The sequence below is a fragment of the Burkholderia sp. Ax-1724 genome, assembly GCF_011752995.1.
In the GTDB taxonomy this organism is placed as follows: Bacteria; Pseudomonadota; Gammaproteobacteria; order Burkholderiales; family Burkholderiaceae; genus Paraburkholderia.
Window position 1 is genome coordinate 56812 of record NZ_VWWL01000004.1, and the last position, 55705, is coordinate 112516.

Sequence of the window (55705 nt, forward strand, 5' to 3'; positions counted from 1 at the left end):
CCCCTGAAGCTACAAGCTTCGGGGACATTTCCTCGTGCTTCCTATCGTCGCAACAAGCAATATTGCAAACGACCGCGCGGAGTATGTCGTAGATGATTATCAGGCTAATCGATCTGGTGCTTGTACTACTGCCAACCAGCGCTCTCGCATGCAATACCTCTCAGAACCTCCCAGGCCAAAACATCGACGTATATTTCGAAAGAAATTCGGCTCAGATATCGGCAGATCAAGTTTTAAAGGTGGCGAATTGGGCTATCGACATGCGCCTTAGGTATCCCATTCAAGAGGTACTGTCCATCGGCTGATTGGCTGAATCAAATGAAAAAGAACCAGAAAAATTGGCACTGCAACGGGCCAATTCGGCAAAAGCCATGTTGATGCAATTCGGTCTGACTCAGGTTCCATACGATGTTCGCGCCAGAATCTACAAGCCTCTTGTCCACTTGACCGAACCACCTGAAAAGATCAGGCGCGTTGAGATCGAATTATCCCCGGGTTGTCGTGGCAATTGCTGCGGCGAAAAGTAATGCGTCACAAGCCATGCATGAGGCAAAAGCGCTCAACCCGGAATTGGGCGGACACACGCTGAAGCACGTCGACAAGGACGAAGCATGGCTCAAGGAGCAACTGAGGCGAGGCCCGCATATTCCCGCTGCATCATCATTCACAGATATCAGGCAGGCAGAGTGGGCCATCGCGGAAGCGATGCGCGCCAATGTCACGAAAATAGAGACGTGGGCAACAGTACCGCGCCACGACTTGGTACTATTCGATCATGAACGACGGAACTTATAGCCATCTCGAACAGCTGGTCATGGCTCGATTCCATGAGGACTATTCGCTCTATGGGAATTCGATACCTGAACTGGTTCTCTCCTATAAAACGGAAATGACCGAGGACGAAAGAGTCGCGACGCTGGAAGAGATAACCCGATTCCAGAAGGCCAATGTGAATTGTCTGGACAGGGCGTTTGACGATCTTTTTGGCTGCCATTGCGACCCGGCTCTTTGGGACCACACTACGGCCTCGTTCCTTGACGAATTGAAACATCTTCTGAGCGAGTAATCCGCGGGTTGTCGCAGCCGTGGGCGCGCCGCGTCCAGCCATCACCCACCCAAGCCGAACCTGAACCGAAACAGGTAACGATGCCGAGACCCCACCCCGCGCTTCAACGCAGTCAAAAAGCCCCCATGACGCGGGCACGCAAGCGCCTGCTGATCGTCGGCGCGATCGTGCTGATCGTCGTCCTCGGCTGGATACTCGCGCTCGTGCTGCAGCCCGCGTTCCAGCGCACGATCGTCATCACGACCGGTGCCGACGGCGGCATCTATCGCGGCTTTGCCGATCGCTACGCACCGCTGCTGAAGCACGAAGGCATCAAGCTCGACATTCGCAGCTCGTCGGGCTCGATCGAAAATTATCAGCGGCTCACCGACCCCGACAGCACCTACGAAGTCGGCTTCATCCAGTCGGGCACGACCAACCCTAAAGACACCGACAACCTGCAAACGATCGCCGCCGTCTCGTACGAACCGATCTGGGTGTTCTATCGCGGCGACGCGACGATCGACCTTCTCTCGCAACTGCGCGGCAAGCGCATTTCGCTCGGCGTGCCCGGCAGCGGTCTGCTCAACGTATCGCAGGTCCTGCTCGGCTATAGCGGCATCACGAGCCAGAACTCGACGCTGCTGCAAATGGATGCGAACGCTGCTTATCAAGGGCTCCAAAGCGGTCGGATCGACGCGGCGTTCTTTATCGGCAGACCCGACGCCGACATGCAGCGCACGCTCCTCACGAGCAACCTGAAGCTGATGAGCTTCGCGCAGGCCGACGCGCTCGTGCAGAAATTCCCGTCGCTCTCGAAGATCGTCCTGCCGCGTGCCTCGGCCAGCGTCGCCGACGATCTGCCGCGCGCCGACGTCACGCTGCTCGCGGCCACGGCGCTGCTCGTCTCGAAGGACACGCTGCATCCGGCGCTCCTCTATCTGCTGCTCGATGCGGCGCGCACGGTCCACGGCGGCGAGGACTACTTCACGCCGATCGGCACGTTTCCGAACCTGCACACCCAGGAATTCCCGATCTCCGACGAAAGCATCCGCTACTTCAAATCGGGCCGGCCGTTCCTGTACCGCTATCTGCCGTTCTGGCTCGCGAGTCTCATCGAACGGCGGCTGCTGATCCTGCTGCCGTTCATGGCGCTTCTGATCGGTCTCATACAGGCGCTGCCACGCACGCTCGAAGCGCGCATGAAAAAGCGGCTCGAGGTCTGGTATCGCGAGATCAAGGCGCTCGAAGACGAGGTATGGAAAAACTTCGCGCCGACTCGCGCGCAAATCGCGCAATGGCGCGACGAGATCGAGAGCATCGACGCAAGCGCGAGCCAGATACGGATTCCGTATCGCTACTTTCAGGACGTTTACGCGCTCAAGCAGGCGATCGGCATCGTGCGCGACCGGATCGCCCACGCGGCGGAGAGGGCGCAGAAGTAGACGCTCACGCGCGCGGGCCTTGCAGCTTACGGCGCGGTAACCGCTCGCGCCCGATCCTCGCGCCGCTTCGCCAATCGCGGTATCGTGTCCGCCTTCCCCCTGCTCGAACGCCGATCCGCCGATGCCGTCCCGCCATAGCGCCGCCTTTACCGCCCTACTCGCCGCCGCGCTGTTCGGCGCGACCACGCCGCTCGCGAAAGCGCTGCTCGATTCGCTATCGCCGTTTCTGCTGGCGGGCCTGTTCTATCTCGGCAGCGGGGTCGGCCTTGGCATCGTGATGCTGGCGCGCCGCGTGGTGCGTCGAACGACGCGTCGTTCGGCCCAGCGCTCGACATCGGCCGCCGCCGTCCCGCCAACAGAACCGCACCGCTTTCCGCTGCGCGACGTACCGTGGCTGGCCGGCGCAATCGCCGCGGGCGGCGTCGCCGGGCCTGCGCTGCTGATGCTCGGCTTGAACACCACGCCGGCCGCCACCGGCTCCCTGCTGCTGAATCTCGAAGGCGTGTTCACCGCATTGATCGCATGGATCGTATTCCGCGAAAACGTCGACCTGCCGGTGTTCGTCGGCATGCTCGCCATCGTCGCGGGCGGCGTCGTGCTGGCCTGGCAGCCCGGCGCGGCGGACCTGCCGCCGGGCGCGCTGCTGCTCGCCGGCGCATGCGCGTGCTGGGCCGTCGACAACAATCTCACCCGCAAGGTGTCGACGCACGACGCGACCTTCATCGCCTGCGTGAAGGGGCTCGTTGCGGGCCCGGTGAACGTGGCGTTGGCGTTCGCCGTTGGCGCGAGCTGGCCGCACGGCACGACCGCGTGGAGCGTCGCGCTCGCGATGCTGACCGGCTTCGCGGGATATGGCGCGAGCCTCGTGCTGTTCGTCGTCGCGCTGCGCAATCTCGGCTCCGCGCGAACCGGTGCGTACTTCTCCGTTGCACCGCTCTTCGGCGTCACGCTGTCGTGGCTGCTCTGGCCCGAACTGCCGACTTCGCAATTCTGGGTAGCGGCCGCGCTAATGACGCTCGGCGTGTGGCTGCATGTGCGGGAACGCCACGAGCATGCGCACACGCACGAGGCGCTCGACCACACGCATCGCCATCGGCACGACGCGCATCATCAGCACGAGCACGATTTCGCATGGGACGGCGAGGAACCGCATACCCATCCGCATCACCATGCGCCGATCACGCATGCTCATAGGCATTTCCCGGATATCCACCACCGCCACACCCATTGATTTTCCGCGCGCTCCCATCGGGCAACCGTTTGCTGCGACGCAAGATAAAAATCTCTGTGGAACGGGTCGTGCGATAGGCCAATTCAATTGGCATAGTGGCGGGTCGCGTCCTGTAATGGACTCCTGCCGTTCACGTTGTGTTTACGTTCCGTCCACCCAGCCCGCCGCCCCATCCGGAGAGATCCATGTCGCAGCCTCAGCCCAATGTAGACGAACTGGTGAGAAGCATCGCCGAAGAAACCGACACGCCAGCCGAAACGGTATCCCGCCTGTATGCGGATACGCTCGCCAATTACCGGCAGGACGCGCGCGTATTCGATTACGTGCCGCTATTCGCCGCGAAGAAGGTACGCGCCCAGCTTCGTCACAACCCGGATCGCGGTCACTGAAGGCACCTTGACCGCCTGGTTGCACCCGCAGTGACACCACCGGCGCGCGGTCACGCGCGCACCCACCCTAAAAAAACACACGCCGCGCGGAACCATTCGACCCGTGGTTCCAGATTTTGCGCGCCTCGTGGAGCTAACAATGGCGCCACGAATTTTCTATGCTGACGGTTCGATCGTTCCCGGCAGGCATGCTGTTGCCCGCCTCATTCGATAAGGAACCGCACCTATGTCCGCCCAGATCCTGATTCGCGCCATCATCCGCGAAGATTTCGACGCATGGCTGCCGCTATGGGATGCGTACAACGCGTTCTACGGCCGCTCGGGCGAGACCGCGCTGCCGCGCGACATCACGCGCATCACCTGGCAGCGCTTCTTCGACGGCTACGAGCCGATGCACGCGTTCGTCGCCGAGCGCGACGGGCAACTGGTCGGCCTCGTGCACTTTCTCTATCACCGTCACACGACGCTGGCCGGACCGATCTGCTATCTGCAGGACCTCTACACGCTCGACACCGAGCGCGGCAAGGGCGTCGGCCGCGCGCTGATCGAAGCCGTGTATGCGCGCGCCCAGGCCGATGGCGCGGAACGCGTCTACTGGCAAACGCACGAGACGAATCAGACCGCGATGAAGCTTTACGACAAGGTCGCGGACAGGTCGGGCTTCGTCGTGTATCGCAAGGCGTTGTGACGCACCACGCGTCGCAATTCCGCAGCGAACGCAAAAAAAGCAGCCGGAAAGACGAAAGGCGCACCACGTGGTGCGCCTTTTCGTTTTCTCGAAACCGCGTCAGCAATGCGATATCAGGCTTCGAGTTGCTCCAGCACCTTGCCCTTGGTTTCGATGCCGAGGAAGTGCACCGCGATCGCCGCGACGAACGGCACGGCAGCGAGGATATAGAACGCCACTTCGAGATTGCCGCCGATCATCGTCTTCGACACGATGGCCGGCGCGAAGATCGCCGCGATCTTGAGCCAGGCGCCGCCCACGCCGCAACCCATCGCGCGGATGCTCGTCGGGTACAGCTCCGGCGTGTACACGTAAGCGGTGATGAAGCCACTCGCGAGGAAGCCAAGCGCGAATGCACAGAAGGTTGCGACCACGTACACCGACGAGTCGTGCAACACGCCCGCCATCGCCAGCGACACCGCGCACAGGATGAACGAGATGTTGATGATCGGCTTGCGTCCCACCGCATCGACCAGCAGCGCGCAGACGAGCGAGCCGACCACGCCGAGCACCGAAGCCGCCACGGCCAGGTTCAGCGCAAGCTGCAACGGCGCGTGATAGATCGTGCGGTAGATCGTCGGCAGCCAGGTGGACAGACCGTACTGGATAAAGCCGCAGGTCACCCACAGCATCGCCACGGCAATCGTGCGCTTCAGGTAGGCCGGGCCGAACAGGTCCGAGACGCTGCGCTTCGGATGGCGATTGACCATCTCGTCGAATTCGGCCGAGCTTGCCACCGGCGGCAGCGGCACCTTGGCTGCCCGTTCGAATGCGAGCACGGCGGAATCGGCTTCGGCCATCCGGTCGCGCACGGCGAGCCAGCGCGGCGATTCCGGCACGAGCTTGCGCAGCGCGAAGAACAGGATCAGCGGCATGCCGCCGATGAAGTACATCGCCGGCCAGCCGAAACGCGGCACGATCCACGCCCCCATCGCGCTCGACGCGAGCAGCCCGATCGGGAAGACGATTTCGTACAGCAGCACGAAACGCCCGCGGCCATGCGCGCGGCTGATCTCGTTGATATAGGTCGCGGCCACCGGCAATTCGCCGCCGAGTCCCAGCCCCTGGATAATGCGCAGCACGACGAATACGGCGAACGTCGGCGCAAAACCGCACGCAATACTCGTGATGCCGATGATGCCCGAGCTCAGCGCAATTGCCTTCACGCGTCCGCCGCGCTCCGCATACCACGGAAACAGGAACGCGCCGATCAGTTGTCCTATGGAGCCGGAGCCAAGCAAAAAGCCGACGTCCCACGGCGTCAGGTGCCACTTCGCAATCAGCAGCGGCAGCGTCGTCGCGATCGCGATCACGTCGAAGCCGTCGAAGAACGTCGCGAGACCGATCAGGATACGGGCGCGTACTTGCAGCGCGTTCCCCGGCAGGCGCTCGAGCCTCGCGATGATCGAGCCCTGCGTCACGGCGCCTGAAACACCGGCGCTGCTGCGGTCTCCTGTTGAGTTATCGATGGTTCTCATGCCAAGGTGCCGTCCGTAAAAATGGTTAGGCAAGCGCCGTAGAGGCGTCAGTCAGGGTGGCAAGGTCGATGATCCGGCCTTGATTCATCCACTTGCGCGAGAGCTTCAGTTCGCGCGGAGTGTTGATCGCGATCACGCCGCGAATCGTGTTGTCTTCCAGATAGAACAGCGTCGCGCGCCGCGTCGACAGATCGCCGCGCACCGCGAGTGGCGCATCGGCCGGAATGTCGCCGAGAATCTGCAGGTTCACGTCGTACTGATCGGACCAGAACCACGGAATGTCCGCATACGCTTCGAAGTTGCCGAGCAAGGCCTTGGCCACGGCAATCGCCTGGTTCTGCGCGTTGGCCCACGACTCCAGCCGCACGCGGCGCTTGAGCCATGCGCTCGGATGATTCGCCACGTCGCCGCAGGCGAAGATGCGCGGGTCGTCGGTCGCGCCGAAATGATCGACGACGATGCCGTTCTCGACCTTCACGCCCGCCGCTTCGGCAATCGCCGTGTGCGGCGTGAGACCGATGCCGGCCACCGCAAAATCGGCGTCGAGCGTCGAGCCGTCCGCGAACGTCGCGCGAATCCGCTTTGCGTCGTCCGGGTGATCTTCGAGCGCGACGAGCGAGGCGTTCAGGCGCACGTCCACGCCGTTCGCGCGATGCAGATCGAGCAGGAAGTCCGACACCAGCGGCGGCAGCGAGCGCGCGCACAGACGCGGCGCGCCTTCCACCACACAGGCTTCGACGCCGAGCTTGCGCGCGGTCGCCGCGACTTCGAGACCGATCCAGCCGCCGCCGACCACGAGCACGCGCTGGCTCGCGCGCAGCCGTTCGCCGAGCGCGACCGCTTCGTCGAGCGTACGCAGATAGGCGAGATGCGAGGTCTTCACGAGCGCGTCGGGCAAACGGCGCGCCGCGCCGCCGGTCGCGATCACGAGGCGGTCGTATTGCACTTCGCGGCCCGACTGCGTGCGCACGATGCGCTGTTCGCGATCGATCGAGGTCGCGCAATCGGGCTGCCATGCTTCGACGTTCAGCGCGTCGAAGTCGTCGGGCTTCACGAGGCGCACGGTTTCGATATCGGCTTCGCCGGCCAGCACGGCCTTCGAGAGCGGCGGGCGCTCGTAGGGTAGATGCACTTCGTCGGCGATCATCACGAGGCGGCCGTCGAAGCCTTCCTTGCGCAACGTCTTCACGACCCAGCCGGCCGCCTGGCCGCCGCCGATCACGACGATCGTGCGCGGCGCTTCGAGCCCCGCATGCGCGGCCTGGGCCTTTGCGGTGGCGGCGTCAGTCATTTTTGCGCTCCGTCATGAACTTGCCTTCCGGCGCCTTCGCGTCTTTCTGCCGGCGCGTATTGCCGTCGATGCCGCCTTCGATCGCCCATTCGGCGAACACGGTCGGACCCGGTTCGAATTCGCGCGGCTGCCATTCGGGCGTGAGCTGATCTTCGTCGGCGTAGTACTCGATCAGGCCGCCGGCCGGATTCTTGAAGTACCAGAAGTACGCCGACGACACCGGATGACGCCCCGGCCCGAGCTGCGTTTCCCAGCCGCAACGGTTGATGTGCATGCCGCCGCCGAACACTTCGTGGATGTCGCGCACGGTGAACGCGACATGGTTCAGGCCGCGTTTGCCGTTCGGCAAGGCCAGCAGGAAGAGGTCGTGGTGGCCGCCGTGCGGCGCGCAGCGCATGAACGCGCCGCGGCCCGGATAGCGGTCCGAGGTCTCGAAGCCGAGCAGTTCGTGATAGAACTTTTCCTGTTCGGCGAGCTGGTTCGTGAAGAACACGACGTGGCCGACCTCGACCGGCTCCGCGCGTTCATAGACCGGCGACGGCTGATCGACGCGCAGCGTCTTGCCCCACACGTTCGACGGCGAACCCTGCACGTCGACCGCGCGCTTGCGCGTCACTTCGACGCGAATCGCCATGCCGTTCGGGTCGATGCAGCCGAGCGCGTCGTCGGTTTCGTAGTGGCCAGGCTGACCGGCGAAGCGGCCGCGCAGTGCATCGAGTTCCGCCTTCGTCGCGACGCCCCACGTCACTTCGCGCAGCGTCGGGCCGTCCTCGAACGCGGGCGGCAGCGCCGCGTCGTTCGCGTCGACGACGAGCACCGTGCAGCCGTTCATCGTTTCGAAACGCGCGTGTTGGTCGTCGAACGCGGTCTCCTTGAGACCCCAGTCCGCGAAAAACCGGCGGCAGGTGGCGAGATCCGTCACGCCGTAGGTAATCTGTTCAATGCCGAGAATCGTCATAACGTGCCTCTTCCTTGCTGCCTTAGTTCGCCCACGCCAACGGCGCTTCGTTCAAGCCCCAGTAGAGGCTCTTCTGTTGCATGTATTCGCGAATGCCGAGACGGCCCTTTTCGCGTCCCATACCGCTCTCCTTCCAGCCGCTGAACGGCGTCGAGATCGAGAACAGCTTGTAGGTGTTGATCCAGATCGTGCCGGCTTCGAGCGCGCGCGCGGTGCGGTAGGCGCGCTTGTAGTCGCGCGTCCAGATGCCGGCGGCGAGGCCGAACACACTGTGGTTCGCTGCCTTGAGCAGCGCGGCTTCGTCGTCGAACGGCATCGCGACGAGCACCGGCCCAAAGATTTCCTCCTGGCAGATGCGCGCCTCGTTAGTGAGGCCGTCGAGAATCGTCGGTTGCAGATAGGTGCCCGCTTCGCGGCCGTCGCCGACCGGACGCTCGCCGCCGCACAGCAGACGGCCGCCTTCTTCGAGGCCGAGCGCGATATAACGCTCGACCGATTCGCGATGCGCCTGCGTAATCAGCGGACCCATCTGCGTGTTGTCGCGCGACGGATCGCCGACGCGCAGCTTGCGCGCGCCTTCGACGAGACGCTGCATGAATGTGTCGTAGATCGAGCGCTGCACGAACAGACGCGAGCCCGCGATGCACGCCTCGCCCGACGAGCTGAAGATGCCGTACAGCACGCCATTGACCGCATGATCGAGATCGGCGTCGTCGAACACGATGGTCGGCGACTTGCCGCCGAGTTCGAGCGACACCGGCATCAGCTTGTCCGCTGCGATGCGCGCGATGCCGCGGCCCACTTCGGTGCCGCCCGTAAACGACACTTTCCTCACGAGCGGATGGCGCACGAGCACGTCGCCGATCACCGAGCCCTTGCCCGGCAGCACGCTCACGATGCCCTTCGGCACGCCCGCTTCCTCGCAGATGCGCGCGAGCGCGAGCGAGACGAGCGGCGTGACTTCGGCGGGCTTCAGCACCACCGCGTTGCCGGCCGCGAGCGCCGGCGCGAGTTTCTGCGCGTCGGAAGCGATCGGCGAATTCCACGGCGTGATCGCCGCGATCACGCCGATCGGCTCGTAGAGGCTCATCGTCAGATAGTCGCCGCGCGACGGCGTAACTTCTTCGTCGAGCGTTTCGAGGCAGGCCGCGAAATAGCGGAACGTATTCGCCGCGCTCGCGACCAGCACGCGCGTCTCGCCGATCGGCTTGCCGTTGTCGCGGCGCTGCAGATTCGCGAGCGCTTCGTGGCGCGCCATGATGAGGTCGGCGATGCGGTACAGGATCAGCGCGCGCTGATGCGGCTTCAGACCCGACCAGTCCGGCTTGCGCCACGCGGCGTCGGCGGCTTCGACCGCCTCGCGCGCGTCGTCGGCGCTGGCCGTCGAGATTTCCATGTTGACCGACTGATCCGCCGGATACAGGCTTTTATACGGGTTGCCGCGCCCTTGCCGCCATTCGCCGCCGATAAAAATATCGCCGTTGGGCACGAGGCTGGTATCGAAGTGAGTCATGTCGGTCATTCCGGTTGCTTGCAGGCCGGGGGCCTGGTGGGTCTTAGATCACGCAACGCGCGGCGCGATTGCGCAGCGCGCGGATCGCGCTGTAAGCGGTCAGCGCGGACGTCTTCGGGTTGTCCGGCAGCGGCTTGCCGCTCATTTCGAGCGACATCTCGCCGAACGCGCCGCGCGCGAGAATGCGGTGCACATTGCGCGTCACGTTCGGATCGGCGATCAGCTTGACCGTCGTGTTGTCGAGGCCGAGCCCGGCGAGCGCGATGGTCGCGGCAACGTTGGCGTTCTTCGGATAGAGCCGCGCCGCATCGCGCGCGGTGCCTTCGAAGATCACCTTCTCTTCGGCGAGCGTGCGCAGGTCGCAGACCTCTTCGGCCGGCGTGCCGAGCCAGCCGATCGGCGGCTTGCGGCCCGTGTACAGCACTTCGTCGAGACCGCCGAAACGCGCCGAGGCAATCGCATCGATACCGCCGATCGCGCCCGACAGCAGCGTGACCGTCGCGTCGCCCGCATCGGCCGCGGCGGCGAGCGCGTCGAGCAGCGCGACGTCGGAGAGCGCACCGATCGACGCAACCGCGCAATCGGTGCCCGACTTCAGCAGCGGCACGATGTGATCGACGAGCGCGCTGTGGCCCGCGCATTCGAGCGCGAACTGCGGCTTCGTGCTGAGCGCCGCCACCGACGACACCACGTCGACGCCCGCGCCCACCATGTCGCGCACCGACGTCAGCTGCTTCTCGGGAACGATCACATGCGAGACGCGCACGGCCGGATCGCCGGCGACCGAGCGGTACACCGCCTGGCCAATCGCGCCGAAGCCGATCATCGCGACATCAAGGGGCGCGTGATGCCCCGCGTAGCCGACCTCATGCATGTTGCGGCTCCTTTTCCTTGACCGGCGGGCCCGCGAACTGGGTCGCGAAGGTGCCGACCGACAGCATGTCCACCTCGACCAGCACCGGGCCGGTCTGCGCCATGCCTTCGCGGATGATCGCGGCGGCGTCGTCGAGCGACTTGATGCGGTAGTGCGGCAGCTTCAAGCTCGCGCAGAACTGTGCGAAATCCGGCTGATGCAGTTGCACGTAGCAGCGGCGGCCGCCGTATTGCGCGTCCTGGATGTTGCGGATCACGCCGTAGCACTGGTCGTTCATCAGCACGATCATCACGTTGGCGTTTTCCTGCACGGCCGTCGCGAGTTCGCCGACGTTGACCATCAAGCCGCCGTCGCCGCACAGCGCGACGGTCTTCGCCGCATTGCCCGCGAGCGCCGCGCCGATGCCCATCTGCATGCCCTGGCCGATGCCGCCGCCGAGCGCATGCACGCCCGCGCGCGGCGAGAAGATCTTCAAGAGGCGGTTGCCCCACGTGCTGTTCGAGATCGTGACGTCGCGCACCCAGTTGTAGTCGCGGCCCACGGCGTCCTGCAGCGCGTCGACGAGACGCTTGTACGGACCCAGACCCTTGGCGACGTCGGCAACCGCGCTTTCGCGCGCGGCAGCGAGGTCCTGCGCGAACTGCGGATCGACCTTCAGCCTGCCTTCGAGCAGCGTCGCGAGTTCCTCGAGCACCGCGGAGGCGTCGCCGTGAATGAACATCTCGTTGCGATAACCGCGGTTGTCGGCCAGCGCGTCGGCGTCGATGCGATACAGCGGCTGCGGCAGCGCGAGCTTGTACTTCAGCGTTTCATTGCCGCGCAGACGCGAGCCGACCACGACGAGCGCGTCACAGGTCTTGTAGAAGCTCTCGACCGCCGAGTGCACGTTGAACGCGCCGAGCGTGGCCGGATGATCTTCCGGCAGCACGCCACGGCCCTGCACGCTCGTCACGACGCCGAAGCCGAGTGCGACCAGACGCTCGACCGCCGCGCGCGCGTGGCGCGTGCCGCCGCCGAGCCACAGCAGCGGGCGCTTCGCCTTCGTCAGTTGTTCGGCGAGTTGCGCGACGCGGTCCTTGCAATGCGTGAGCGTCGTCACGTGGGGCGCGGCGAGATCGTTCGGCCACTCGATTTCGGCCGCCTGGATGTCGATCGGAATCTCGACGCTGACCGGGCCGCTCGGCGCCGTTTGCGCAACGCGCACGGCTTCGCGGATCGTCGGCAGCGCGGTTTCGACCGAACGCACGCGGAACGCGGCCTTCGAGATCGATTGCAGCATCGAGAGCTGGTCCGGCGCTTCGTGGATATACGCGAGGTCCTGGTCGAGGTATTCGGTTTCGATCTGGCCGGTCACGTGCAGCAGTGCGGTGCCCGCCGTCAGCGCTTCGACCATCGCGCCCGCTGCGTTGCCCGCCGCGGTGCCCGTGCTCGTGAACGCGACGCCGAGGCCGCCCGAGACGCGCGCAAGGCCGTCGGCCATGTTCACCGCGCCGGCTTCGCCGCGCGCGCCGACATAGCGGATCTTGCCGCGCGTGTTGATTGCGTCGAGGATCGGCATGTTGTGGATCGAGATCACGCCGAATGCGGTTTGGACGCCGCATTGCTCGAGAAAGGCGGCGATCAGTTCGCCAACGGTGGTTTTATTAGACATGTCGTGCAACGCCTCCAGAAACATCGATGTGACTGCCCGTCGTGTACGACGACAGCGTGGTAGCCAGATAAAAAAGCGCTTGAGCGGCCTCTTCGGGACGACCGAAACGGCCCAGTGGAATGTTTTTCTTGCGCGCCAGCTCGCCGGTCCAGTCTTCCCAGCTCTGGCCCGGCTGCGCCTGGGTCTCGTAGCGGCGGCGCCACTGCCCCGACTCGACGATGCCGATCAGGATCGAGTTGACGCGGATGCGCTGCGGCGCGAGTTCGACCGCGAGCGACTTCGTGAGACTCAGCAGACCCGCGCGCGCCGACGAGGTCGCCACCATGTGCGGCTCGGGCTGCAGCGCGAGCAGCGAATTCACGTTGACGATGGCCGCGTTGCGGCCGGCGCCGGCGGTGTCGTCGAGCATCGGCAGAAACGCGCGCGTCGGGCGGATCACGCCGAAATACTTCAGGTCGAGCTCTTCGCGCCATGCGTCGTCGCTCGTGTCGGCGAAGGTCGAGACGCGCCCCTGGCCCGCGTTGTTCACGAGCATGTCGGTGCGGCCGAAGCGCTGCTGCACGGCCTGCGCGAATGCGCTCACTTCGTCGGCATCGAGCACGTTGCAGCGCTGCGCGAGCAGTTGCGCGCCGGGAAACTTCGCGACGAGCGCGGCTTGCGCTTTCGCGAGACGCTCGCTGTCGCGGCCGCAGATCGCGACCGACGCACCCGCTTGCAGAAACAGTTCGGCGGTCGCGAGACCGATGCCGGACGAACCGCCCGTCACCACCGCCACCTGTCCGGTCAAATCGATTTGGATCATCAGAGCCCCAGTGCCTTCATGTATTTGTTGCCTGCGTTCGGTCCGAGCTTCGGCCGGTAATTGAGCCGCTGCGACAGTTCTTCGGCCGCGCGGCGCACCTTGTCGACGAGCCCGCCGTCGAGCAGCGACACGTCGATCTCGCGGCGCGGGATCGTCGTCGTGATGACCGCGACGATGCGGTTCGTGTCGTTGCGCACCGGCGCACTGACCACCGAAATGCCGCGCTCGAACGACGACTCGCTGATCGCGAAGCCGCGCCGCGCGTCGTCGCGAATCCGTTCGTAGAGTTCGTTGACCGTGGCCGGCGTCTGCGCGGTGAAGCGCTCCAGTTCCGGCTCGGGATAGAGCTTCTTCAGGTCGTCGAGCGTCAGGTCGCCCATCAGCACCTGGCCGTGCGTCGTCGCATAGGCGGGCAGGCGCGTGCCGACGTTGACCTTCACCGAGCTGAAAATCGGCGCATGGCTTTGCGCCTTGGCGACGAACACCACGTCGCGTCCGTCGCGAATCACGATATGGCTCGTGAGGCCGGTGTCGTCGCGCAGCCGCTCGATGATCGGCAGGCCGAGGTCGGTCAGCTCCAGCGAGCTCAGGTATTCGAAGCCGAGCCGCAGCACCGCGATGCCGAGGCGATAGTTGCGGTCCTTGTCGGCGCGTTCGAGAAAGCCGAGCGATTCGAGCGTCTGCAGCAAACGGAACACCGTCGTGCGCGGAATGTTCAGGCGGCGCGACAGTTCCGGCGCGCCGAGCACCGGCTCGCGCGGCGAGAACTCCATCAGGATGTTCAGGCCTCGTTCGAGACCGGGCACCCGGTAGCCGGAATCGCTGCTGGTTTCGTTGCGCTCGGCGTCGGGCGCATCAGGCGTATCGGGCGTCATTGCATGGCTCCGCGTTGGCTCGGTTAGATGCCGCTTGCGCGGCTGAACGTATCGATGATCGCGGTGTACGCGGCGGGTTCTTCGATATAGCCCGCATGTCCCGCGCGCGGCACGATCTGCAGGCGGGTGCGCGCGGCGAGCGCGATCTTTTCGCAGGCTTCGGGCGCGGTAATCGTGTCTTCGGCGCCGACCGCGACGTCGACGCGGCCTTCGTAGCGCGCGAGGTCGCCGGCAAGATCGGCGTTGGCGAGCAGATGCGTGGCCTGCGCGTAACCGTGCGGGATCACGCGCGCCATGTTCCAGCGCACCCATGCGCGCGCCGCGTCGTTCGCGTGAGCGGACAGCATGTTGGCGCTGCGTTTTTCGGCGAGCCCTTGCGGGCCGAGTTCGTTGAGCATCGCGAGACGCTGATCGCGTTTCGCGTCGCGCACTTCAGCGGACGCCGCGCCGTAGCCGCCCGCGGGCGACAGCAGCAGCAGACCGGCAAGACGCTGCGGATGCGCAAGCGCGCATGCGCCGGCGATGATCGCGCCGAGCGAATGCCCGACCAGCACGCAGCGTTCGATGCCGAGCGTGTCGAGCCATTCCTTCAATACGGCCGCGTAGTCCTGAGCGAGCGGCGAAGCCGCCGCGACCGGCGTGGATGCGCCATACCCCGGCGCATCCCAGGCCAGCACGCGGCGTGTCGCGCCGAGCGCGTCGAACTGCTGCACCCACGATGCCGCGCCCGAACCGATGCCATGCAGCAGCACGAGCGGCAGCGCATCGTTGCCGGCCTGGCCGGCTTCGCGATAGCTCACGACGCGTTGCGCGGCCAGGCTGCTGTGCTGCGCCGGATAGCGCGCGAGACGCGCTTCGAGCGCGGCAGGCTGATCGGCATTGGCGGACGGGACTACGGACATGATTGCCTTCGCGGGTGAAGTGAAACGACGTGAACGGCTCGACGATTGCGCGGTACTTCAATTGCGCCTCAGTGGTGCTGCGGTTACGCCTTGTTTGCAGCCAGATCGCGCTTGATCTTCGCGAGTGGCGAATCCGGCGGATACGTCGGCGTGATCGGCTTCGGCGAACCGAGCATCACGCACATCAGCGCGTCTTCCTCGCCCACGTTGATCTCCGAGCGGTACACGCCGGGCGGCACCGAGATCAGGTCGCGCTCGCCGAGCACGGCTTCCCACGTTTCGCCGTCACGCTCGCAGACCACCTTCATCTTGCCGCGCAGCACGAAGAAAATTTCTTCGACATCCATATGAATATGGCTCGGGCCGATGTTGCCGGCCGGGATCACCATCGTCGAGAACGTGAAGCCGCCTGCCGGCACGGTGTTCATGTCCTTCGCGACGCCGGTGCCGCCCGTGCCGACGTAGCGCATCTGCGCACGGCGATACTTCGGGTCGTAGTCGGCCTGGAATTTCAGCGCGTCCCAGTCGTAGCGACGCGTTTCGAAGCGCGCGACGCGGCCGTCCAGCCACTGCTGGAAGTTCGCGTCCGCGGGTTGGTCCCAGGACTTGCGTTCGTTGTCAACGTCCGCCATCTGTTTCTCCTTTCGATTCGACAAGATCAATTCATCACGAAGCCGCCGTTGACCGGCAGCAATTGGCCGGTCACAAAGCGGGCGGCATCGGACAACAGGAACAACACCGGCCCGGTTACGTCGTCGGGCACTTGTGCGCGCGTGAGCGCGCGGCCTTGCAGGTAATACTGATGGCGCTCCGCCGGCACGTAGGCGGTCGCCTCGACTTCGGTCAGGCCCGGCGCGATCGCGTTGACGGTCACGCCGTGCGCGCCGAATTCGCGCGCAAGCGAGCGCGTCATCGAGATCACGGCGCCCTTGCTCGCGACGTACGCGAGCAGCTTCGGCGCGCCCCACATCGCCGTGTCCGAGGCGATGTTGACGACGGCGCCACGGCCCGAGTCGCGCAGATACGGCAGCGCGGCGGTGCTCATGAGCCAGGTGCCGCGCACGTTGACGTTCATCACGGCGTCCCACGTATCGACCGTCAATTCGTCCGCGAACTTGCCGCCGGAATTGGTGATTGCCGCGTTGTTGATCAGCGCGTCGAGGCCGCCGAACTGCGCCGCGCCCTGCTCGGCGAACTGCTTGACGCTGGCCGGATCGGCAAGGTCGAGCGGCAGGTAGGTCGCCGCGTGGCCCTGTTCCTTCAGCGATGCCGCGAGCGCACGGCCCGCGTCGTGCAGCACGTCGCCGAACACGACCTGGGCACCGGCTTCCACGAGCGCGCGGACGAACGCCGCGCCGAGACCGCGCGCGCCGCCCGTGACGAGAACGCGCCGGCCCTTGAGCGCTGCGAGTGCGTCGTTATGCATGGCTGTGACCGGCTTCGGTGGTGGCCGGCGCGGCAGCGGCCGCTGCCGCGCGATAGGCGTCGAGGTCGGTGACGTGCTGTTGCGCGCGTTGGCGCAGCATGCGGCGCACGCGCGTCATGCCGACGTCGTGCTGATACAGGAACTCGTGATCGCGCGCGTTCGGCGCGAGGCTTTCGAGAACGTAGCGGTCCTGTTCGAGCACGTCCCAGTGCAGACCTTCGAGACGGTTGCGATACAGGAAGCGCCATGCGTCGCGCTGCCAGCCCTGCACCTTGCGGGTACGCCAGAAGTAGACCTGGCAATTGTCGCCCTCGACCGGCACCGCGAAGCCGATGATGCCGAAGCTGCCGCCCGGGCCGAACTTCTTCTTGTAGGGAATCGCGAGGCGCATCCACAGGGCGCCGGTTTCGCCGAGTTCGACCCAGTCGAAGTTGACGTCGCGCTGGCCGATCTTTTCGAACATCAGACCGGTTTCGGTCTTGCGCACGCGCATGTCGGCCTGCTTGTCGCCTTCGGCCATCGAGTGCGAGGTCGCGTGCAGATAGGCGCCGTGCATCGGGTCCATCACGTTGTCGATCGCGTACTGGTAATTGCACTTCCAGTTCGACATGCACAGGAAGCTGGCGTATTCCTCGCCGACCAGTTCTTCCGGCAGCACGAGCGGCACGGGTTCCTTGTGCGCTTCGTCGCCGAACCACAGGAAGATCGCGCCGGCGTGTTCTTCGACCGGATACGACTTCACGCACTTCTGGCCTTCGAGCGGGCAGCTCGCGACCGCCGGCACGTTGACGACCGTGCCGCTGCCGTCCACCTGGATGCCGTGATACCAGCATGCGACGCTGCCGCCGAGGTTCCAGCCGAGCGACAGACGCGCGCCACGGTGCGGGCAGCGGTCTTCGAGCGCGTGGACTTTGCCTTCCTGATCGCGCCACAGCACGATCTGGTCGCCGAGACGGGTCACGCCGATCGGCGCGTTGCCGACCTGCCAGCTCGGGGCGACCGGATACCAGTAATTGCGGAGACCTTGGTCGAGGTACGACTTGATCGGATCAGCCGTGCCTTCGGTTGTAGTGGGGGACGTCATGAAGAGACTCCAGTACGGATGCGATGAAACGTGTTCGGGAGAGCGCGCCTAGTCGGCGAGCAGGCGGAATTCGGCGGCGAGGCGCTCGGCGTTCCACTGAGTGCCTTCGGCGGTGCGGAAACCGTCGCGGTTCAGGCCATCGGCGACTTCCTGCAATTCCGTCGCACCGGCTTCGAAAACACGTTCGAGCGCATCGCCGAAGTCGTTTTCGTACTGGGTCGGCTCGGCCTTGCGGTTCTGCCAGATCATGTTGCTGCTCTCGCCCGGCTTTTCGATCAGGCCTTTACCCGCGACGTTGTTCGGTTGCGGCGCCAGCCACGGCTTCAGGAAGGGATTGAAATTCACGGCTACCTCTCGCATGTCATTCCACCTTGATCTGGATTTCTTCACCTGCGAGACGTACGGCGTACATCTTCAGGTCACGGCCGCCCGGCTCTTTCAGACACTTGCCGGTCGGGATATGGAACACGGCTTCGTGCAGCGGACATTCGACGGTGTCGCCGTCGACAAAGCCTTGCGTCAGCAACGCGTACGCGTGCGGGCAGACGTTTTCCATCGCGTAGATTTCGTCGCCCACCTTGTAGATGCCGATTTCCGTGTCGTCGAGCTTGAACTCGAGCGGGGAGTCTTCGGACAGTTCGCCGGCATGTCCGGCGCAGCGCCATTGTTCAGTCATTTCTCGCCTTCTCCTGAGCCTCTTCGTTCCACATAAGGAACATCAGTTCGTGTATGGTCAATTATAGGAGTCGTCCCGCGCGGAGAAAATAAAAAAATCGCTCCTTAGGGGAAAACACTGACTGTCGCATCGGCGATACATCGAGGCGCCGCATGCCGCGCGCAACCGCATACCACGCGGGCCTTTGATGGATATGGCCGGAGCGCAATCCGCAGAGGGACGCGCCGCCCCGCGTGCGGGTTTATACCGATCTCAAAATTTAATTTACTCGTTCGAGGCTTCACTATACTTTCCATAGGCGATACGTCTGTCCATATATGGAACGTAAGACCCACGAGGTTCTGGCAAAGAAATCAGAACGGCATCGACAACCCCAAGTACAGGTCAGCGACGGCGCATCCGGCGAGAGTCCGCGCCGCGGGATCAGGGACCAGGAGAACCAACGGTGAAGCAAATCATTGCGGCCGGCTTGACGGCAGCTTGCATGACCCCTTGCGCATGGGCGCAGAGCAGCGTGACGCTATACGGCAGCCTCGACGCCGGCGTCGCCTACATCAGCAACGTGGGCGGCAGCTCGAAGTGGATGATGGAACAGGGCAACACGCAGCCCGATCGTTGGGGCCTGAAGGGTGTCGAAGACCTCGGTAACGGCCTGAAGGCGGTGTTCCAGCTCGAAAACGGCTTCTATACGAACACCGGCGCGATGGCGAAAGCGGGCACGCTGTTCAATCGCCAGGCTTTCGTGGGCCTCTCGTCGGACTCGATCGGCACGCTGACCTTCGGCCATCAGACGCCGTTCAGCTTCGACGTGCTCGGCACGTTCAGCACAGCCTATCTGGGCGCGAGCTGGTATGCGTTCCACCCGGGCAACATCGACGCGCTCGCCAACACCGCCATCGTGCCTTACGACAACTCGGTGAAATTCCGCTCGGCGACGTTCGGCGGCTTCACGGTCGGCGCGATGATGGGCCTCGGCAACCAGACCAACTTCGCGACCGGCCGCGAATACGGCTTCGCGGCAACGTATGCGAACGGCGGCTTCAAGGCAGGCGCGAGCTACTCCGACGAAAACAACCGCACGCCGTCGATCGTCACGACCGGCATCACGAGCTTCCAGGGTCAGCCGGCCGCGACCTATATGGCCGACAAGCTGCAGAACATGGGCGCGGGTCTGTCGTACCAGTTCGGCAAGGTACTCGTGCACGGCCTGTACACGCGCGTGAAGCTCGAAAGCGCCGGCCATTCGGACACCTACCAGAGCTACGACGGCGGCGCGAACTGGATGATCACGCCGTACAACACGATCGCCGGCGGCGCCGCGACCACGACGCTCGCCGGCCATCGCTGGACGCAGTTCATGATCGGCGACATCTATGCGCTGTCGAAGTCGACGCAGGTCTACGTCAACGCGCTGTATCAGCGCGCGGGTTCGAATACCGATGCGGCGTTCTTCACCGCGGGCGTGTCGAGCAGCCGCAATCAGGCGATTGTCCTGAGCGGCATCCACCACTCGTTCTGATTACCTGCCCGACGAGGTGAAACGGCGAGTCCGGCTGCGCAGGGCAGCGGGACTCGCCGGAGGATCTGAAGCAAGCGCCGAACGGCGTGCGGTCAATGAGCCGCGACGCGCCGGCGCCGTGCCTGCATCGCGGTCGGATCGTCCGGGCGCGGACGGTAGCTGAGACGCTCGGACAGATCGAGCGCCGCCTGGCACACGGCAATGACGAGCGGTTCGCGCTCGGCGACTTCACCGATGTCGGAGCGCGGAATCGTGATCGTCAACGCGGCGGCAATCTTGCCGCTCTGATCGCGCACCGGCGCGCTCACCACGGAAATGCCCCGCTCGAACGACGCCTCGCTCACCGCATAGCCGAGCGCCGCGCTCTCGCGCACCCGCCCGTACAGTTCTTCGACCGTCGCGGGCGTGCGCTCGGTGAAGCGCTGAAGCTGCGGTTCCGGATAAAGCTGGCGCAATTCCTCGAAACTCAGATCGCCCATCAGCACCTGGCCATGCACGGTCGCATGCGCGGGCAGGCGCGTGCCGACGTGTACCTTCACCGAACTGAACATCGGCTCGTGCGTCTGCGCCTTCGCCACGAACACGACGTCGCGCTGATCGCGGATCAGCAGATGCGTGCTGAGGCCAGTCGTGTCGCGCAGGCGTTCGAGGATCGGCGTGCCGATGTCGGTCAGTTCGAGCGAACTGAGGTACTCGAAGCCGAGCCGCAGCACCGCGACGCTCAGGCGGAAATAGCGGTCGCCGTTGGCGCGTTCGAGAAAGCCAAGCGCTTCGAGCGTCTGCAGCAGGCGAAACGTGGTGGTGCGCGGAATGCCGATCCGCTTCGACAACTCGGGCGCGCCAAGCACCGGCTCGCGCGCGCTGAATTCGGCCAGGATGCGCAGGCCGCGTTCGAGGCCCGGCACCAGATAGGTCGAGCCGCCGGTGTTTTCGTCGTCGGCGGCGCCGGTTGCGTCGGCGCTCTCCGTGAGCGGCTGCGCCGCTTCGCTGTGTGCAGTCGAAACCGCCGCCGCGCGCGACTTCAGCGGTTTGCGTCCCACGCCTGTCTGGTCTTCTTTTGCCATCTTGGCTGCCATTTCTCTGCGATTCACTGTGTATAGATCGTCATCATAGCGCGAAGCATGCGGCGCCCGGCCATGCGGCCGGTTCGGCGTGCGCGGCGCGCGACGCGCACGCGTCGGGCGCATCGTGGCGCACCGATGCGGTGCTATTCTTTGTGCCGGTCCATTGCGCGGCATGCTGCACTGCCGCGCTCTCGCGCCGCCCATGCGTAGGGAGAGCATGCCATGTCCGATGCCGTGCAGATTCAGGTTGCCGACTCGCATCTTTATCCGGGCTGCGCGGTGCGCATCGCGCATCTGCCCGAACCCGCGGCCGCGACTGAGGCGGCCAGCCGCGCCGAGGCGATCGTCGAATTCGCGGACGGCTCGGGCGCGCATGCCACCTGCCACCGGCGCGCGCATGACGAACTCGAATTGACCGTCGACGGCTATGCGACACAAAAACGTCATCCCGTGGCCGCGCGCCACTGGCTACTATTTGCCGTCGACGCGACGCACAGCAGCTGGCGTGTGAAGCGTCGGCTGCCATAAGCGGTAAACCGCGAGGCCAGCCGGCCTCCGCGCACTCGCAACCGGTGTCGCGCGCGCCGCCTCGTGCGTCGCGGATGCAAGCGTCACGTCCAACCGGAACTTACCGATGACCGACCACGATCCACACCAGCCGCCGCATCTCGACAACGCCAACGGCATCGACAACGCCGCCGACACCCCCGACGATCCCGAACGCCGGCGCGTCCTCACCGGTCTCGCGGCGGTCGGCATCGGCCTCGCGCTGGCCGGCTGCAAGACCGGCGAGGGTCTTGCCGGCAACGGGCCGCCGCGCAGCGCCGCCGATCTGCGGCTCGATGCCGCGCTGCACGATCAGGTGAAGAACATCGTGGTGATCTACGCCGAGAATCGCAGCTTCGCGAACCTGTACGGCCATTACCCGGGCGTGCAGCATCCGCTCGATGCGGTCGGCGCCGAACGCTACGTGCAGCTCGACCGCGACGGCAAGACGCCGCTGCCGCGCCTGCCGGCGATCTGGGGCGGGCTCGTGCCGCAGGCGCAGGAAGTGGGCGGCAAGCGCTACATGATCGGCGAAAAGGACCTCGAGCCTCTGCACAACCGGCCGTTCCAGATTGTCGACGCGCACGGCAAGCCGCTGCCGAACGGCGTCATCACGCGCGACCTGATCCATCGCTTCTATCAGAACCAGATGCAGATCAACGCGGGACGCAACAACCAGTTCGCCGCGTGGGGCGACTCGGGCGGCCTCGTGATGGGGCACTACCGCAGCTCTGCCGACACGCTGCGTCTGTGGAATCTCGCGCAGCAATACACGCTGTGCGACAACTTCTTCATGGCCGCTTTCGGCGGCTCGTGGCTGAACCACATCTTCCTGATCTCGGCGCAGGCGCCGTACTACCCCGACATCCACAACAGCCCGGCGAAGAAAATGGTGTCGGTCCTGGACGGCGACGGCCCGGCCGGCACGCGCCTGAAACTCGCGGCGAACTCGCCCGCCTCGGCGCTCGACGGTCCGCCGAAATTCGTCAACGACGGCGCGTTCACGCCCGACGGCTACGGCGTCAACACGATGGCCCCGCCGTATCAGCCGAGCAGCGTGCGTCCGGCCGAAGGCGGCGACTCGGCTTTCGCGGACCCGTCGGACCCGCGCGTGATGCCGCCGCAGCACTACGCGACGATCGGCGATCGCCTGACGGCCAGGGGTGTCGACTGGGCGTGGTATAGCGGCGCGTGGCAATACGCGCTCGATCATCGCGACACGGGTGCGGTGCCCGACTTCCAGTACCACCATCAGCCGTTCAACTACTTCGCCAATTACGCGCCGGGCACCGAGGCGCGGCGCCGCTATCTGCGCGACGGCGGCCTCGGCAACGATGCGTCGACCAATCGCCTGATCGCCGATATCGATGCGGGCCGCTTGCCCACCGTCACGTTCTACAAGCCGCAAGGCGACCTGAACATGCACGCGGGTTACGCGGACGTCGAATCGGGCGACCGCCATATCGCGACGCTGATCGAGCACATCCAGCGCGGCCCGCAATGGCAGAACACGGTCGTGATCGTCACCGTCGACGAAAACGGCGGCTGGTGGGACCACGTCGCGCCGCCGGTCGGCGACCGCTGGGGTCCGGGTTCGCGCGTTCCCGCGCTGGTGATCTCGCCGCTCGCGAAGAAAGGCTACGTCGATCACACCGTGTACGACACGAACTCGATCCTGCGCTTCATCACCCGCGTGCACGGACTCGCGCCGCTCGACGGCGTGGTTGCGCGCGACAAAGCGTTTGCGAGCAACGTTCTCGCGCCGCTCGGCGATCTGACGGCTTCGCTCGATCTCGCCTGAGCGAGTGTCGGAACGTTTTCGAGGCGCGATCGAGCACGTTTTATCGAGTGTATTTCTGCTCGTTTCTTGCGCTGTTGATGTGCGCGCACGACGCCACACACGTCGTGCGCGCACTTTACTTTCGTCTTTGATTCAGGTCATGTCTTTTGCCTTGCATAACGCGCGGCGCCACCTAGACTGATAAAGCACTTCGCAAACTGCACTTTGCACGGAACTGACATGCGACTGACCATCCTGATCAACGGTTCCGATCCCACCGTAAGCCACGACTATGCTGTGCTCTGGCTCGACACCGACGAACACCGGTGGTCGAGAGAAGCGCATCAAGGGATCGACCTGCCCCCATGGGGCGAATTACACGACGACGAAGACGGCGTAACCACGCTCTGCGCGCCGAGTGCCGATGCGCCGCTATGTACATTGCGCGGCCTGCACGTCGATCGCAAGGAACGCGTGAGCGCGGCACAAGGCGCCGCCGCATGGACCACGTTACGCACGCATCAAGCAACCAGCGGGTTCTGGCGCCTGCAGGCGGTGGACCGTCAAAAGGTCCGCGCGGAACACAGCGTATTCGGTAATTAAGTTCTAGCGCGATTTATCTGTCGCGCGCTTTCCGGTCGAAACTTCCGGCTCATACGCGAACGCCTGTTCGCAGGCATCAATCTGCGCGTACGCAAACGCACACGGCTGCACGTGGCGTTGCAGCACTTAAGATGGTCTTAAGCTTGTGTACGTAGAGTCGGAAGTCCACGCATTCGGGTCGCTGCAAAGCGGCCCATTTTTTTTGCACTGCGGTTTTCTGCTGCGTTCTGCCCCATGTTTTTGCGCTGCGTTCTGCGCGCCGCGATGCAGCAGCGAATCCGGTACCGAAGCCAAAGTACCGTTCATTCGCAGCCCGATGTTCTTCCGCTTCCGCCTGCTCCATTTCCGTGGGTTCGATGAGTCCTTCGAGGTCGCTCGATGCGAGCCGCGACGCTATACTTGCGCCCCCCGTCCATCGATCCGATCCCCCGACACATGAAGAAGTGGCTTGCCAGTCTGTTATTCGCCGTCGCCGCTCACGCGAGCGCGGCGCCTTCCTGCACCCAGTTCACGCCGAATGCGCAATGGCCCGTTCTCGCCAATCAGAAGATGGCGCCGAAAACGCGCCTGCTCTGCTATAGCGATTTCGCGGTGCTGCATTCGGGTATCACGCACGGTCCCCTGTGGTCCGCCGAGCATCTGACGCGCGATCATATCGAAGCGGCCAAAGAGATGGTCCGCACGAACAAGTTCTTCGAAGACGCGCGTTTGCCCGACGGCGAAGGCGCGACGCTCGCCGACTATAAGCGCAGCGGTTTCGATCGCGGCCACATGAGCCCGGCCGGCAATCGCTGGAACGAGCAGGCGATGGCGCAATCGTTCTCGCTTGCCAACGTCGTGCCGCAAGACCGTCAGAACAACCAACGATTGTGGTCGCGCATCGAAACCTCGGTACGCAAGATCGCGCTGTCCTACGGCGACACCTACGTCGTCACCGGTCCGATCTTCTCCGGTCAGCAGTTGCGGACGATCGGACCCACGCGCGTCTTCGTACCGACACAGTTATACAAGGTCGTCTATGTGCCGTCGCGACGGATGGCGTTCGCGGTCGTGGTCGATAATGTCTCGACCAACCGTTACGACATCCGGACGATTCACGAACTCGAAGCGGTATCGGGCATCCGTTTTCCGGGCATTCCGGAGAACCTCAAGGACCAGCGGCCAGGAGGACTGAAAGGTGTTTAAACCCTATTCGAACGATGACGACGTGCTCAACATTCAGGGCGACGCGCTCACGCTGAGCAACGGCACCACGCGCGTCGTGCTGAACGGCACGCTGGAATTGACGCGCGATCAGCGCGGGCTGAAGGCGGCGCTCGCGCTGAAGGAAGCGGTCGATGCGATCGTCGCAAATCTGCAGGCGGAGGCAAGCTTGCCGGCGAAAGTGAAGGACGAGCCGGATGCGAAACCGGGTGTGGTGCAAAATCCGTTTCAATGATGCCGGCGGTGTTCACCACGCTTTAGAATACGCTGCGAACGGGACGGAATTAAAGAAGGAATTGACATGGGACGCGCAACCAGAATTCTTTTTGTAATCGCACTGATCGTATTCCTGGCGTGCCTCGTGATTGGATTCCGCACTTTCGTATGGCACGGGGTTAACTACGAATTTGCTCCGAAATCGGTAAGCGTGTCGCTGATGCATATACCGCGCTGAATGCAAAGCATCGTCAAAAGGCGGGAGAACTTTTCTTCCGCCTTTTCTTTTGCGCTCTTTTCCGTTGCGCTTCTCTCTTCTCGCTCTTCCTGGCACCACCCGCTAAAACCGGCATTCCGACTTGTATCAGCGACGATGCACCCGTTACGTTTTGTCACCACGGCAGCGTCAACTACGGTATTCGGCCCTACGTTAAACCGGCAGCGCTGAAATGATTCAGCCGCGACACAAGAATCCACCGGTTCAACCAAGGAGTCACATCATGAAGACGCTTTTCGCCGCTCTCGCTTCCGCCCTGCTCGTGTCGACCGCCTTTGCTCAAACGGCCGCACCGTCGACGACGCCATCGGCACAACCCGCGCAAGCCACGCAAACGCAGCCCGCCGCTCAGGCGAATCTGAAGGCGAGCACCGCCGTGCAAACCGGCGCCACCGGCGAAAGCGCAACCGCGACGAAAGCGCCCGCGCAGGCCACCTCGAAGTCGCATGTGAAAAAGACCGCCACCCATACGAAGAAGGCCCACAAGTCGAGCAAGAAGAACGCCGTGGAAACGAGCGCCGCCAAGACTAAAACGGAGAGCGCGAAAGAGACCAGCAATGCCGCGGCCAAAGCCGACGGCGCACAAACCGGCACGACGAAAACGCAATAACACGTGATCGGTTCCGGCGCTTACCGGCCACGCCAATGTCGTTGCAATAGAAGCTGATCGAAGCCGGGCTGTGCCGTTCAGGGAGGGCGAGTCGCATGACTCGCCTTTTTTCATGTGAGCCGCGCCGGCTACGAAGCCGCACCCGCTTCGTTCGCCAATGCGCGCAGCTTGTCCGCATCGACGATCTCGATCTCCGCATAGCCGAGCTTCAACGCGCCTTGCGTCTCGAAGTGCTTGAGCACCTGATTGATCGTCTGACGCGACAACGCGAGCATCATCGCGAGGTCTTCCTGCGGGACCCGGAGCACGCGGCGCAACGCGTGGGCTTCGCCGTAACCGCCTGCCATCAGCAACAGACGGCGCGCCACGCGCGGCGCGGCAGGCAGCAGCGCCGCCTCTTCGATCGCCTCGAACGCGAGACGCAGCTTATGCGTGAGCAGCAGTCCGAACACATGCCAGTAAGCCGGCGTGCGTTCGAGCAACGCGGCAAGCGCCGCGCGCGGCACATGCAACAGTTCGGAGTCGCGCTCGGCGTAGGCGTCGTGCGTGCGCGGCCGGGCGTCGAACAGCGCGATCTCGCCGAACCAGTTCACCGGCTCGATCACCGCGAGCAACGCTTCCTTGCCCGTCGAACTCGCCGCGCCGATTCTCACGAGGCCGTCGAGCACGCAGTAGAGCCCGTCGTCGGCATCGCCGCGCGTAAAGAGCCGTTGACCGGCGGCGAGACATTCGATACGCCCCGCCTCGATCAACTGCCGCCGCATATCAGCGGGCGCCGCGCGAAACCATGCGCTGCGTTCAAGCAGCTCGGCAAGCTCGTTCGATGAAAAACGCTCAGTCATGGGACAGCATCCGTGCGCGATTGTCGCCGATTGTCGGCTACCCGATGGTTTCAAATTCCGCTGCCCGCGATTATGCTGACTTTGACACAGGAGCGGCACTCATGAGAACGCTGACGCAGCAGCTCACGCAATACGCGGCCTATCATCGCGACCGGCGCAATATCGCCACGCACTTCGTCGGCATTCCGCTGATCGTGCTCGCGCTCGCCGTGCTGCTGAGCCGCCCCGCTTTCGGCGCCGGCATGTTCCCGGTCACGTTGTCGCCGGCCTGGCTGTTGTTCGTCGCGGCCACTGTCTACTACCTCGCGCTCGACGTGCCGCTCGGCGTGATGATGGCCTGCGTGTCGGCGCTGTGCGTCGCGTTCGGCGCGTGGCTCGCCGCGCAATCGACACTGGTGTGGCTCGCCGCCGGCATCGGTCTGTTCGTGATCGGCTGGGTGTTCCAGTTCGTCGGCCACGTCGCGTACGAACACCGCAAACCCGCCTTCGTCGACGACGTAATCGGCCTGCTGATCGGACCGCTCTTCGTGCTCGCCGAAGCGCTGTTCGGCTTCGGCTGGCGTCCCGAGTTGCGCGCGGCGATCGACGCGCAGGCCGGTCCGACGCGCGGCGCGGCCGGGCGCGCCGAAGCGCATCGCTGAGCGCTCATCGCACCGGCCGTATAGGGCGCGACTCGCCGATCAGTCCGGCGCGAAGCGGATCAGTCTCACGCTATGCAGTGCGGCCAACGCGACCGAAAACCAGATCGGCACATACGTCGCCAGTTGCGTCGAAGTGAGCGTTTCGCGCAGCAGCGTAATCGACACGAACACGAGCAGCACGGGCTCGACGTAGCCAAAAATGCCGAACAGCGCAAGCGGCAAAAGACGGCTCGCCTTCAGATACGAGGCAAGCGCCAGCGTGCTCAGCGCGCCGAGGCCCGGCAGCAGCAGCCCCCACATCGCCGCGCGGCCGGCAACCGCCTGCAGCGAGCCGCCGCTGATGACGAACGCGATAGCGACCGGCACCAGCAACGCCACCTCGACGGTAAACATCGCGAGCGAATCCTGGTTGATCCTGCGACGCAGCACGAAGTACGGCGGATAACCGAGCGCGACGATCAGCGTCGGCCATGAAAACGCGCCTGTCGCCCATAGTTCGTGGCCGACGCCCACGGCCGCGCACGCGACGGCGAGCCACTGCAATGCATCGAGCCGTTCGTGATAATAAAAACGGCCGACCAGCACCATCACGAGCGGCAGCAGAAAATAGCCGAGCGAGACTTCGAGCATCCGTCCATGCAGCGGCGCCCATAGAAATAGCCACTGCTGCACGCCGAGCAAGGCCGCGCTCACGATCATCACGGCGCCGAGCTTCGGCTCGGTCATCATGCGGCAAAGAAGCTGGCGCAGAATCGGCAGACGCTTGCGCACCGCGACGAGCAGCAACGCGCCCGGCGCGGTCCATATGATGCGCCACGCGAAAATGTCGAGCCCGGTGAGCGGCGCAAGCAGCGTCGCGTAAGCAGACAGTAAGGCGAACAACGCGGACGCGCCGACCGAGAGCGCAATCCCGCGCCTGACGTCCTGGTGGTTGGGGTTCATCGCGCGGTCCGGCGGACGTCGCGCGCCAGCACTACGGCTGAGGGCGTGTGGGCTGGCGGCGCGGTGTGGGGACGCGCGGCATTCGTTGTTGTCATTGGAACTGAAGTCTCGCAAGCAGGCAGCCCCGCGTTTCATGCGGCAGACGCTGCGTTTTTGTTCTGGATCGACGGCACAAGCCGGCATTCTAGACGGGTTATCGGCCAGCGGGGTCGGCGCTTTTTCGCCAACGAGCTGCAATTTGTCCGTGCGCATCGCGTGTCGATGCACTAGAACATAACTTCATGCGCCGCCACGGACGCACCCGGTTGCGCGGCAAGCGCCGCTCAACTCGCGTACGATTCCGGTTCAATCCCGGCTCGAGCGCGAATCTTGCTACGAAGCTTTGCACGTCGTTCGCGACCGCACGAGCAGCACTCACGAGCCGGGCCGGCCCATGCAGCCCCGCATGCTGTCGCGGGCACCGTCCGCAGACCGCCGCGCGGACCGCGCCCGCGCTTCTCGCCCGCGGCATGCGTCAACCGCGTTTCAGCGCGCATGCCACCCCGGCCAGCCATCCCGCTCAACGAATGTGACTACTGGAGCCAGCATGACCCAGCCAGCCCTATCGCTCAGCCACTCGCCCTCCGACCTGCGCGCCGCCTTCGCCGCCGACGTGCGCGCCGGACTCACCCACGCGCCGCAAAAAGAACTGCCGTCGAAGTATCTGTACGACGAAGTGGGCTCCGCGCTTTTTGAAGTGATTACCGTATTGCCCGAATACGGCGTGACACGCGCCGAGGAACGGCTGCTCACGAAGCACGCGGCCGAGATCGTCGAGCATTTGCCGCACGACGTGACCGTCGCCGAACTCGGCAGCGGCAGCGGCCGTAAAACGCGGCGCATCCTCGAAGCGCTGTGTAAAAAACGCCCTACTTCTTACTGCCCGATTGAAATTTCGCGCAGCGCGTTGCAGTTATGCCGGCGCGAACTCGGCGACATCGAGCGGATTTCGATCGTCGGCTACGAGCGCGACTATCTGGCCGGTCTTGCCGAAGTGAGCAAGCAGCGCAAGGACGGCGAGCGCTTACTCGTGCTGTTTCTCGGCAGCACGATCGGTAATTTCGGCAGACTCGCGGCCACGCGTTTTCTGCGCGATATCCGCAATATGCTCGCGCCCGGCGACGCCTTGCTGCTCGGCACCGACCTCATCAAGCCGACGCCGAAGCTGATCGCCGCCTACGACGATGCGGTCGGCGTAACGGCCTCGTTCAATCTGAATCTGCTCGCGCGCATCAATCGCGAGCTCGACGGCGACTTCCCGCTCGATGCGTTCGAGCACGTCGCGCGCTTCAACCCGGACGCGCGCAGCATCGAGATGCATCTGCGTGCGAAGCGCGATCTCACCGCGCACGTGCGCGCCGCGCAATTGACGGTGTCGCTGAAGGCTGGCGAAACGATCTGGACCGAGAGCAGCCACAAATATCGCGCGGAAGAACTGCCCGCGATCGCCGACGGCGCCGGCTTCGTGTGCAGTCATCAGTGGGTCGAGCAGGAGTGGGGATTCGCGGAGAGTCTGCTGGTGGCACGCCCTGCCTCACTCACGCATACATAAAGGCAGGATGACGAAAACGGCGCGCCGGCCGCTGGATGGCGCGCCGTTTTTTTACGTGGCGCTCAATGCTGCTCGAAGCGCTCGTAGCGTTTGTCCGTCGTGCGTTCCTCGCCGCTCACTTCGCTCACGCGCGCCGCCGGCGGTCCGTGACGCAGCCACGACAGCATGCGGTCGATCTGATTGGCCGGTCCCTGCAACATCGCTTCGACGGAGCCGTCGTCGAGATTCGCGACCCATCCCTTGATGCCAAACGCGTGCGCCTGGCGCACCGTCGCGTGGCGAAAACCGACGCCCTGCACGGTGCCGCGCACCCGCACGTAATACGTTTCGATCCGCTCATCCAGATCCGGGGCCATGCCGCTCTCTCCTTTTAATGCATCGCAGTCTTTCAAGCCGGCATTCTAGTCGCCTCGCGGCGCGCGTGCCCGAGAACGCCCATCCCGCTCACGCGCCACGTACAATCCGTCGACCTTCATGCAGGAAACGGAAACAGAATGACCGAACAGAATCGCGATCTCGTGCTTGTGACCGGTGCGTCCGGCTTCGTCGGCTCGTCGGTGGCGCGTATCGCGCAAAGCAAGGGCTTTCGCGTGCGCGTGCTGGTGCGCGCGACGAGTCCGCGCAAAAACGTCGAATCGCTCGATGCGGAAATCGTGGTCGGCGACATGCGCGACGAAACGTCGATGCGCAACGCGCTGCGCGGCGTGCGCTATCTGCTGCACGTGGCCGCCGATTACCGGCTGTGGGCGCCCGACCCTGGCGAGATCGAGCGCGCGAATCTCGAAGGCACCGAAGCGACGATGCGCGCGGCGCTCAAGGAAGGCGTCGAGCGCATCGTCTACACGAGCAGCGTCGCAACGCTGAAGGTGACGAGTTCGGGCCAGTCCGCCGACGAAACCTCGCCGCTCACGGCCGCGCAGGCAATCGGCGTGTACAAGCGCAGCAAGGTGCTCGCCGAGCGCGCGGTCGAGCGCATGATCGCCGAGGACGGCCTGCCCGCCGTGATCGTCAATCCGTCCACGCCGATCGGCCCGCGCGACGTGAAGCCGACGCCGACCGGCCGCATCATCCTGGAAGCGGCGCTCGGCAAGATTCCGGCGTTCGTCGATACGGGCCTGAACCTCGTGCACGTCGACGACGTCGCGGCCGGCCACTTCCTCGCGCTCGAACGCGGCAAGATCGGCGAGCGCTACATTCTCGGCGGCGAGAACCTGCCGCTGCAGCAGATGCTCGCCGACATCGCCGCGCTGACCGGCCGCAAGGCGCCGACGCTGAGCCTGCCGCGCTGGCCGCTGTATCCGCTCGCGATGGGCGCGGAAGCGGTCGCCAAATTCACGAAGCGCGAACCGTTCGTGACCGTCGACGGGCTGAAAATGTCGAAGAACAAGATGTATTTCAGCTCGGCGAAGGCGGAGCGCGAGCTCGGCTATCGCGCGCGGCCGTATCGCGAGGGTCTTGCCGATGCGCTCGAATGGTTCCGGCAGGCGGGGTATCTGAAGGGCTGATGAAGGGCTGAGTCCCGCTTGCGCGCGGGCGTAAGCATTTTGTTACAAGTCCCGCACCCGCGACGGGTCCAAGCCCGCGCGCAGCAGGTAAAATCGCGGGTCTTATCAGAGAAACCTCGCATGAATCTTCACGAACAGCTCGGCGTGCTGGAAGTGGGCGTCGATCAGCTCATTCAGGCTGTCGTGGCCAGGCAGGCCGACAACACTCCCGAGACACCCGCGCAGACCACGGCATCGCAAGCGGCAGCAAATGCAGAGGCGACCGAGACGGCGCCGGACGCTGTGGCCGGCGCGCCCGCCAACGAAGCCGCTGAACCCGCCGCCCCGCCCGCGGGCACTCCGGCGGATGCGGCCGCCCCACAATTCCAGCCGACGCTCGCAATCAACCGCCCCGCGCGCGACGAAATCACGATGACGATCGGCAATCAGACGGTCGCGCTGCGTCCGGACCAGATCGGCCGGCTGATCGAGGAACTGTCGAATGCGCGCGCCTCGATGACACCCGAACAGCCGCAGGGCATTCCGCCGGGCTGGCAGTTCGTGTCGACGAAAAATCCGGTCATGGCGGTGCAGAAGCAGTCGAACGGCGACCGCCTGCTCGTGATGCGCCATACCGGCCACGGCTGGGTGCCGTTCACGTTCTCGCCGGACGTGGTGATCCAGATGTACATGATGCTCACGAACGCATGACGCGCAGTACCTGACGAAAAGCGCGTGAGGCAAGCGAAACGCCGAGCGCAAAAAAAGCGGCTTGATGAAGCCGCTTTTTTTATGCCTGCGCGCATCGCCCGAAGCAAACCACCGTCAGGCAGGCACCGTCAATCGCCGGCCTTCAACGCTCCTGCACGGGCGCCTGCACGCGCGCCTTCCACTGCCCGCCCTTGCCGCGCCAGTAGCGCACCGCCGACGCGAACGTCGCGCCGACATAGAACAGCGCCACCAGCGGCAGAAACGGCGCCCACAACGGCGAGCGGCGATAGTAGGCGAGCATCGGCGCATACGCGCAGCACATCGCTGCCCACGCGAGCCATGCGGGCCAGCCGAGCGGCCCGAGCACGAGCGCGGCGACCGGCGGCAGCAGATAGATGATCGCCATGCCGGCGAGCGTGCCCGCGAGCAGCAGCGGCGAATAGCGCAATTGCGTGAAGGCCGTGCGCGCGATCATGTTCCAGATCTCGCGCCAGCTATCGTACGGACGCAGCGACACGCTCTTCGCGGCCACGTCGAGCCGGATCGGATGACGCCCCGTGCCGCGATGCTTGATGCGCGCGGCGAGGCTGCAATCGTCGATCAATTCGGCGCGGATCGACTCGATGCCGCCCGCTTCCTCGAGCGCCGCGCGGCGCACCAGCATGCAGCCGCCGGCGGCCGCCGCGGTACGGTTGCGCGGATTGTTGACCCACGCGAACGGATAGAGCTTCGCGAAGAAAAACACGAAAGCCGGAATCAGCGCTTTTTCCCAGAACGAATCGCAGCGCAGCCGCACCATCAGCGAGACGAGGTCGCGCTTTTCCGCGTCGGCACGCGCAACGAGCTGCACGAGCGCATCGGCGGGATGGCCGATGTCGGCGTCGGTCAGCAGCAGGTAGTCAGCCGGCAGGCCGAGCGCGCGCACCGCCTCGATGCCTTGCGATTGCGCCCACACCTTGCCGGACCAGCCCGGCGGCAGCGGCTTCGCGCCCAGCACCGTGAGGCGCTCCGGGCATTGCAGGGCGAGCGCGGCGGCCCGCGCGGCGTCGGCGGTGCCGTCGGTGCTGTGATCGTCGACGACGATCACGTGAAACGCGCCGCGATAGTCCTGCTTGAGCAGCGACGTCACCGCCTCGGCGATCACGTCGACCTCATTGCGCGCCGGCACCACGGCCGCGACCGCCGGCCATGCGACGCGCGGCGCGACGGTCAGCGGCGCGGCCGGACGCGCGCGCCAGAAGCCGCCGCGCGCGAACAGCAGCACGCACCAGATCAGCAGGGAAACACACGAAAGAACAAACAGGACCGCCGCCATTGAGCCCGCCATTAAGCATTACCCTCGATTGAACGCGCCGTCACGCCGACGCGTCTGGACAGTTGCATCGCCACGGTGCGCGCCGCGACCACGCACCAGTCGAACGGAGTGAGCACCGGCTGCTCGCGAAACACATCGTAGCCCGCGCGCTCGATGCGTTCGAGAAAGCGCAAACCCGCATGCACGGCGGCGCTCAACTCGATGCCGAGCCGCCCCGGCATGCGCAGCGCGAGCGGCGCGCCGCGCACGAGCGTATCGCGCACGAAGTCCACCTCGTACGCCATCAGTGCGCGCCATGCATCATCGACGACACCGCCGGCAATCTGCGCCTCGCTCACGCCGAAGCGCCGCAAATCCGCTTGCGGCAGGTACACGCGCTGCCGTTTCCAGTCGGCGGCGACGTCGAGCCAGAAGCTGATGAGCTGCGACGCGGTGCAGATCGCGTCGGCGTCGGCGAGATTGCGCGGCGTCGCCGCGCCGATCAGGTGCAGCATCAGATGCCCGACCGGATGCGCCGAGCGGCGGCAATAGTCGACGAGCGCGGCGCGATCCGCGTAACGCTTTGTATCGATGTCCTGCGCGCAGCCGTCGAGCAGGTCGTAAAACGGCCCGAGCGGCAGTGTATATTGCGCGATCACGCCCGCGAGCTTGCCGAACAGCAGCGCATGCACGGGCGCCGCGCGCCGCTGCGCGACCGCGTCGAGTCCGGCGCGGAAATCGGCGAGGCGCGCATGGCGCTCGGCAGCGCTCCAGTCGCCTTCGCCGGCGATATCGGCCGCGGTGCGCACAACCTGGTAGATAATGCCGACAGGCGCGCGCAGCGTCTTCGGCAGCAATACGCTCGCGATCGGAAAATTTTCGTGCTGATCGACGTCCATCCAGCGAGCCTCGAAACCATTCTGTAATACACGGCATGTCATGCGCGCCGCAAGGACCGGTAGTTTAAGGGTTCCGCCAAACCGGTGCAGCCAGCGTCCCGGCTTGGCACAGGGCCGTGACACCCGCGCGGCAGCCCGGCATGGCACCATGCGCGGCGCCCTTGCGGCGGCGGGCATCCAACACGGGGGCTGCGCCAGAAAGCAAAGCGGCCCCGATAGCGTTAGAATGCGCGTTTGGTTTTGCTGTACCGGCCCGTCGCCGGGGCTCAAGACGTCAACTAATCAAGATGAGCGCGGCGATAAAGTCAGTTTCACCGACTTCTTCGAAACCCGCGTCAGTCGGAGTTCGCCAATATATGCGAGTCATCCTTGCTCAGCCCCGCGGCTTTTGTGCGGGCGTTGTCCGCGCAATCGAAATCGTCGATCGTGCGTTACAACAACACGGCGCGCCCGTGTATGTCCGCCACGAGATTGTCCACAATCGTCACGTGGTCGACAATCTGCGCCAGAAAGGCGCGCGTTTCGTCGAGGAACTCGATGAAGTGCCGCAGGGCGCCGTGGCAATATTCAGCGCGCATGGCGTCGCGCAAACGGTGGAACGCGATGCCGAAGCACGCGGCCTCGACGTGCTCGACGCGACCTGCCCGCTTGTCACGAAAGTTCACGTGCAAGGCCGCCAGTATGTGGCCGCCGGCCGCACGCTGATCCTGATCGGCCACGCCGGTCATCCGGAAGTGGAAGGCACGATCGGCCAGATTCCGGGCAAGGTGCTGCTCGTGCAAAGCGAAGCCGAAGTCGCGAAGCTCGATCTGCCGGTGGATGCGCCGCTCGCCTACGTCACCCAGACCACGCTGTCGGTGGACGACACGCGCGGCATCATCGACGCGCTGCTGCGCCGCTTCACCGACATCGTCGGTCCGGACACGCGCGACATCTGCTACGCGACGCAAAACCGCCAGGCGGCGGTACGCGAGCTGAGCAAGGAAATCGACGTGCTGCTCGTGGTGGGCGCAACCAACAGTTCCAATTCGAACCGGCTGCGCGAGATCGGCAGCGAAAGCGGCGTGGCGAGCTACCTCGTCGCCGACGGCTCGGAAGTGAAGTCCGAATGGTTTGCCGGCGCGCAGACGGTCGGCGTGACGGCCGGCGCATCGGCGCCGGAAGAGATGGTGAAGAACGTAATCGATGCGCTGCGCGCATTGGGGCCCGTCGATGTCGCGACGATGGCGGGCCGTGAAGAGAAAGTCGAATTCAAGTTGCCATCGAAGCTGATGCAACCACTCGCTGCACGCGAAGTTTAAGGAGGACATCTTGTCTATTCCGCTGCTACAGAAAGTCCGCGTCGGCGCATACATCATGCGCCAGCATCTCTCCGGCAACAAACGCTATCCGCTCGCCCTGATGCTGGAGCCGCTGTTCCGCTGCAATCTCGCCTGCAATGGCTGCGGCAAGATCGACTATCCGGATCCGATCCTGAACCAGCGCCTGTCGCTCGAAGAATGCCTGCAGGCCGTCGACGAATGCGGCGCGCCGGTCGTCTCGATCGCGGGCGGCGAGCCGCTGCTGCACAAGGAAATGCCGGAGATCGTCAAGGGCATCATGGCGCGCAAGAAGTTCGTCTACCTGTGCACGAACGCGCTCCTGATGGAAAAGAAGATGGACGACTACCAGCCGAATCCGTACTTCGTCTGGTCGGTTCACCTCGACGGCGACAAGGAAGCGCACGATCACTCGGTGTCGCAGGAAGGCGTCTACGAGAAGGCCGTGGCCGCGATCCGCGAAGCGAAGCGCCGGGGCTTCCGCGTCAACATCAACTGCACGCTGTTCAACGACGCGGTGCCGGAGCGCGTGGCGAAGTTCTTCGACACGCTCGGGCCGATGGGCGTCGACGGCATCACGGTGTCGCCGGGCTATGCGTATGAGCGCGCGCCGGACCAGCAGCACTTCCTGAACCGCGACAAGACCAAGCAGCTGTTCCGCGAAATCTTCAAGCGCGGCAACAACGGCAAGAACTGGTCGTTCAGCCAGTCGGCGATGTTCCTCGACTTCCTCGCTGGCAACCAGAGCTACGAATGCACGCCGTGGGGCAACCCGGCGCGTACCGTGTTCGGCTGGCAGAAGCCGTGCTATCTGGTCGGCGAAGGCTATGTGAAGACCTTCAAGGAACTGATGGAAATGACCGACTGGGACAAGTACGGCACCGGCAACTACGAGAAGTGCGCCGACTGCATGGTCCACTGCGGCTTCGAAGCAACGGCCGTGATGGACACGGTTGCGCATCCGCTGAAGGCGTTGAAGGTCAGCCTGCGCGGTCCGAAGACGACGGGCGCGTTCGCGAAGGACATCCCGCTCGACAAGCAGCGTCCCGCCGAGTACGTGTTCTCGCGTCACGTCGAGATCAAGCTCGACGAGATCAAGCGCGCCGGCACGGGCAAGAAGGTGCAGACCGCAACCGCGGCGCACTGAGTGGTTCGGGCGGAGCGGTTGCGCGCCGCCTCGCGTACGGTGCGTGAATGTCCGCGCGCCGTACGCTGCAGATGAAAAAAGCGCGGTGGCCGTTCGAGGCCACCGCGCTTTTGTTTTACCGTTGCTTTACCGTTACCGCCGGAGCAAACGGTCGACCCGCTCAGGCGCCGCGCGCATTATGCTCGGTCAGGAACTTGATGAGCCCGTCGATACCGCCCTTGGCGATCTGGTCGGCGAACTGTGTCTGATACACCTGGATCAGCCATGCGCCCATCATGTTGATGTCGTAGATCTTCCAGCCCGACGCTCCCCGGGTGAGCCGGTAGTCGATCGCATCGTCGCCGCCGTTGCTGATTACATGCGATTGCACGACGATGTCGGTTGCGCCGCCCGGCACGCTCACCGGCATAAACTTGAACTTCACGTCCTGGTCGCGCAGTTGCGACAGCGATGCGGCATAGGTACGCGTGAGCAGCAGCGTAAACTGCTCGTACAGCTGCTTCTGCTGTTCCGGCGTGGCGGTCGACCAGGGCTTGCCGACCGCGATACGCGTGGTGCGCTGGAAGTCGGTGGCCGGCAGGAAGTGCGTTTCGACGACGTGGGTGATCTTCGCCATGTCGCCGCCGCGTGCCTGCGGATCGGCCTTCATTGCGGTCACCGTGCCCTCGACGGCACTTTTTACCACCGCATCGGGCGCGCTTTGCGCAAATGCCGCCGTGGACACCACGGCCGCGGCCAGAAAAGCAGTCAGATATCGTTTCATACGCGCGTCAGGACCTGAAAGTAGTAGCGCCGGCGGGCTCGCGAGCCCAAGGCTAATGAGGGATAGACCAGTATAGCCGGGATTGCGTTCCCAACCGGGCCAGCCGGCCGGGTGCCGCGCTTGCGACCGAACTCGGGCTACGTTGCCGCGGCTCTGTATACTTATGCACCTTCGTCAAGAACCATCTCCGTGATAAGGCTACGTCCGCCTACATGCTGAAGTCATATATCGTCCGTCTCGTCGCGTACTCGGTGCGTCATCCGCTGAGGATCATCGCGCTGTCGATCGTGCTCGCCGTTCTGAGCGGCGTCTACGTCGCGCACAACTTCAAGATCAACACGGACATCAGTCGTCTCATCGAGACCGACAAGCAATGGTCGGCACTCGAGCACGCGCTCGACGCCGCCTTCCCCGAACGCGGCGACACCGTGCTCGTGGTCGTCGAGGCGCGCGCGCCCGAATTCGCCGACGCCGCCGCCAACGTGCTGAGCGCCGCGCTCAAGGCCGATTCGAAGGAGTTCACCGCGGTCTCGCAGCCGGCCGGCGGGCCGTTCTTCGAACACAACGGCCTGCTGTTTCCGTCCACCGACGAGGTGATGTCCACCACCTCGCAACTCGTGCAGTCGCGCCCGCTCGTCAACGCGCTGGCGCACGATCCGAGCCTGACCGGCCTCGCCGGCACGCTAACCACGAGCCTGCTGCTGCCGCTGCAACTCGGCCAGGTGAAGCTCGCCGACATGAGCCATCTGCTCTCGCAAAGCGCGAACACGCTCGATCGCGTGCTGGCCGGCCAGCCGGCCGCCTTCTCATGGCGCGCGCTCGTCGACAAAACGGTCGCCACCGATCCCGCGCGCGCGTTCGTGGTCGTGCAGCCGGTCGTCAATTACGACGCGCTCGAAGCCGGCGCGAGCGCCTCGAAAGCGATTCGCGCGACGGCCGCGTCGCTGCATCTCGACTCGCGCTCCGGCGCGACGATCCGCCTGACCGGCGAACAACCGCTCGCCGACGAAGAGTTCGCATCCGTGCAGGACGGCGCGGTGCTCAACGGCATCGGCACGTTCATCGTCGTACTGATTATTCTGTGGCTCGCGTTGCGCTCGGGCCGCATGATCGCGGCCGTGTTCATCACGCTGTTCGTCGGGCTCGCGATCACGGCCGCGCTCGGTCTGATGATGGTCGGCGCGCTCAACATGATTTCGGTTGCGTTCATGGTGCTGTTCGTCGGGCTCGGCGTCGATTTCGGCGTGCAGTTCGGCGTCAAGTATCGCGAGGAGCGCAACCGCGACGACCGGCTCTCCGCCGCGCTCATGCACACCGCGCACAGCATCGGCGTGCCGCTCACGCTCGCGGCCGTCGCGGTCGCGCTGAGCTTCTTCTCGTTTCTGCCGACCGCGTATCGCGGCGTGTCCGAACTCGGCCAGATCGCCGGCGTCGGCATGTTCGTCGCGTACTTCACGAACATGACGCTGCTGCCGGCACTGCTGAAGGTCTTCAATCCGCCGGGCGAAGCTGCCTCGCCCGGCTTCAAGCAGCTCGCACCCGTCGACGACTTCCTCGATCGCCATCGCAAGCCGGTGCTGATCGGCACGCTGATCGTCGTGATCGGCGCCACGCCTTTGCTCACGCATCTGCGCTTCGACTTCAATCCGCTGCACCTGAAGGACCCGCATACGGAATCGATGGCGACGCTGCTGTCGCTGAAGGATTCGCCGGAAGCCGCGGTCAACAATGTGCATGCGCTCGCGCCGTCGCTCGCCGACGCCGACGCCATCGCCGCGCGCCTGCGCCAGCTGCCCGAGGTGGGCCGCGTAACGACGCTGAGCACGTTCGTGCCCGCCGACCAGCAGCAGAAGATGATGCTGATCGCGAGCGCTGCGCAGCAGTTGCTGCCCGCGTTGCAGCAGCAGCCCGCGGCGCCGGCCACCGACGAGGTCCGCGTCGCCGCGCTCAGGCGCGCCTCTAACCAGCTTGCGCTCGCGGCCGAGGATCATCCAGGGCCGGGCGCCGCCGAGGCGCAGCATCTGTCGGCGACGTTGCAGAAGCTCGCCGCCGCCGACGCCGCCACGCGCGACCGTGCCGAAGCCGCGCTGTCCGAGCCGCTGCGCATCGCGCTGAAGCAACTGGAAAATCTGCTGCAACCGACCGAAATTACGCAGGAGAACTTGCCGAAGGACATCGTCGCGTCATGGATCGGCAAGGGCGGCCGCGCGCTCGTCGACATCGCGCCGAAGGTGCCGGCCGGCGTCGATCCGAACGACGACACGATGCTCGCGCGCTTCGCGCACGCGGTGAAAAAGACGGAGCCGGGCACGATCGGCGGGCCGATTTCGATCCTGCATTCGGCCGACACGATCATCAAGGCGTTCCTGCAAGCCGCCATCTATGCGCTGCTGTCGATCGCGATCCTGCTCTGGATCGCGCTGCGCCGCATCGGCGACGTACTGCGCACGCTGGTGCCGCTGCTGGTCTCCGCGCTCGTCACGCTGGAACTGTGCGTCGTGTTCGGCATGCCGCTGAACTTCGCGAACATCATCGCGCTGCCGCTGATGCTCGGCGTCGGCGTGGCCTTCAAGATCTATTTCGTGATGGCGTGGCGCCACGGCCAGACGAGCCTGTTGCAGTCGAGCCTCACGCACGCAGTTCTGTTCAGCGCAGCGACAACGGCCACCGCGTTTGGTAGCCTCTGGCTGTCGCATCATCCAGGCACGTCCAGCATGGGGAGGCTGCTCGCGCTTTCGCTGTTCTGCACACTGATCGGTGCAGTGGTATTTCAGCCCGTACTGATGGGCAAGCCGCGCCAACGTCGCGCGAAGCAAAAGGGAATCTAAGCATGAAGCTGTATAACACCGCGCTGGCGCTCGCCGCCGCCGGTCTGATCTCAGGTTGCGCAACCGCGCCCGACCGCAAGCCGGGCGATCCGTTCGAGCCCGTGAACCGGGTCATTTTCAACTTCAACGACGGCGTGGACCGCTATGTCGCGGTGCCGGTGGCGAAGGGCTATCAGAAGGTCACGCCGCAGCCGCTGCGCACGGCCGTCAGCAACTTCTTCTCGAATCTCGGCGACCTCACCAACGCCGCGAACGCGCTGCTGCAATTGAATGTGACCGACGCGACCGAAGACATCGTGCGCTTCGCCTTCAACTCGGTGTTCGGTATCGGCGGTCTGCTCGACTGGGCGACCCCGGCCGGGCTGCCGAAGCATCATCAGGACTTCGGTCTGACGCTCGGACATTGGGGCATTCCGTCGGGTCCGTATCTGGTGCTGCCGCTGTTCGGGCCGAGCACCGTGCGCGACAGCATGGGGCTCGTCGTCGACGTGAAATTCAATCCGCTCAACTACGTGGAACCGGCAACGCGCAATCCGCTGTATGTGCTGCAGTTCGTGAGCACGCGCTCCGATCTGCTCGGCGCGACCGATCTGCTGCAGCAGGCCGCGCTCGACAAGTACTCGTTCGTGCGTGACGCCTATACGCAGCAGCGGCGCGCGCGTCTGCGCGGCACGAGCGAGAATGCCGCGCCCCTGCCCGACTACGAGGATCACGGCGAGTCCGGTTCGGGGACGCCGGCCGGACTGCCGAACTATGCGGATCCGGGTGAGGCGGCGCAGGCGCCGAATGGGGCGTCTGGTGCTGGGGCCGCGAAGGGTGCGACGGGTGCGCCGAGTGATCTGCCGAATTACACCGATCCGGGTGAGGCTGCCCCGGCGACCGGTGGAGCATCGGGGGTATCCGGCGGTGGAGCCGGAGCCGATAAGGGCGAGCCGGGCGATTTGCCCAACTACAGCGATCCCGGCGCAACGCCGGTTTCGGCATCGCCTGCCGCTGAAGCACCGCAAGCCGCGCCCGCCGACGCTAAACAACCGGCGGCTGTGGCGGCTCCGCAATAAGGCTGCTTTGAGCGAAAGTCCTTGAAGCAAAACGGGGCGTCCGCAATGGGCGCCCCGGTCGAGCGAGCTACATCGGCTGGGCATCCGGGTATCCGGGTATCCCAATCAGTCTGGGCCAAAGCGTTTGTCAGCCACCTTCACGGCACCACGCGCCGCCGCCTGATCTCAGTTGCCCGCCGCCATCCGCAGCGCGCCGCTCTCGCCTAGCGCCTCGCGTGTCTCGACCAGCGTGCGCTTCGCGGCGCGCGCGTCGGCGGCCAACTGGAGCAGCGCGCCGAGTTGCGACGGCTGCCGCAGCAATTCCCGCAGAATCGGCCCGAGCGCCGTACTGCCGTCGTCGCGCAAGCCAGCCGTGGCGGCCGGCGGCAACGTGCGCCAGGCCGGATCGACAATCGTGCGGCACACGGCGAACGGCAACCCATGCGCGGCGGCGATCCTGCCCGCCACATGCGATTCCATATCCACCGCGAGCGCGCCGGTCGAGTCGTGCAGAGCGCGTTTGTCGGCAGCGGTAATCAGCGGTGCGGCGACTGCTGCCGTCGGGCCGCGCCGCAGCCGCGCGGCAACGCCACGCGCGGCCCCCGCCGCGCTCACGGCAGCGGCGATCCGATCCGCCCATGGCCGGTCGGTTTCGATCCGCCCGAACGGCCCATGCACCGCATCGGCGACGATCAGCGCGCCCGGCTCCAGGTCCGGCGCAAGCCCGCCCGCTGTCCCGAAGCTGACGATGCCCGCCGCCCCGCGCTCGAGCGCCGCATTCAGCGCTCGTTCGAGCAGATCGGCCCGCGCCGCGTAGACCACCTCGACGCCATCGCTGCCGTCGCCGCGCGCAATGCGCGCCTCGAACGCCATGCCCGTCACGACGATCACGGGCAAACCGCGGCGGTCCGCATCGGCGGAACGCGCTGTCGAAAAAGGCATCCGTTACATCCCGACCGCGACGCGCGTCAACCCGTTGCGCTTCAGATGACGGAAGCGCGCGAGCGCCCACAGCGGGAAGAACTTGCAATAACCGTGATAACGCAGATAGAACACGCGCGGGAAACCGGTTGCGGTAAATCGCTCTTCTTCCCACAGCCCATGCTCGCGCTGCTCGCGCTGCAGGTAATCGATGCCGCGCGCGACCGCCTCGTGATTGACCTCGCCCACCGCCATCAGGCCGAGCAGCGCCCAGGCGGTCTGCGAGGCCGTGCTCGGCGCGCGCTCGTAGCCGCGATAGTCGAGCTTGTAGCTCTCGCCGCCCTCACCCCAGCCGCCGTCCTTGTTCTGGATCGACAGAAGCCACTGCACCGCGCGCTTCATGCGCGGATCGTCATGCGGCATGCCGGCCGCGTTCAGCGAGCACAGCGCGGTCCACGTACCGTAGATGTAGTTCATGCCCCAGCGGCCGTACCAGCTGCCGTCCGATTCCTGCTCGTTCAGCATGTAGTCGAACGCGCGCCGCGTAGGCTCGCTGCCCTGCGGCAGTTCACCGAGCTGCGCGAGCATCGACAGGCAACGGCCCGACACGTCCGCGGTCGGCGGATCGAGCAGCGCGCCGTGATCGGAGAACGGAATGTTGTTCAGGTAGTACTGGGTGTTTTCGGGCTCGAACGCGCCCCAGCCGCCGTCGCTGCTCTGCATGCCGACGACCCACTCGCGCGCGCGCGCGATCGCTTCGCGATAGGCGTCGGACTGCGTGAGCGCCGCCGAGCGCTGCATCGCCATCACGACCACGGCCGTATCGTCGACGTCGGGATAATGCGCATTGTTGTACTGGAACGCCCAGCCGCCCGGCCGCAGGTTCGGGCGGCGCGAAATCCAGTCGCCGCGCACGTCGAGAATCTGCAGCGGACGCAGCCATTCGAGCCCGCGTTCGGCCGCCTGCTCGGCGTGCTTCTCGCCGGTTTCGAGCAGCGCATGCGCGACGAGCGAGGTATCCCACACCGGCGACAGACACGGCTGGCAATACGCTTCGTCGTCCTTGACGACGAGCAGCTTGTCGAGCGACTTGCGCGCGATGGCGCGATTCGGGTGATCGGCCGGGTAGCCGAGCACGTCGTACATCATCACCGAGTTCGCCATCGCCGGGAAAATCGCGCCGAGGCCGTCCTCGCCGTTCAGCCGTTCGTCGACGAACGCGACCGCCGCGCGGATCGCGCGCTCGCGCATCGCCTTCGGGAACAGGCCATCGACCGCGCGCAGCACCGTATCGACACAGCGGAAGAAGCCGAACCAGCCCGCATGCTGATGCGGTGCGCGCTCGTTCATGCCAGTATTCACGGGCGCGCCGCGGAACACTTCGTCGATGCGTACCTTGCGCGGGTTGCGCGCGAGCGGCCGCTTCGCGTTGAGCACAAGCAGCGGCACGATCACGGTGCGCGCCCAGTACGACACCTTCGACAAATGGAACGGAAACCACGTCGGCAGCAGCATGATCTCGACCGGCATCATCGGCACCGCGCGCCACGAGACCACGCCGAACAGCGCAAGCAGAATCCGCGTGAACACGTTCACGTTTTCCGCGCCGCCATGCGCGAGGATCGCCTCGCGCGCGAGCACCATGTGCTCGGCGTCGGGCGAATCGCCGATCATCTTTAGCGCGAAGTACGCCTTCACGCTCGCGCTGACGTCGAGCGCGCCGTCGGTGAAGAGCGGCCAGCCGCCGTTCGGCAACTGGGTGCGGCGCAGATAGCGCGCGATCTTCTGTTCGAGTTCGAGGTTCGGCGTTTCGCCGAGATAGTGGACGAGCAGCACGTACTCGGCGGGAATCGTCACGTCGACTTCGAGTTCGTAGACCCAGTGGCCGTCGGGCTGCTGAGCGGCGAGGATCGCGTCGGTCGCGCGCGTGATCGCGGCGTCGAGCGAGGCCGCGTCGGGGGTAGCAGCAGCAGTCGCTTCGGTTGCCGCCGCAGCCGCCGCCTCAGGCGCCGCCGCTTGCGCGGTCGTTGACGTTGCGCCAGCTTCCGGCGCGTTCTGCGCGGCGGCAGCCCCAGGCGCCGTTCCGGCGGCTTCGGCGTCAGGCAGGACCGCGTCGAGCGGCGGGTTCTGAGATAGGTCGTTCATCGGCGTTCCATCGGTTGATTCAGCAGCGTGTCCGCAGCCTTCTGGCCGGAGCGGATCGCGCCTTCAAGTGTCGCGGGCAGGCCAGTGGCCGTCCAGTCGCCCGCGAGCATGAGATTGTTCCAGCGGGTACGCATGCCCGGCCGCCGCGTTTCCTGATCGGGCAACGCGGCAAACGTCGCGCGTCGTTCGCTCACCACCTGCCACGGCGGCAGCGGCGCGAGCGGCAGATCGACCGCCTGCGCGACCTCGGCCCAGACGCTCGCCGCGAGCGCTTCGTGCGGCGTGTCGAGCAGGCTCTCCGCGCCGTTCAGCGTCACGGAGAAGCGGCCGTCCAACGCAAACAGCCAGGCGGCCGTCCCGTTGAGCAACGCGGTGATCTGCGGCCAGCCGAACGGCGGCTCGACCGCGAAATGCACGTTGAGCGCCGCCGCGAAGCGGGTCGGCGCGCACAGACCCGGCACGAGCGCCGGTGCGTCTTCGGACGACAGCGCGAGGATCACGGCATCGTTCGCGTCGAGCGCGATGCTTTCGTCGGCGAAATGCAGCGCCTGCACGCGCGCCGGCTCGGCGGCGAACGTGATCTCGCGCAGACGCGAGCCGAGCCGGATCGTCGTGCCGCCGTGTTGCAGCAGCCGCAGCGCCGGATCGACGAACGCGCTGCCGAGCCCGTTGCGCGCCACCAGCGGTCGGCCGGCGAGGCCGCCGGCCAGCAGCGTCTCGCGCACGATCGCGCCGGTCAACTCGGCCGACGCTTCACGAGGCTCGACGTTCAGCAGCGCATGAAACAGCGGCCGCAACAGCCGGTCCCACAGCGGCCCGTGACAACGCATGGTCTGCGCGACGCTGCGCGCCGGCTTGGCGAACAGCAGCGGCACAAGCGCCAGGTAATCGGCCGGGTGCGTGTCCGGCACGCGCGCATGCGCATCGAAAATCCACCACGGCACGAGCCCCGGCGACAACCGCACGGTCCAGCGCGCCCGCGTCGCCAGATCCACGAACGGATACTCGGGCCGCGCCGGGCCGCTCAGTTCGTCGATCGCGCCGATCGCGCGCACGTAGTTGAGCGTCGCGGCATTGCCCGACAGCACGATGTGATTGCCGCTGTCGATCGTCATGCCGAGCTTCGCATCGTAGTACGAACGGCAGCGGCCGCCGGCGTGGTCCCGCGCCTCGTGCAGCACGACCCGCGCGCCGCGCCGCTGCAACTGCACGGCGGCGGCGAGGCCCGCCACGCCCGCGCCGACCACGTGGACGAGCTTCGGCATCAGCTCAGAAAAGCGCGTACCGCGCGACGATCAACAGCAGACGCAGCTTCGGCTTGCGGACCTTCGTGCGCGGAATGTCGAAGCCGCGCTCCAGCGTGCGCTCGAACAGCACCCGATAGACGCCCGACATGATGCGCGGCGCGCGCACGTGGGCGCGCGGCTCGCGATCCATGATCGCGTCGGACGCCGCGAAGTGCTGCCTCGCGCGCTCGGCAAGCGTCGCGCAGACGCGCGGCAGGAGCGGATCGTCGGCGATCTGCGTGGGGTTCGTGATCGCGATGCCCTCGCGCGCGAGCAGCTCGCGCGGCAGATAGCAGCGGTTGATGCCGGCGTCTTCGTCGATATCGCGCAGGATGTTGGTCAGCTGCAGCGCGCGGCCGAGGTGGTGCGCGAGCAGCCGGCCGGGCTCTTCCCGCATCCCGAATATCCTCACCGACAGACGGCCCGCCGCGCTCGCGACACGGTCGCAATAGAGGTCGAGCGTGGCGTCGTCGGGGGCGCAGATGTCGGCGGCGGCGTCCATCGCCATGCCGTCGATCATCGCGTGAAAATCTTCGCGTTGCAGATGAAACGTGTGAATGTGCCGCGTGAGCGCGCGCAACGAGGCGCGCGGCTGGCCGGCATAGCACGCGTCGATGTCGGCGCGCCATTGATCGAGCGCGGCCGAGCGCTCGGCGCGCGGTATGTCGTCGCTGTCGGCGATGTCGTCGACGGCGCGGCAGAAAGCATAGACCTGATACATCGCATCACGCTGCGCAGCCGGCAGGATGCGCATGGCGAGATAAAACGAGCTGCCGGACGTGGCGGCAGCGGCATCGATTTCGTTGTCGTCCACGACGAGATTGGAAACAGCCAAGACGATCTCCGCTGGAGGCGCCTGCTGAAAGGCGTTCAAAGAAGGTTTTATGCCGACCCGCAGGACAGTGGGCCCGCGCGCGCGGACACGCGCGAAACATCCGGCTGGGAGGCCGGAAACGGCGAAAAGTATAACAACCTTTGCCGGTGGCCGCAGTTTCGCGGCCCCATTTAGGGACAGACAGGAAGGCCGCCGGGCGAGGCGCTCCGGCCAGCGGCCAGCGCGCCCGCCGCCCGGTCAGCCCGGTGGCCGGAAAGCGACCGAGCGGTTGCGCCCCTGCCGCTTCGCGCTGTAGAGCGCCGCGTCGGCCTCGTTGATCAGCACGTCGTAGCTCGGCACGCCTTCGCGCGCCGCCGCGCCGCCGAGGCTCGCCGTCACCGGCACGCTCGTGCCGAGCAGTTCGACCGGCGTTTCGGCGATCACGCTGCGAATCTTGTCCGCGACGCGCATCGCATCTTCGAGCGGCGTGCACGGCAGCAGCAGCGCGAACTCCTCGCCGCCGAAGCGCCCGAACGTGTCCTGCGCGCGCACGACGCCCGCGACGCGCTGCGTCATCACGCGCAACACCGTGTCGCCGACGCTGTGGCCGAACTGGTCGTTGATTTTTTTGAAGTGGTCGAGATCGAACAGCAGCATCGACATGTCGCCGCCATAGCGCTGCCAGCGCGCGAATTCGTCCTGCAGACGCGTCTCGAAGAAACGGCGGTTGGCGATGCCGGTCAGTCCGTCGCGATTCGCATATTCGCGCAGCTTCTCGACCGCTTCCTCGCGTTCGCGCTGCACGATGCTCACGTGCGTGACGTCGGAGATCGTCACGCAGACGGCCACCACCTCGCGCTCGCGCATCAGCGGCATGAACGTGCAGTCCTGCTGCATGAAGTCGACGCCGCCGGTGATCGGCCGGTCGTGATCGAATCTGAACAGATACGGGCGCTGCTCCCACGAACTGAACGCGAAGGTGCCGAGCTGGAACACGCTCTCGATCTTGCGCGCGAGCCACACGCGCGGCAGCTCCGGAAAATGCGCGAAGATCGGGCGGCCGACCACCTGTTGCGCCGACAGCCCGCTGTGGTCCTGCATGAAGCGATTCCACATCAGCACGTTCATCTCGCGGTCGAGCACGAAAATGCCGAAGCCGACCCGCTCGACCACGAGGTCGCTCAACGATTCCACCGGTTCATTCATAGGCTGGACAGCAGCGCGTCGAGCGCGTCGTTCATGGGGAGAATCGATTCCTCGGCCATCAGCATCACGAGATGCGCGCGGAAGTCCCGATCCTCGAGCGTGAAATTGACTTCGAGAAGCAGCGCGACGCGCCATTGCAGCACGCCGGGCTGGAACACCTCGTCGAGCGTGAGCGCCTCGCCGAGCAGGCCCGGCGCGGAGAACACCGGCGTGCGGCCAAGCTGGTCGAGTATCGACGATACGCACGCGCCGCTCAGCAGATTCGCCACGTCGAACATCAGCTCCCGCTGGCTGATCGACTCGTAGCTCGAGCGCGCGTAGGGATCGCCGACGAGCGCACACAGCTGCGCGATGCTGTCGCTGCGGCAGATCACGAGCGCCTCGCCCTTGATGTCCGAGCGAAAGCCCTGGCGCACCGCGCTGACCGTATCGTCGATGCCGGTCATCTCGCGCAGCGCGCGCGCCGCCTCGCTCACGGCCACCATCCGCACGCGCGGCACCGAGAGTTCGATGAACGAATCGAGCAGCCGCGCGAGCCGCGTCGCGGCCCGGCCCATCGCGAGATTGGCGATCTCCTGCAGCGCGTCGCGCTGGTCCTCGGTGAAGTCCGTCTCAGACATACAGCCCGTACTCCTTGAGGACCGGCAGGAGCGCCTCGGACGTCACGGGCTTGGCGATGAACGCGAGCGCGCCGAGTTCGCGCACGCGTGCCCGGGCGAGCGGCTGCACGTCGGCGGAAACGACGATCACGAAGCAGTTCAGGTCCTCGTGCTGCAACGTTTCGAGCACCTGGTAGCCGGTCATGTCCGGCATCGTCAGATCGAGGAACATCACTGGCGCCTTGCCCGCGCGATACAGCGCCAGCGCCTCGCGCCCGTTCGCCGCGTAGGACACCTCGACGTCCCAGTCCGGCGGCAGCGCTTTCGTCAGCACACGGCGGGCAAGCAGCGAATCGTCGGCGATCACAATGGGCAGCATGGCAACGTCGGCTCGGACGGGTTGAAAAGCGGAATGGCTCGTTCGTATCTGCAACGGATGGCGGCCTGGGCTTCGGCGCGCAATCGACCGATGCGCGACAAAGCACACTGGCGCCTGTCGAAATACGGCTTGCCTGGCGAGAAGGGAGCGTGTGCGGCGGGACGCGTTCAGCGGACCCTGACGATCCGCGGCACGGACGTGGCAACGGCTTTTTTGTCGTGGCAAGGATTGTCGAAGCAAACTCGCGCAAAGGCAACTCACCAGGACGAGGTTCATTAATGAGATTTTTCTATGCGAAGCAGATTTTAAAAATGATTAACTAGTTCCAGTGCCCATTCTTTTATCTTTATACTTTTGTGTACGTTTGCGCTTGCCGATTCGTCGCTGTTTGTTTTAAGACTACTTTTAAAGAACAGCGGGAACGGCAAACCCTGGCTCCCGGCGCTTTGCGGCAACTTTTGCCGCTCGAGGTCTATGCTTCCTCTGAAAGCGGCGACAAACTACCGGGCCGCTACGGGGCTGCCCGCTTCAAATGACTTTTGGCATCAACGAAAATGACACCTGACCGGGTCGACTCACCACGTGCGAGCCGCCTTCCCCGCCGTTCTGTCCGCGAACAGGACGACGCCTCGTTCCCCGCCGTGCCGGAACAGAATTTCCATGTGCGGCGCATCACGCTGATCGCGCTGCTGGTCGCGGCCGTCGTGCTGCCGTTCGTCTACGTCGCGGCGATGGCGTTCACCGATCTGCGCTCGCGCGAGGCCGACGCGACCGACATGACGCGACGTACCGTGCGCGTCGCCGAAGAACACGCGCTGAAGGTGTTCGACATGAACGAGACACTCAACTCGCGCATCGTCGATCTGACCGCGGGCCTCGACGACGACGGCATTCGCGGGCGCGAACACACGATTCACGACAAGCTGCGCACGATGGGCGGCGGCTATCCGCAGGTCGCCGCAGTGTCGATCTTCGGGCTCGGGGGCGACCTGCTCGCGAGCAGCCGCTTCTATCCATCACCGGTGCTGTCGATCGGCGAGCGCGACGACTTCGTCGGCATCCGCGACGGCAACGAACTCCAGCACGTCTCGAAGGTGATGAGCGGACGCGTGGCGAGCGAAGAGGTGTTCAACATGGGCGTCGAGCGCAAGATGCCCGACGGCTCGTTCGCGGGGGTCGTGTCGATCGCGCTGCGGCCGAGCTATTTCGACGCGTTCTATCGCGAACTGCTCGGCGGCAGCGGCGATACGCCGATGATCATGAGTCTCGTGCGCACCGACGGCGCGGTTCTCGCGCACTATCCGCCCGGCCCGCGCGAGGCGACGGCGATCTCGCCCGACACGCCGTTCACGAAAGCGGTCGCGCAAGGCCAGCGCACGGGCGTCGTGCGGATGCATTCGCCCCTCGCCGGCGGCAACCTGATCGTCGCATTCCGGCGCGTCGGCTCGTATCCCGTGTACGTGCTGTGCGGCTACCGCACCTCGGCGATCTGGACCGCCTGGTACACGCACCTGAGCGTGCTGATCCTGTCGATGTTCACGCCGTCGATCGCGCTGTGGTGCGTGATCTGGCTGTCGCTGCGGCGTCTGAGCGCCGAAGAGGAAGCGTGGCAGCGCTGGCAGGCCGAGGCGTCGATGCGCCGCTCGATCGAATCGGCGTACCGCCAGTCGCGCAAGATGGAAGCGCTCGGCACGCTGGTCGGCAGCGTCGCGCACGACTTCAACAACCTGCTGATGATCCTCTCCGCCAACGTGCAGATCGTGCGGCGGCGCGGCGTCGGCGGGGTCGAGCGCGAACTCTCGGCAATGGAGCGCGCGTTGAAGAGCGGCCAGTCGCTCACGCGGCAGTTGCTCGGCGTCGCGCGCAAGCAGCCGCTGCGCACCGAGACGCTGTCGCTCGAACGCTGGCTGCCGACCTGCCGCGAACTGCTGCGCGCGTCGCTCGGCGCGAAGGTGTCGCTCGTGATCGACAGCGGCGCCGATACGTGGCCGGTGCGCGTCGACGTCGCGGAACTCGAGCTCGCGCTCATCAACGTCGCCGTGAACGCGCGCGACGCAATGGCCAACGGCGGGCGCTTCGCGGTGCGCGCGAGCAACGTGGTGTTCCGTCACGAGGACGGTTTCCCGCTCACCGGCGAATTCGTGCAGATCTCGCTCGAGGACACCGGCACCGGCATGGCGCCCGAGGTGCTCGCGCGCGCCTTCGAGCCGCTCTTCACGACCAAGCCGAAGGGCATGGGCACGGGCCTCGGGCTGCCGCAGGTGTTTGCGTTCTGCGAGAGTTCGGGCGGGCTTGCCGCGATCGACAGCGCGATCGGCGCGGGCACCTCGGTGCGCCTGTATCTGCCGCGCGCGTCGGCCGAGCCGCAAAGCGTCAGCCCGGACGAAGCGGGTCCGCAGGAGATCGAAGCGCCGCAGGGGCTGCGCGTGCTGCTCGTCGAGGACAACCAGGAAGTGGCCGCCGGCACCGAAGCGCTGCTGCAGATGATGGGCCACAAGGTCACCGGCGTATTCAACGCCGACCTCGCGCTGCGCCTGCTCGACGACGCCCGCGCGAAGCGCGCGGACACCGGCGAGCCGCTGCCGTTCGATCTCGTGCTGTCGGACATTCACATGCCCGGCAAGCTGAACGGCATCGATCTGGCCGAAGCGGTGCTCGCCTTCGATACGCAACTGCCGGTCATTCTCGTCACCGGCTACGCGGAAGAACTCGACCGCGCGCGGCATGTGAACGTGCGCGTGCTGTCCAAGCCGTTCGACATCGGTCTGCTCGAGAAGCTGCTCGAAACGATCCAGCGCAATCTCGCGCAGACGGATAACGATCCGGTGACGCATCCGGCCGATTCCTGAGGGGCGGGGCCTCCTGACCTCATGGCCTCGTAGCTTCTCGGCCGTGTGCTCCGTGCGCCTGAATCCGGGGGTCATGCAGGCATCACCCGGACGTCACTCAGGCGTCACTCAGGCGTCACTCAGGCGTCACTCAGGCGTCACTCAGGCGTCATTTACCAGGACTTGTAAAAGCGCGGCGGCGACACGCCGCGCTTTTTTGCATGGACGCCCCACGCGGCGTGGCCTCACGGCAGATCACAGCGGATACGCGAGCGCGCGGCCACGCTCCGGCACGATCGTTGCGGCGTCCACGGGGGCAAGGCGGATAGCGCGTGCGGCGCTGCCCGTTCCGCCTGAACATGTCGGGAGATAGCCATGCAACACACCGTGATGGGTTTATTCGACACCCGCGTGCAAGCCGAAAGCGCCCGCGACACGCTCGTGCAGACCGGTTTTGCACGCGAGGCGATCGATCTGCGGACGAACCCCGAGCCGTCCGCCGGCCCGGCGAGCGACGATGTCACCAATGCGGGGATGTTTGCGAATATCGAGCGCTTTCTGTCGAGCCTGTTCGCGACCGGTTCGCGCGCGCTGGACACCACGCGCTACGCGGAAGCGCTGCGGCGCGGCGCAGTGCTCGTGTGCGTCAATGCCGCGAGCGAATCGCATGCGGAGCTTGCGCGCAATACGCTCGTGCGGCTCGGTGCGACCGAGGTCGACGACCGCCTGCCCGATTGGGACGCGCAGACAGCAGGTGCGCAGGCCGCGGCACGGCGCGAATATTCGGTGCTCGACGAACTGGGCATCGGCGCGGTGATGCCGGGCACGCCGCACACGTCCAGCGCAACGACGGCGGCGGCCGGGGCGGCTACGTCACTGCGGGCGGCGGGGGCGCCGGGTGCGGCTGGCGCGGCGCCCGCCACCGCGGCAAGTGAAAACACCGGTGTAGCCGGAACGACGAGCGCGACTGTGCCGATGGGTGCCACGCCACGCGATCCGCGCCACACCACGCCGCCGGACAGCCTCCGAGCCGAACCGTTCGCGCCGTCGCCGCTCGACGAGCATCCGAAGTCCGATCCGCTGAACGCGCGAGCCAGCGACGTGGACCGCAGCGCGATTGCCGCCGGCTCGGTGCCGGGCTCGGGCGCGGTCATGCAGCCGCCGGAAGTCATCCCCGAACGCGGGCAGCCGACTGCGGAGCCCGGTGCCCGGATGCCTAACGAGTATCTGGAGTACGAAGAAGATTTCCGCGCCCATTACGACGAACAGTACGCGTCCGACAACCCGCGTTACGAGGACTACGTGCCCGCTTATCGCTATGGCGCGGAGATCGGCAACGATGCGCGATTCCGCGATCGTCCGTGGGAAGAGATCGAGCCCGAAGCGCGGCGCTACTGGGAAACCACGTCGCCGGAGAGCACGTGGGAGCGCTTCAAGCTCGCGGTGCGTCATGGGTGGGAGCGGGTGACGGGACATCACCACGCCTAGACAGGCGAGCGGCGGATCAGGCTGTGGCCGCCGCCCGCGTGGGCCTCTCACACGCGGGCGCGGCCTTCGGGCATGCGACGCGCCGCCGGTTGTTGCGTTAGCGAAACGGCCCGTTACGCCGCGTGCCGCTTGACCCAGGCGACGTAGCGGTCGACGAAGGTTTGCAGGAACTTGCGCGTGCCGTCGTTCACGATCTCGCCTTTTTCGTTGATGACCGACAGATCGTGCTTGATGAAGACTTCGGGCTGGGCAAGCGTGGCGACGTCGAGGTAGGCGAGCACGTTGCGCAGATGCTGCTGCGCGAGCGCCGTGCCGGTTGCGCCAAGCGACGTGCCGATAATCGCGCCGGGCTTGTTGCCCCACGAGTTCGTGCCCCACGGGCGCGAACCCCAGTCGAGCGCGTTCTTCAGCACGCCCGGCATCGAGCGGTTGTATTCGGGCGTCACGAACAGCAGGCCGTTCGCGGCCTCGACCCGTTCCTTGAGCTTTTTACCGGCTTCGGGATAGTCGGCATCGTAGTCCTGGCAGTAGAGGGGCAAGGAGCCGATATCGATGAACTCGAAGGTGAAATCGGATGGAGCAAGGGAAATGACCGCTTGGGCCAACTGGCGATTGAACGAATCCCGCCGCAGACTGCCAACGACAACTGCAATGTGATAAGCCATGGTTCGCTTCCTCGGGTAAGGCGCTCGACGCGCAAAGAGTACGAGGTGTTCATCATAGGCAAAAGCCGCGCGAGTGGCGACGCGGGGCGACAAATTGGCGGAGCGGGACAGGCCGGAAGGCGGCTACGGAGATCGTGCCGGTGGATAACGATTTATCCCTGAAAGTTATCCACAAATTCACTGAATAACCTTGTGGATAACTGAGACTTTTGCCTTGTCAATCAAGCCCGCCCCCGGGCCGGGACGATTTGAGGCAAAGCGATGCAATACATTTATCGAGGACCGAACCGGGTCGATGTCCTGTCCGGCCCTGCGCGTGCTTCGATCAGTTGCCGAAGAACACGTTGCAGTACGACGGGGGGCCGTTGCACGCGGCCGGAGCGGCAGCGTAAGCCACGCCGGAAGCAGCGGCAAACAGGGCGGCGGAAGCGATCAGGGCGGAAAGAATGCGTTTCATGGCAAAGGTCCTCGTCAGCGTGTGGTTTGCGATCTCGGGTGATCGTTGGCGTGAAGCATAGCGAGCCGCTCACTGCCCACAAACAGCGAAGATGGGAAGATATTTTCTTATAAAATGAAATAATCGGCATTGCCCCTCTGTGTCAATTCGGTGGCAGAACGGCGCATGCCTGTTTGCCGTGCTGCCGATTGACCACCGTTTCGCCCCACGACTTTAATTTCATTTTTCGAAATAATCTCTTGCCGTTGTCATAAGTTGCCGCGTCGCGCGACCAAGCTATCTGGCGATCGCAGACCGGAGATCTATGTTCAATACCGATTCGCTTGCGCAGGAGCGTGAGGGAGAATGGCGCACGCATCCGCAGACAGCGCAAGGACGATCATCCGCTCATGAATCGCGAAGTCTTAGCAGAACCGGCGCGACAGTCCGTGCATCGAAGGAGCGCGACATGACGCAGCCACGTGGCGCGGCGCTCGACGATCCCGTCTATCTCGCGCAACTGCGGCGCGATCTCGTGCGCTTCGCGCACCTGCAATTGCGCGACGCCGCGGCCGCCGAAGACGCCGTGCAGGAAGCCCTGACCGCCGCATGGACCCAGGCCGAGCGCTTCGCCGCGCAATCGGAACACAAGACGTGGGTGTTCGGCATCCTGCGCCACAAGCTCGTCGACACGCTGCGCGCGCGGCGGCGCACGATCAATCTGTCGGCGCTCGAAACCGAACTCGACGGCGAGGCGCTGCTCGATCGCGAGCTGTTCAAGGACAACGGCCACTGGTCGAGCGAGACGAAACCGCGCCCGTGGCCGACGCCCGAAACCGCGTTGCGCCAGCAGCAGTTCTGGACCCTCTTCGAGATGTGCCTCGATCATCTGCCTGAGCACATTGGGCGCGTATTCATGATGCGCGAGTTTCTCGACCTCGATATCGCGGCCATCTGCACCGAATTGCAGATCAACGCGAATCATTGCAGCGTGCTGATCTATCGGGCGCGCTTACGGCTGCGCACGTGTCTGAGCGAAAAGGGCTTATCGAGCGAGGATGCCAATGGGGAAGTGTAAGAACATCACGCGGCTGCTATCCGACGCGCTCGACCGGTCGCTGACGAGCGGCGAGTGGCTCGCGATCCGCCTGCATCTGCCGACGTGCAGCGGCTGCCGTAACTATCGCAAGCAGATACGGTTGTTGCGAGCGGCCGCGCACACGGTCAGCGGAATCGAGTCGGCGGATGCGGCGGG

Annotated in this window: 55 protein-coding genes (1 of these 55 cut by a window edge); 25 read left to right on the forward strand and 30 right to left on the reverse strand. The window is 65.3% G+C overall.

What is annotated here, in order from left to right; translation table 11 throughout:
• Nucleotides 1-501: 501 nt before the first annotated feature.
• From F3J19_RS06075 to F3J19_RS06100, 6 genes are all read left to right on the forward strand, one after another.
• Nucleotides 502-795: an RNase A-like domain-containing protein gene (locus tag F3J19_RS06075; protein ID WP_167038808.1), complete on the forward strand. Its 294-nt coding sequence runs from the start codon at nt 502-504 to the stop codon at nt 793-795.
• A complete protein-coding gene (locus F3J19_RS06080; RefSeq protein ID WP_167038809.1) occupies nt 776-1066 on the forward strand; it encodes a contact-dependent growth inhibition system immunity protein in 291 nt (96 codons plus the stop codon). The genes F3J19_RS06075 and F3J19_RS06080 overlap by 20 nt, the downstream gene beginning before the upstream one ends.
• A gap of 125 nt (nt 1067-1191) precedes the next feature.
• A complete protein-coding gene (locus F3J19_RS06085) occupies nt 1192-2490 on the forward strand; it encodes a TAXI family TRAP transporter solute-binding subunit (protein WP_167038811.1) in 1299 nt (432 codons plus the stop codon).
• Between the two features lie 121 nt (nt 2491-2611).
• Nucleotides 2612-3721: a DMT family transporter gene (locus F3J19_RS06090; RefSeq protein WP_167038813.1), complete on the forward strand. Its 1110-nt coding sequence runs from the start codon at nt 2612-2614 to the stop codon at nt 3719-3721.
• 185 nt (nt 3722-3906) lie between these two features.
• The gene (locus F3J19_RS06095) at nt 3907-4110 is read left to right on the forward strand and encodes a DUF3562 domain-containing protein (protein WP_167038815.1); all 204 of its coding nucleotides are present in this window, start codon (nt 3907-3909) and stop codon (nt 4108-4110) included.
• Nucleotides 4111-4336: 226 nt separating this feature from the next.
• Nucleotides 4337-4798, forward strand: coding sequence for a GNAT family N-acetyltransferase (locus F3J19_RS06100; protein ID WP_167038817.1), 462 nt, complete (start codon nt 4337-4339; stop codon nt 4796-4798).
• Between the two features lie 113 nt (nt 4799-4911).
• On the opposite strand, the gene F3J19_RS06105 is transcribed toward F3J19_RS06100, so the two are convergent.
• The 14 genes from F3J19_RS06105 to F3J19_RS06170 form a co-directional block, all read right to left on the reverse strand.
• A complete protein-coding gene (locus F3J19_RS06105; protein ID WP_167038819.1) occupies nt 4912-6315 on the reverse strand; it encodes an MFS transporter in 1404 nt (467 codons plus the stop codon).
• A 25-nt stretch (nt 6316-6340) separates the two neighbouring features.
• A complete protein-coding gene (locus F3J19_RS06110; RefSeq protein ID WP_167038821.1) occupies nt 6341-7606 on the reverse strand; it encodes an FAD-dependent oxidoreductase in 1266 nt (421 codons plus the stop codon).
• Nucleotides 7599-8564, reverse strand: a complete 966-nt coding sequence (locus F3J19_RS06115) for a VOC family protein (RefSeq protein WP_167038823.1) — start codon at nt 8562-8564, stop codon at nt 7599-7601. Before F3J19_RS06115 ends, F3J19_RS06110 begins: the two co-directional genes overlap by 8 nt.
• A gap of 22 nt (nt 8565-8586) precedes the next feature.
• Nucleotides 8587-10077, reverse strand: a complete 1491-nt coding sequence (locus tag F3J19_RS06120; RefSeq protein WP_167038825.1) for an aldehyde dehydrogenase — start codon at nt 10075-10077, stop codon at nt 8587-8589.
• Between the two features lie 43 nt (nt 10078-10120).
• A complete protein-coding gene (locus F3J19_RS06125; RefSeq protein ID WP_167038827.1) occupies nt 10121-10951 on the reverse strand; it encodes an aspartate dehydrogenase in 831 nt (276 codons plus the stop codon).
• Nucleotides 10944-12602, reverse strand: a complete 1659-nt coding sequence (locus tag F3J19_RS06130; protein ID WP_167038829.1) for a thiamine pyrophosphate-binding protein — start codon at nt 12600-12602, stop codon at nt 10944-10946. The genes F3J19_RS06125 and F3J19_RS06130 overlap by 8 nt, the downstream gene beginning before the upstream one ends.
• On the reverse strand, nt 12595-13404 hold the full coding sequence (locus tag F3J19_RS06135; protein ID WP_167038831.1) for an SDR family oxidoreductase: 810 nt from the start codon (nt 13402-13404) through the stop codon (nt 12595-12597). The genes F3J19_RS06130 and F3J19_RS06135 overlap by 8 nt, the downstream gene beginning before the upstream one ends.
• Nucleotides 13404-14279, reverse strand: coding sequence for an IclR family transcriptional regulator (locus tag F3J19_RS06140; protein WP_167038833.1), 876 nt, complete (start codon nt 14277-14279; stop codon nt 13404-13406). The genes F3J19_RS06135 and F3J19_RS06140 overlap by 1 nt, the downstream gene beginning before the upstream one ends.
• A gap of 23 nt (nt 14280-14302) precedes the next feature.
• A complete protein-coding gene (locus tag F3J19_RS06145; RefSeq protein WP_167038835.1) occupies nt 14303-15181 on the reverse strand; it encodes an alpha/beta fold hydrolase in 879 nt (292 codons plus the stop codon).
• Nucleotides 15182-15264: 83 nt separating this feature from the next.
• On the reverse strand, nt 15265-15813 hold the full coding sequence (locus tag F3J19_RS06150) for a cupin domain-containing protein (protein ID WP_167038837.1): 549 nt from the start codon (nt 15811-15813) through the stop codon (nt 15265-15267).
• A 26-nt stretch (nt 15814-15839) separates the two neighbouring features.
• Entirely contained in the window at nt 15840-16607 is a 768-nt protein-coding gene (locus tag F3J19_RS06155; RefSeq protein WP_167038840.1) for an SDR family oxidoreductase, read from the reverse strand.
• Nucleotides 16600-17691: an aromatic ring-hydroxylating dioxygenase subunit alpha gene (locus F3J19_RS06160; RefSeq protein WP_167038842.1), complete on the reverse strand. Its 1092-nt coding sequence runs from the start codon at nt 17689-17691 to the stop codon at nt 16600-16602. The genes F3J19_RS06155 and F3J19_RS06160 overlap by 8 nt, the downstream gene beginning before the upstream one ends.
• A gap of 48 nt (nt 17692-17739) precedes the next feature.
• Nucleotides 17740-18051, reverse strand: a complete 312-nt coding sequence (locus tag F3J19_RS06165; protein ID WP_167038843.1) for a recombinase-like helix-turn-helix domain-containing protein — start codon at nt 18049-18051, stop codon at nt 17740-17742.
• A gap of 1 nt (nt 18052) precedes the next feature.
• A complete protein-coding gene (locus F3J19_RS06170) occupies nt 18053-18367 on the reverse strand; it encodes a non-heme iron oxygenase ferredoxin subunit (RefSeq protein WP_167038845.1) in 315 nt (104 codons plus the stop codon).
• A 445-nt stretch (nt 18368-18812) separates the two neighbouring features.
• Here F3J19_RS06170 and F3J19_RS06175 point away from each other — a divergent pair, with 445 nt between their 5' ends.
• Entirely contained in the window at nt 18813-19886 is a 1074-nt protein-coding gene (locus F3J19_RS06175) for a porin (RefSeq protein ID WP_167038847.1), read from the forward strand.
• Between the two features lie 92 nt (nt 19887-19978).
• Here F3J19_RS06175 and F3J19_RS06180 read toward each other — a convergent pair whose 3' ends face one another.
• Nucleotides 19979-20950: an IclR family transcriptional regulator gene (locus F3J19_RS06180; RefSeq protein ID WP_167038849.1), complete on the reverse strand. Its 972-nt coding sequence runs from the start codon at nt 20948-20950 to the stop codon at nt 19979-19981.
• 222 nt (nt 20951-21172) lie between these two features.
• Here F3J19_RS06180 and F3J19_RS06185 point away from each other — a divergent pair, with 222 nt between their 5' ends.
• The 6 genes from F3J19_RS06185 to F3J19_RS06210 all read left to right on the forward strand — a co-directional run bounded on the left by F3J19_RS06185 (nt 21173) and on the right by F3J19_RS06210 (nt 26185).
• Nucleotides 21173-21478 carry a hypothetical protein gene (locus F3J19_RS06185; protein ID WP_167038851.1) on the forward strand — a complete coding sequence of 102 codons (306 nt, stop codon included), beginning with the start codon at nt 21173-21175 and terminating at the stop codon, nt 21476-21478.
• A 106-nt stretch (nt 21479-21584) separates the two neighbouring features.
• Nucleotides 21585-23297, forward strand: coding sequence for an acid phosphatase (locus F3J19_RS06190; protein WP_167038854.1), 1713 nt, complete (start codon nt 21585-21587; stop codon nt 23295-23297).
• Nucleotides 23298-23516: 219 nt separating this feature from the next.
• The gene (locus tag F3J19_RS06195; RefSeq protein WP_167038856.1) at nt 23517-23879 is read left to right on the forward strand and encodes a DUF3564 domain-containing protein; all 363 of its coding nucleotides are present in this window, start codon (nt 23517-23519) and stop codon (nt 23877-23879) included.
• Between the two features lie 435 nt (nt 23880-24314).
• A complete protein-coding gene (locus F3J19_RS06200; protein WP_167038858.1) occupies nt 24315-25064 on the forward strand; it encodes a DNA/RNA non-specific endonuclease in 750 nt (249 codons plus the stop codon).
• A complete protein-coding gene (locus F3J19_RS06205; protein WP_167038860.1) occupies nt 25057-25317 on the forward strand; it encodes a hypothetical protein in 261 nt (86 codons plus the stop codon). The genes F3J19_RS06200 and F3J19_RS06205 overlap by 8 nt, the downstream gene beginning before the upstream one ends.
• A 481-nt stretch (nt 25318-25798) precedes the next feature.
• Nucleotides 25799-26185: a hypothetical protein gene (locus F3J19_RS06210; RefSeq protein WP_167038862.1), complete on the forward strand. Its 387-nt coding sequence runs from the start codon at nt 25799-25801 to the stop codon at nt 26183-26185.
• A gap of 128 nt (nt 26186-26313) precedes the next feature.
• Here the strand turns inward: F3J19_RS06210 and F3J19_RS06215 are convergent, their stop codons facing one another.
• Nucleotides 26314-27027 carry a Crp/Fnr family transcriptional regulator gene (locus tag F3J19_RS06215; protein WP_167038864.1) on the reverse strand — a complete coding sequence of 238 codons (714 nt, stop codon included), beginning with the start codon at nt 27025-27027 and terminating at the stop codon, nt 26314-26316.
• A 101-nt stretch (nt 27028-27128) separates the two neighbouring features.
• On the opposite strand from F3J19_RS06215, the gene F3J19_RS06220 reads away from it, so the two are divergent.
• Nucleotides 27129-27668 carry an Mpo1-like protein gene (locus F3J19_RS06220; RefSeq protein ID WP_167038866.1) on the forward strand — a complete coding sequence of 180 codons (540 nt, stop codon included), beginning with the start codon at nt 27129-27131 and terminating at the stop codon, nt 27666-27668.
• 39 nt (nt 27669-27707) lie between these two features.
• On the opposite strand, the gene rarD is transcribed toward F3J19_RS06220, so the two are convergent.
• Nucleotides 27708-28610: an EamA family transporter RarD gene (rarD, locus tag F3J19_RS06225; protein ID WP_167038868.1), complete on the reverse strand. Its 903-nt coding sequence runs from the start codon at nt 28608-28610 to the stop codon at nt 27708-27710.
• 586 nt (nt 28611-29196) lie between these two features.
• On the opposite strand from rarD, the gene egtD reads away from it, so the two are divergent.
• Entirely contained in the window at nt 29197-30201 is a 1005-nt protein-coding gene (gene egtD, locus F3J19_RS06230) for an L-histidine N(alpha)-methyltransferase (RefSeq protein ID WP_167038870.1), read from the forward strand.
• Between the two features lie 62 nt (nt 30202-30263).
• Here the strand turns inward: egtD and F3J19_RS06235 are convergent, their stop codons facing one another.
• Complete coding sequence (locus F3J19_RS06235) at nt 30264-30557, reverse strand: acylphosphatase (protein ID WP_167038872.1); 294 nt, start codon at nt 30555-30557, stop codon at nt 30264-30266.
• A 138-nt stretch (nt 30558-30695) separates the two neighbouring features.
• On the opposite strand from F3J19_RS06235, the gene hpnA reads away from it, so the two are divergent.
• The gene (hpnA, locus tag F3J19_RS06240) at nt 30696-31706 is read left to right on the forward strand and encodes a hopanoid-associated sugar epimerase (RefSeq protein ID WP_167038874.1); all 1011 of its coding nucleotides are present in this window, start codon (nt 30696-30698) and stop codon (nt 31704-31706) included.
• A 120-nt stretch (nt 31707-31826) separates the two neighbouring features.
• On the forward strand, nt 31827-32396 hold the full coding sequence (locus F3J19_RS06245) for a hypothetical protein (RefSeq protein WP_167038875.1): 570 nt from the start codon (nt 31827-31829) through the stop codon (nt 32394-32396).
• Between the two features lie 142 nt (nt 32397-32538).
• Here the strand turns inward: F3J19_RS06245 and F3J19_RS06250 are convergent, their stop codons facing one another.
• Both F3J19_RS06250 and hpnC read right to left on the reverse strand, forming a co-directional pair.
• The gene (locus F3J19_RS06250; RefSeq protein ID WP_167038877.1) at nt 32539-33711 is read right to left on the reverse strand and encodes a glycosyltransferase; all 1173 of its coding nucleotides are present in this window, start codon (nt 33709-33711) and stop codon (nt 32539-32541) included.
• 11 nt (nt 33712-33722) lie between these two features.
• Nucleotides 33723-34589, reverse strand: a complete 867-nt coding sequence (hpnC, locus tag F3J19_RS06255; protein ID WP_167038879.1) for a squalene synthase HpnC — start codon at nt 34587-34589, stop codon at nt 33723-33725.
• 356 nt (nt 34590-34945) lie between these two features.
• On the opposite strand from hpnC, the gene ispH reads away from it, so the two are divergent.
• Both ispH and hpnH read left to right on the forward strand, forming a co-directional pair.
• Nucleotides 34946-35890 (forward strand): 4-hydroxy-3-methylbut-2-enyl diphosphate reductase, encoded by a 945-nt coding sequence (ispH, locus tag F3J19_RS06260; RefSeq protein WP_167038881.1) that lies wholly within the window; start codon nt 34946-34948, stop codon nt 35888-35890.
• 10 nt (nt 35891-35900) lie between these two features.
• A complete protein-coding gene (gene hpnH / locus F3J19_RS06265) occupies nt 35901-37055 on the forward strand; it encodes an adenosyl-hopene transferase HpnH (protein WP_167038883.1) in 1155 nt (384 codons plus the stop codon).
• Between the two features lie 160 nt (nt 37056-37215).
• On the opposite strand, the gene F3J19_RS06270 is transcribed toward hpnH, so the two are convergent.
• Nucleotides 37216-37818, reverse strand: coding sequence for an ABC transporter substrate-binding protein (locus tag F3J19_RS06270; protein WP_167038884.1), 603 nt, complete (start codon nt 37816-37818; stop codon nt 37216-37218).
• A gap of 212 nt (nt 37819-38030) precedes the next feature.
• Here F3J19_RS06270 and F3J19_RS06275 point away from each other — a divergent pair, with 212 nt between their 5' ends.
• Nucleotides 38031-40646 (forward strand): MMPL family transporter, encoded by a 2616-nt coding sequence (locus tag F3J19_RS06275; protein ID WP_167038886.1) that lies wholly within the window; start codon nt 38031-38033, stop codon nt 40644-40646.
• 2 nt (nt 40647-40648) lie between these two features.
• Nucleotides 40649-41704, forward strand: coding sequence for a VacJ family lipoprotein (locus tag F3J19_RS06280; protein WP_167038888.1), 1056 nt, complete (start codon nt 40649-40651; stop codon nt 41702-41704).
• Between the two features lie 165 nt (nt 41705-41869).
• Here the strand turns inward: F3J19_RS06280 and F3J19_RS06285 are convergent, their stop codons facing one another.
• The 7 genes from F3J19_RS06285 to F3J19_RS06315 form a co-directional block, all read right to left on the reverse strand.
• A complete protein-coding gene (locus F3J19_RS06285; protein ID WP_167038890.1) occupies nt 41870-42625 on the reverse strand; it encodes a phosphorylase in 756 nt (251 codons plus the stop codon).
• Nucleotides 42626-42628: 3 nt separating this feature from the next.
• Complete coding sequence (gene shc, locus F3J19_RS06290; RefSeq protein ID WP_167038892.1) at nt 42629-44749, reverse strand: squalene--hopene cyclase; 2121 nt, start codon at nt 44747-44749, stop codon at nt 42629-42631.
• Entirely contained in the window at nt 44746-46014 is a 1269-nt protein-coding gene (gene hpnE / locus F3J19_RS06295) for a hydroxysqualene dehydroxylase HpnE (protein ID WP_167038895.1), read from the reverse strand. The genes shc and hpnE overlap by 4 nt, the downstream gene beginning before the upstream one ends.
• Before the next feature lie 4 nt (nt 46015-46018).
• Complete coding sequence (gene hpnD / locus F3J19_RS06300) at nt 46019-46870, reverse strand: presqualene diphosphate synthase HpnD (protein ID WP_167038897.1); 852 nt, start codon at nt 46868-46870, stop codon at nt 46019-46021.
• A gap of 237 nt (nt 46871-47107) precedes the next feature.
• Nucleotides 47108-48055: a diguanylate cyclase gene (locus F3J19_RS06305; RefSeq protein WP_167038899.1), complete on the reverse strand. Its 948-nt coding sequence runs from the start codon at nt 48053-48055 to the stop codon at nt 47108-47110.
• The gene (locus tag F3J19_RS06310) at nt 48052-48675 is read right to left on the reverse strand and encodes a chemotaxis protein CheC (RefSeq protein ID WP_167038901.1); all 624 of its coding nucleotides are present in this window, start codon (nt 48673-48675) and stop codon (nt 48052-48054) included. The genes F3J19_RS06305 and F3J19_RS06310 overlap by 4 nt, the downstream gene beginning before the upstream one ends.
• The gene (locus F3J19_RS06315) at nt 48668-49033 is read right to left on the reverse strand and encodes a response regulator (RefSeq protein ID WP_167038903.1); all 366 of its coding nucleotides are present in this window, start codon (nt 49031-49033) and stop codon (nt 48668-48670) included. The genes F3J19_RS06310 and F3J19_RS06315 overlap by 8 nt, the downstream gene beginning before the upstream one ends.
• A 554-nt stretch (nt 49034-49587) precedes the next feature.
• On the opposite strand from F3J19_RS06315, the gene F3J19_RS06320 reads away from it, so the two are divergent.
• Together F3J19_RS06320 and F3J19_RS06325 are read left to right on the forward strand one after the other, a co-directional pair.
• Nucleotides 49588-51882, forward strand: a complete 2295-nt coding sequence (locus F3J19_RS06320; protein ID WP_167038905.1) for a hybrid sensor histidine kinase/response regulator — start codon at nt 49588-49590, stop codon at nt 51880-51882.
• Between the two features lie 354 nt (nt 51883-52236).
• Entirely contained in the window at nt 52237-53349 is a 1113-nt protein-coding gene (locus F3J19_RS06325; RefSeq protein WP_167038907.1) for a hypothetical protein, read from the forward strand.
• A gap of 113 nt (nt 53350-53462) precedes the next feature.
• On the opposite strand, the gene F3J19_RS06330 is transcribed toward F3J19_RS06325, so the two are convergent.
• Together F3J19_RS06330 and F3J19_RS32975 are read right to left on the reverse strand one after the other, a co-directional pair.
• The gene (locus tag F3J19_RS06330) at nt 53463-54014 is read right to left on the reverse strand and encodes an NADPH-dependent FMN reductase (RefSeq protein ID WP_167038909.1); all 552 of its coding nucleotides are present in this window, start codon (nt 54012-54014) and stop codon (nt 53463-53465) included.
• A gap of 325 nt (nt 54015-54339) precedes the next feature.
• On the reverse strand, nt 54340-54471 hold the full coding sequence (locus F3J19_RS32975; RefSeq protein WP_275692053.1) for a hypothetical protein: 132 nt from the start codon (nt 54469-54471) through the stop codon (nt 54340-54342).
• A 448-nt stretch (nt 54472-54919) separates the two neighbouring features.
• Here F3J19_RS32975 and F3J19_RS06335 point away from each other — a divergent pair, with 448 nt between their 5' ends.
• Both F3J19_RS06335 and F3J19_RS06340 read left to right on the forward strand, forming a co-directional pair.
• Nucleotides 54920-55528 carry an RNA polymerase factor sigma-70 gene (locus F3J19_RS06335; protein WP_167038911.1) on the forward strand — a complete coding sequence of 203 codons (609 nt, stop codon included), beginning with the start codon at nt 54920-54922 and terminating at the stop codon, nt 55526-55528.
• Nucleotides 55515-55705, forward strand: partial view of a zf-HC2 domain-containing protein gene (locus tag F3J19_RS06340; protein ID WP_167038913.1) — the 5' portion only. Its footprint extends 16 nt past the window's final position; the window shows 191 of its 207 coding nt (coding positions 1-191); it begins with the start codon at nt 55515-55517; its stop codon lies off the right edge, out of view. The genes F3J19_RS06335 and F3J19_RS06340 overlap by 14 nt, the downstream gene beginning before the upstream one ends.

Excerpts from the sequence above, each read along its gene's own strand:
- F3J19_RS06080 (WP_167038809.1), top strand. The coding sequence starts at position 776 with ATGAACGACGGAACTTATAGCCATCTCGAACAGCTGGTCATGGCTCGA.
- F3J19_RS06085 (WP_167038811.1), top strand. The coding sequence starts at position 1,192 with ATGACGCGGGCACGCAAGCGCCTGCTGATCGTCGGCGCGATCGTGCTG.
- F3J19_RS06090 (WP_167038813.1), top strand. The coding sequence starts at position 2,612 with ATGCCGTCCCGCCATAGCGCCGCCTTTACCGCCCTACTCGCCGCCGCG.
- F3J19_RS06095 (WP_167038815.1), top strand. The coding sequence starts at position 3,907 with ATGTCGCAGCCTCAGCCCAATGTAGACGAACTGGTGAGAAGCATCGCC.
- F3J19_RS06100 (WP_167038817.1), top strand. The coding sequence starts at position 4,337 with ATGTCCGCCCAGATCCTGATTCGCGCCATCATCCGCGAAGATTTCGAC.
- F3J19_RS06105 (WP_167038819.1), bottom strand. The coding sequence starts at position 6,315 with ATGAGAACCATCGATAACTCAACAGGAGACCGCAGCAGCGCCGGTGTT.
- F3J19_RS06110 (WP_167038821.1), bottom strand. The coding sequence starts at position 7,606 with ATGACTGACGCCGCCACCGCAAAGGCCCAGGCCGCGCATGCGGGGCTC.
- F3J19_RS06115 (WP_167038823.1), bottom strand. The coding sequence starts at position 8,564 with ATGACGATTCTCGGCATTGAACAGATTACCTACGGCGTGACGGATCTC.
- F3J19_RS06120 (WP_167038825.1), bottom strand. The coding sequence starts at position 10,077 with ATGACTCACTTCGATACCAGCCTCGTGCCCAACGGCGATATTTTTATC.
- F3J19_RS06125 (WP_167038827.1), bottom strand. The coding sequence starts at position 10,951 with ATGCATGAGGTCGGCTACGCGGGGCATCACGCGCCCCTTGATGTCGCG.
- F3J19_RS06130 (WP_167038829.1), bottom strand. The coding sequence starts at position 12,602 with ATGTCTAATAAAACCACCGTTGGCGAACTGATCGCCGCCTTTCTCGAG.
- F3J19_RS06135 (WP_167038831.1), bottom strand. The coding sequence starts at position 13,404 with ATGATCCAAATCGATTTGACCGGACAGGTGGCGGTGGTGACGGGCGGT.
- F3J19_RS06140 (WP_167038833.1), bottom strand. The coding sequence starts at position 14,279 with ATGACGCCCGATACGCCTGATGCGCCCGACGCCGAGCGCAACGAAACC.
- F3J19_RS06145 (WP_167038835.1), bottom strand. The coding sequence starts at position 15,181 with ATGTCCGTAGTCCCGTCCGCCAATGCCGATCAGCCTGCCGCGCTCGAA.
- F3J19_RS06150 (WP_167038837.1), bottom strand. The coding sequence starts at position 15,813 with ATGGCGGACGTTGACAACGAACGCAAGTCCTGGGACCAACCCGCGGAC.
- F3J19_RS06155 (WP_167038840.1), bottom strand. The coding sequence starts at position 16,607 with ATGCATAACGACGCACTCGCAGCGCTCAAGGGCCGGCGCGTTCTCGTC.
- F3J19_RS06160 (WP_167038842.1), bottom strand. The coding sequence starts at position 17,691 with ATGACGTCCCCCACTACAACCGAAGGCACGGCTGATCCGATCAAGTCG.
- F3J19_RS06165 (WP_167038843.1), bottom strand. The coding sequence starts at position 18,051 with ATGCGAGAGGTAGCCGTGAATTTCAATCCCTTCCTGAAGCCGTGGCTG.
- F3J19_RS06170 (WP_167038845.1), bottom strand. The coding sequence starts at position 18,367 with ATGACTGAACAATGGCGCTGCGCCGGACATGCCGGCGAACTGTCCGAA.
- F3J19_RS06180 (WP_167038849.1), bottom strand. The coding sequence starts at position 20,950 with ATGGCAAAAGAAGACCAGACAGGCGTGGGACGCAAACCGCTGAAGTCG.
- F3J19_RS06185 (WP_167038851.1), top strand. The coding sequence starts at position 21,173 with ATGTCCGATGCCGTGCAGATTCAGGTTGCCGACTCGCATCTTTATCCG.
- F3J19_RS06190 (WP_167038854.1), top strand. The coding sequence starts at position 21,585 with ATGACCGACCACGATCCACACCAGCCGCCGCATCTCGACAACGCCAAC.
- F3J19_RS06195 (WP_167038856.1), top strand. The coding sequence starts at position 23,517 with ATGCGACTGACCATCCTGATCAACGGTTCCGATCCCACCGTAAGCCAC.
- F3J19_RS06200 (WP_167038858.1), top strand. The coding sequence starts at position 24,315 with ATGAAGAAGTGGCTTGCCAGTCTGTTATTCGCCGTCGCCGCTCACGCG.
- F3J19_RS06210 (WP_167038862.1), top strand. The coding sequence starts at position 25,799 with ATGAAGACGCTTTTCGCCGCTCTCGCTTCCGCCCTGCTCGTGTCGACC.
- F3J19_RS06215 (WP_167038864.1), bottom strand. The coding sequence starts at position 27,027 with ATGACTGAGCGTTTTTCATCGAACGAGCTTGCCGAGCTGCTTGAACGC.
- F3J19_RS06220 (WP_167038866.1), top strand. The coding sequence starts at position 27,129 with ATGAGAACGCTGACGCAGCAGCTCACGCAATACGCGGCCTATCATCGC.
- rarD (WP_167038868.1), bottom strand. The coding sequence starts at position 28,610 with ATGAACCCCAACCACCAGGACGTCAGGCGCGGGATTGCGCTCTCGGTC.
- egtD (WP_167038870.1), top strand. The coding sequence starts at position 29,197 with ATGACCCAGCCAGCCCTATCGCTCAGCCACTCGCCCTCCGACCTGCGC.
- F3J19_RS06235 (WP_167038872.1), bottom strand. The coding sequence starts at position 30,557 with ATGGCCCCGGATCTGGATGAGCGGATCGAAACGTATTACGTGCGGGTG.
- hpnA (WP_167038874.1), top strand. The coding sequence starts at position 30,696 with ATGACCGAACAGAATCGCGATCTCGTGCTTGTGACCGGTGCGTCCGGC.
- F3J19_RS06245 (WP_167038875.1), top strand. The coding sequence starts at position 31,827 with ATGAATCTTCACGAACAGCTCGGCGTGCTGGAAGTGGGCGTCGATCAG.
- F3J19_RS06250 (WP_167038877.1), bottom strand. The coding sequence starts at position 33,711 with ATGGCGGCGGTCCTGTTTGTTCTTTCGTGTGTTTCCCTGCTGATCTGG.
- hpnC (WP_167038879.1), bottom strand. The coding sequence starts at position 34,589 with ATGGACGTCGATCAGCACGAAAATTTTCCGATCGCGAGCGTATTGCTG.
- ispH (WP_167038881.1), top strand. The coding sequence starts at position 34,946 with ATGCGAGTCATCCTTGCTCAGCCCCGCGGCTTTTGTGCGGGCGTTGTC.
- F3J19_RS06270 (WP_167038884.1), bottom strand. The coding sequence starts at position 37,818 with ATGAAACGATATCTGACTGCTTTTCTGGCCGCGGCCGTGGTGTCCACG.
- F3J19_RS06275 (WP_167038886.1), top strand. The coding sequence starts at position 38,031 with ATGCTGAAGTCATATATCGTCCGTCTCGTCGCGTACTCGGTGCGTCAT.
- F3J19_RS06280 (WP_167038888.1), top strand. The coding sequence starts at position 40,649 with ATGAAGCTGTATAACACCGCGCTGGCGCTCGCCGCCGCCGGTCTGATC.
- F3J19_RS06285 (WP_167038890.1), bottom strand. The coding sequence starts at position 42,625 with ATGCCTTTTTCGACAGCGCGTTCCGCCGATGCGGACCGCCGCGGTTTG.
- shc (WP_167038892.1), bottom strand. The coding sequence starts at position 44,749 with ATGAACGACCTATCTCAGAACCCGCCGCTCGACGCGGTCCTGCCTGAC.
- hpnE (WP_167038895.1), bottom strand. The coding sequence starts at position 46,014 with ATGCCGAAGCTCGTCCACGTGGTCGGCGCGGGCGTGGCGGGCCTCGCC.
- F3J19_RS06305 (WP_167038899.1), bottom strand. The coding sequence starts at position 48,055 with ATGAATGAACCGGTGGAATCGTTGAGCGACCTCGTGGTCGAGCGGGTC.
- F3J19_RS06310 (WP_167038901.1), bottom strand. The coding sequence starts at position 48,675 with ATGTCTGAGACGGACTTCACCGAGGACCAGCGCGACGCGCTGCAGGAG.
- F3J19_RS06315 (WP_167038903.1), bottom strand. The coding sequence starts at position 49,033 with ATGCTGCCCATTGTGATCGCCGACGATTCGCTGCTTGCCCGCCGTGTG.
- F3J19_RS06320 (WP_167038905.1), top strand. The coding sequence starts at position 49,588 with ATGACACCTGACCGGGTCGACTCACCACGTGCGAGCCGCCTTCCCCGC.
- F3J19_RS06325 (WP_167038907.1), top strand. The coding sequence starts at position 52,237 with ATGCAACACACCGTGATGGGTTTATTCGACACCCGCGTGCAAGCCGAA.
- F3J19_RS06330 (WP_167038909.1), bottom strand. The coding sequence starts at position 54,014 with ATGGCTTATCACATTGCAGTTGTCGTTGGCAGTCTGCGGCGGGATTCG.
- F3J19_RS32975 (WP_275692053.1), bottom strand. The coding sequence starts at position 54,471 with ATGAAACGCATTCTTTCCGCCCTGATCGCTTCCGCCGCCCTGTTTGCC.
- F3J19_RS06335 (WP_167038911.1), top strand. The coding sequence starts at position 54,920 with ATGACGCAGCCACGTGGCGCGGCGCTCGACGATCCCGTCTATCTCGCG.